The following is a 56201-nucleotide window of genomic DNA, read 5'->3' as shown; positions in this document are numbered from 1 at the left end:
TAAACTGCAGCCCCGAACCGCCCGGCAGCATCCAGTCAAGGAGAATCAAATCAGGCCAGGGTTCATTGAGTTGATTCACCGCGCTGTCATAATCTTCCGCTTCGACAGGCTGAAAGCCATTTTGCTCCAGAACAAAGCAGACCATTTCGCGGATTGGAGCTTCATCTTCAACGACCAGAATTCTTCTCGCCATTATTTACCCTGTGTTTTTTAGCCATCAGTATAGAAGTGCGGCGTCATTATGCGTCACTTTTGTGACAGATTTATGAAAAAAATGACCGTCTGACGATCGGGTATTTTGAAGCATGACGCGGACTTACCCCTCTCCGACAAATGGTATACTGCCGCTCATGCTTTTTTCGCTAGGGAAGATTTATGCGCATCCTTCACACCTCCGACTGGCACCTGGGCCAGAATTTTTACAGCAAAAGCCGTGCGGCCGAACATGACGCCTTCCTGACCTGGCTGCTGGCCCGCGCGCAGGAGCATGAAGTCGACGCCATCATCGTGGCCGGCGATATTTTTGATACCGGATCGCCGCCGAGCTACGCTCGCGAACTGTATAACCGCTTTGTCGTCCAGCTGCAGCAGACCGGCTGTCGCCTGGTGGTGCTGGCGGGCAACCACGATTCGGTGGCGATGCTCAATGAATCCCGCGATATCCTCGCCTTTTTACACACCACCGTCGTGGCGAACGCCGGCTGCCCGCCCATTGAGCTGCCGCGGCGCGACGGCACCCCAGGCGCTATCTTCTGCCCGGTGCCGTTTTTACGCCCGCGCGAGCTGGTCACCAGCCAGGCCGGCCACTCCGGTCGGGAAAAACAGCAGCAGCTGCTGCACGCCATCAGCGACTATTATCAGGAGCAGTATCAGCAGGCCTGCGCCCTGCGCGGCGATCGGCCGCTGCCCGTGATTGCCAGCGGCCATCTGACCACCGTCGGCGCCAGCAAAAGCGATGCCGTTCGCGACATTTATATCGGCACGCTGGATGCCTTCCCGGCGCAGCACTTCCCCCCTGCCGACTACATTGCGCTGGGCCATATTCACCGGGCGCAGGTGGTTGGCGGCTGCGAGCACATCCGCTACAGCGGCTCGCCGCTGCCGCTGAGCTTTGATGAAACCGGTAAAGCGAAATCGGTGCATCTGGTGAGCTTTAGCGATGGGCGACTCAGCGCCGTGGAGACCCTTGAGGTGCCCGTCACCCAGCCGCTGGCGGTCATCAAAGGCGATCTGGCCGCCATCACCGCCCAGCTGGCGCAGTGGCGCGGCGTTGAACAGGACCCGCCGGTGTGGCTGGATATCGAAATCACCACCGAGGAGTACCTGCACGATATTCAGCGTCATATTCAGGCGCTGACGGAGGATCTGCCGGTGGAAGTCTTGCTGGTGCGCCGCAGCCGCGAGCAGCGCGAGAAAATACTGCTCAACGCCCAGCGGGAGACCCTCAGCGAACTGAAGGTGGAAGAGGTGTTCGAGCGCCGGCTGGCGCTGACCGAGATTGACGATGAGAAGCGCGCACGGCTGCACGAGCTGTTCGCTCATACGCTGCATACGCTCACCGCGGAGGACGAAAACGCATGAAAATCCTCAGTCTGCGTCTGAAAAACCTCAACTCCCTGAAAGGGGAATGGAAGATAGACTTTACCGCCGAGCCGTTCGCCAGCAACGGCCTGTTCGCCATTACCGGCGCCACCGGCGCCGGGAAAACCACTCTGCTCGACGCCATTTGCCTCGCGCTCTATCACGAGACGCCGCGCCTGAATAAAGTCTCCCAGTCGCAAAATGACCTGATGACCCGCGATACCGCCGAGTGTCTGGCGGAGGTGGAGTTTGAAGTGAAAGGCATCGCCTACCGCGCCTTCTGGAGCCAGAACCGGGCGCGTAACCAGCCAGATGGCAACCTGCAGGCGCCCCGCGTCGAGCTGGCGCGCTGCGCCGACGGCAAAATCCTCGCCGATAAGGTCTCGGATAAGCTGGAGCAAACCGCGACGCTCACCGGCCTCGACTATGGCCGCTTCACCCGCTCGATGCTGCTCTCCCAGGGGCAATTTGCCGCCTTTCTGAACGCCAAGCCGAGCGATCGCGCGGAGCTGCTGGAGGAGCTGACCGGCACGGAAATCTACGGTCAGATTTCGGCGATGGTCTATGAGCAGCACAAAGCCGCTCGCCATACCCTGGAGAAGTTCGAAGCCCAGGCGGCGGGCATCGTCCTGCTGACGGAGGCCCAGCAGCAGGCGCTGCAGGAAAGTTTGCAGGTACTGACTGACGAAGAGAAAGCCCTGCTGGCGCAGCAGCAAAACCAGCAGCAGCAGCTTCAGTGGCTAACGCGTCGCGATGAGCTGGCGCAGCAGCAGCAGCAGGCGGTCAGCGGCCAGCAGCAGGCCCGTCAGGCGCTGGCCGACGCCGCGCCGGCGCTCGCCAGGCTTGAGCTGGCCCAGCCCGCCGCCCAGTTGCGCCCCTTATGGGAGCGTCAACAGGAGCACGCGGCAGGCCTGGCGCAAACCCGCCAGCGAATCAATGAAGTGAATGCTCGCTTACTTACCAGCACGGCGCTGCGCGCGCGCATTCGCCGCAGCGCCGTGCATGCCCAGCGGCAGCGTCAGGCTGAACTGGCCGACCTGGCGCAGTGGCTGGCGGCCCATGAGCGATTTCGCTTATGGGGCCAGGAGATCGCCGGCTGGCGGGCGCAATTTTCGCAGCTGACTCGGGATAATCAGCAGCTGACGGCCCAGACCACCCGCCTGGCCGCGCTGCGCCAGAAGCTGGCCGATCTGCCGGCCAGCCCTCTGTCGCTGACCGCCGATGACGTTGCGGCGGCGATGGCGCAGCAAACCCAGTCGCGACCGCTGCGCCAGCGGCTGCTCTCCCTTCATGAACAGCATCAGCTGCTGCGCAAGCGTCTGCGCCAGAACGCCGAAAGCGTACAGCAGGCGCAGGCGGAGCAGGCAAAACTCAACGCCACCCTGGCGCAGCGCCGGGAGCAGTACAAAGACAAAAACCAGCACTATCTCGACCTGAAGGCGCTCTGCCAGCGGGAAGAAACGATTAAAGATCTGGAAGGTTACCGCGCCCGGCTTGAGGCCGGTAAGCCCTGCCCGCTGTGCGGCTCCTGTGAACACCCGGCGATTGAACAATACGCCTCGCTGACGGTCACGGATAACCAGCGCCGCCGCGATGCGCTGGAAAAAGAGGTCGCCGCGCTGAAAGAAGAAGGTCTGCTGATCCTCGGGCAGGTCAACGCCCTGACGCAGCAGCTCCAGCGTGAAACCGAAGCGGCCGGGCGGCTCGCTGAGGAAGAGCAAGCGCTCACTAAAGCGTGGCAGGAAACCTGCGCCTCTCTTCAGGTCACACGGGATATTGCGCAAGAGATAAACGACTGGATACAGGAGCAGGAGCGCTACGAGCAACAGCTCTACCAGCTCAGCCAGCGCCTGATGCTGCAGAGCCAGCTTAACGATCAGGAGGCGCTGGCGCGCCAGGCTCAGCAGCAGCTGACGGCCACGCGTCAGGGGCTGGAGAGCGCCCTGCAGACCCTGACGCTGAACCTGCCGGAAGAAGGGACAGAAGCCGCCTGGCTGAACGCTCGCGAAAGCGAATTTGCCCAGTGGCAGGCGCAACAGACCCGGCATGGCGCCATTCAGGAGCAGATTGCCGCCCTGCAGCCGCTGCTGGAGACGCTGCCAGCCAGCGACGAGGCAGAGGCTGAAGCTGAGCCGGTGATTCCCGACAACTGGCGCGCTATCCATGAGGAGTGCCTGGCGTTGCACAGCCAGCTTGTCGCCCAGCAGCAGCTGGAGACCGAAGAGAAGGCGCGCCTGGACCAGTCGCAGGCGCAATTTACCGCCGCCCTGGCCGCCAGCCGCTTTAGCGATCGGCAGGCGTTTCTCGCCGCGCTGCTGGATGACGAGACCGTCCAGCGGCTGACGCAGTTAAAACAGACGCTGGAGCAGCAGCTCCAGCAGGCGACGGCGCTCTGCGAGCAGGCGACCCGTCAGCAGCAGGCGCACCTGGCGCTGCGTCCGCAAGGGACGGACGCGGACATCCCCGCCCTGCAAACCCAGCTGCAGGCCCTGGCCCAGCGGCTGCGGGACAACACCACCCGCCAGGGCGAGATCCGCCAGCAGCTCAGGCAGGACACAGAGAGCCGTCAACATCAGCAGGCGCTGGGGCGACAGATTGCAGAGGCGGCGCAGCGGGCGGATGACTGGGGCTATCTCAATTCGCTGATCGGCTCCAGCACCGGCGACCGGTTCCGCAAATTCGCCCAGGGGCTGACGCTGGATAATCTGGTCTGGCTGGCAAACCAGCAGCTTAACCGCCTGCACGGGCGCTATCTGTTGCAGCGCAAAGCCAGCGAAGCGCTGGAGCTGGAGGTTGTCGATACCTGGCAGGCCGACGCCGTACGCGACACCCGCACCCTCTCCGGTGGCGAAAGTTTCCTCGTCAGCCTGGCGCTGGCCCTGGCGCTGTCAGATCTGGTGAGCCATAAGACGCGAATTGATTCCCTGTTTCTTGATGAAGGCTTCGGCACCCTCGACAGCGAAACGCTGGACACGGCGCTGGACGCGCTGGACGCGCTGAACGCCAGCGGCAAGATTATCGGGGTGATCAGCCACGTGGAGGCGATGAAAGATCGCATTCCGGTGCAGATCAAAGTGAAGAAGATCAATGGCCTGGGCTACAGTCGGCTGGACAGAGCGTTTGCGGTGGAGTGAGGTTTGAATCATTGCGATGTCCCCTCACCCTAACCCTCTTCCGGAGCGAGAGGGTCGGGGTGAGGGGGAGCGGTTCAGGTCCCCTGGAGCGGCCACAGCCATGCCGCGCCGCGTACTCCGCTGGAGTCGCCGTGCATCGCTTTGCGGATCGGCGTTGCACACTCGCCGCCGAAGACCCACTGTTTCACCAGGTCCGGCACCGTCTGATACAGCCGCTCGACGTTGCTCATCCCGCCGCCCAGCACGATAACGTCCGGGTCGAGGATATTCACCACGTGGGCCAGCGATTTCGCCAGCCGCTGCTCGTAGCGGCTCAGCGCCAGTTCGGCTTTTTCGTCACCTTCCCCCACCAGGCGCATAATCTCGCTGCCGGTTAACCCCTTGCCGCTCAGCCGCTGGTAGTCAGTGGCAAAGCCGGTGCCGGAGATAAAGGTTTCGATACATCCCTGTTTACCGCAGTAGCAAGGCACTTCCGCACGGTAGCGCAACTCATCGTCGTTCATCCACGGCAATGGGTTATGTCCCCACTCGCCGGCGTTACCATTGCCGCCGATATGCGCCCGCCCGTTGAGCGCCACGCCCGCGCCGCAGCCGGTGCCGATAATCACCGCGAACACCGTGTGCGCCCCCGCCGCCGCGCCGTCCACCGCTTCCGACACCGCCAGACAGTTGGCGTCGTTAGCCAGCCGGACTTCACGGTCGAGGCGCAGGCTGAGGTCCTTATCAAAGGGCTGGCCGTTGAGCCAGGTCGAGTTGGCGTTTTTCACCACCCCGGTATAGGGCGAAATCGTGCCCGGGATCCCCATCCCCACGGTGCCACGCTGTCCGGTCGCCTGCTCGGCCATCGCCACCAGGGTGGCGATAGTCTCGATGGTTTGCCGGTAATCCTCCCGCGGCGTGGGTAACCGATGGCGAAACAGCTGCTCTCCCTGGTCGCTCAGGGCTATCACTTCGGTTTTTGTGCCACCTAAATCAATACCAATACGCACGCTCAGCTCCTCACCCCGATTAACAATGCAAGCATAGCGACAATTCGCTATCATGCCCGCCTGATTTAACGACAAAGCCGTGGAAATTATCATGCTGTGGTTCAAAAATTTAATGGTTTACCGTCTCAGCCGCGATATCGAATTGCGCGCCGAGGAGATGGAAAAACAGCTGGCCGAGCTGACATTTACCCCTTGTGGCAGCCAGGATATGGCGAAAACCGGTTGGGTATCGCCGATGGGATCGCACAGCGACGCGCTGACGCATACGGCGAACGGCCAGATCATTATCTGCGCGCGTAAAGAAGAAAAGATCCTGCCGTCGCCGGTGATCAAGCAGGCGCTGGAGGCGAAGATCCAGAAGCTGGAAGCCGATCAGGGGCGCAAGCTGAAGAAAACTGAGAAAGATTCCCTGAAAGATGAAGTGCTGCACTCGCTGCTGCCGCGCGCCTTCAGCCGCTTCAGCCAGACGATGATGTGGATCGACACCGTCAACGGCCTGATCATGGTGGACTGCGCCAGCGCGAAGAAAGCGGAAGATACCCTGGCCCTGCTGCGTAAAACCCTCGGCTCGCTGCCGGTGGTGCCGCTGACCCTGGAGAATCCGATTGAGCTGACGCTGACCGAGTGGGTCCGCTCCGGCACCGTGGCGCAGGGCTTCCAGCTGCTGGACGAAGCCGAGCTGAAAGCGATGCTGGAAGATGGCGGCGTGATCCGCGCCAAGAAGCAGGATCTGGTGAGCGACGAAATCGCTGTGCATATTGAGGCCGGGAAGGTCGTCACCAAGCTGGCGCTGGACTGGCAGCAGCGTATTCAGTTTGTGATCTGCGACGACGCGTCAATTAAGCGCCTCAAGTTCTGCGATGAATTACGCGACCAAAACGAAGATATCGATCGGGAAGATTTCGCCCAGCGCTTTGACGCCGACTTTATCTTAATGACCGGCGAACTGGCTGCCCTGATCCAAAGCCTGGTGGAAGGGCTCGGCGGCGAAGCGCAGCGCTAAGCGCCGCTTTCCTTCCTGCCTGGCAGGAAGGAAACATACAACCCGGCGGCAAGCGCCGGGCGTTACGCTGGCTTACAGATAGCGGCACAAATAAGAGGTTGGCTCAGCCACCTGCAGATGGAATTCGCTGTTGCCTGGCACATTGAAGACTTCGCCGGCGGCGTAAACTTTCCACTCAGTCTCACCCGGCAGCAGGACATTCAGCGCCCCGCTGACCACCGTCATCTCTTCCGGCTGCGCCGTACCAAAGGTGTATTCCCCTTCCGCCATCACGCCAACGCTGGCGCGACCGGTACTGCTGCTGGTGAAGCCAATGGATTTCACTTTTCCGTCAAAGTATTCATTGCTTTGAAGCATAAACAAGCCCTTCTGATCGTCGTTTAAAGGCTCAATATAGGGGGCGCTCCTTGCCCCTGTCACGTGAAATTAACACATTAGACTAATAGTTCTGCCGCCAGTCGGGAAACCAGCACATTCGACAGCAAAACCGGGACATCAAGGGCTTTTTGTAACACATCGCGATGATGCTGATAGTAACCAAGACAGTCGAGGACCAGCACGTCGGCGCCCTGCTCCAGCAGCGCTTTACCGGCGGTTAACAGCTCGCTGTCGCTACCGGTAAACGGGTTGGCCAGCGCGTAGTACGGCGACTTCTCCAGTGAATGCCACTTTTGTCGCTGCATGGGCATGATCTCTTCCACCGGCACGATCACCCCGACCTGGTGCCCATCAACGATCGACGCCACCAGCGGCGGAATGATCCGCTGCGGCTCGAGGAGGATCGCGTGGTGGGTGGTAAAACCGGTCAGCTGTTCGGAGCTGAGCAGCAGGATCACATCAAAATGCTGTCGATCCAGCATGGCGATCACGCTGCGAACATCACGTTCAATTTTTTGTCGCGACACCATCACCAGCTGGTTATCGCTGAGCAGGGTCAAGAGACCCTGTTCGCCGTCACCCACGGCGTACTCTGCCATCACGTCATCACGCGTCATCTCGCCCAGCAGGCTGATGTGAGCGATCTGTTCTTCCCTGATATGTTCGGTCAGGAGCGGTAATACTCCCGCCAGCGGCACAACGCCGATGGTCAAAATTGCCATCGTTGCACTACTCATATCATGTACCTTTTCACTACCACTGCTTCAACACAGGCTTACCACACACAGCATTCGCCCCCCTGGTGAGTAAAAATCAACCGTCGAGAAGCGTAGCAGCTCCACGCCGCAGTAGAATGTAAAGATTGCCCGGCGGCAGCGGCGCGCCTGAAAAATCCGTGTGTTAGATATTCATTAGTACGACTGATAAATAAAAAGTGTGAGGTATGCCCGATATTGCCCGCAGAGCAGGCAATCCGGGCTCAGGGGTTACGACTTGTCAGGATCTTCGTAGCGCCGCTTGGCATCCACGGCTTCCTGCTCGGTAGGATGTTCGCTGATCAGCGAATTGGGTTCAGGATAGTCCGCGCGAAGTTGATACCAGGTGACCGTCTGACCCTGCGGGCCTTTCTCTACCGCAACCACGCGCGCTTCTCTCGGATATGGGGGCCTGTTTGGCATAGTTCTTCCTTCTTCTGGTATCAGAACTATCAAGTATAGGCGCCCCTCGCCGCCTTAATGTAAGTAAATTCTTAACTTACCGGGGTGGCCGCCGCGCCGCACAGCATGGTCATAATCTGTTCCACCACCCGATCCGGGGCGGCCGTAGCATCGACAATATGATGGGCAGCGTCACGGTATAACGCTTCACGCTGCGCCAGCACCTCGCCCACTTCCTCACGCACCGGTTTCCCGGTGAGCGTCGGCCGCTGTTCGGCTTTCGGGTAGGCTTCCAGACGGTCAATCAGCGCCGATACCGACGCCTGCAGATAGATCACCACGCCGTTCTCCCGCATAAACTGGCGGTTACATTCCGCAAGAATGATGCCGCCGCCGGTGGCGATCACCGTATTCGGCAGGGTCACGGCCTTCAGCGACAGAGTCTCCAGCTCGCGAAAGCGCGCCCATCCTTCCGCCTGCACGATCTCCGCCACCGTCCGCTGCTCATGGGCCTGCAGCCGATGATCGGTATCGGAGAACTGAAAATGCCGCGCTCGCGCCAGCGCATGGCCGACGGTGGTTTTACCGCAGCCGCGTGGCCCGATGAGAAAGATTGGCTGTGTCATAACCGAAGACCCCCTGGTTCCGTCTGTCGCAAAAAAAGGAAAACGAAAGAACGTATTATCGCTGTCTGTTCCGCAACGCATACGTAAAGAAAACGTTACACAACTTCTTTACACCCCATCACCACAGTGAGACAAGGGGTTCTTGATGTAAACTTATCATTGCATGTACTGTTTAACCAGCTTTACTTTCTGCCGGGCGTTATTTTTTATCCGCTGCTGGCGTAAACGGTAACACATTTATGCATAGCTTTACGAAGCAACATATTTACAACATCGTGTTTCAGACGCACCCTGATGCCTATTCGACAGTGTGACAGAGGAATGTAACATGCAATCTGAAGAACAACGCCTTATTGATGGACTGTTTTCCCGGCTGAAAGAGGCTGAGGCGCACAGTGCATCGCGCGATGCCAGCGCCGAGGAGCGGATTGCCCAACACGTGAGCGCGCAGCCGGCGGCCCCCTACTATATGGCGCAAACCATTCTTATCCAGGAAGCCGCGATTAAACAGCTCAACGATCGCATCCAGGCGCTGGAGAGCCAGGTCAGCCAGCTGCAGGCGGCGAAGCCCAGCAGCGGCGGATTCCTCTCCGGCCTGTTTGGCGGCGGCGGCTCGTCACGCGGTTCTGACCCGATCCCGGGCGCGGAGCAATACGGTCGCCCGCAGGCCAGCGCGCAGCCGCAGTATGCCCCACAGCAGCAGCAGAGCTATGCCCCGCAGGCTGCCGCACGCGGCGGCGGCTTTATGGCGGGCGCGCTGCAAACGGCCGCAGGCGTAGCGGGCGGCGTGGTGCTGGGCAATATGCTGACCAATATGTTCAGCGGCTCGCACCCGCAGGAGATTGTTAATATCATCGAAGAGAAGCCGCAGCCTGATGCCGCCGCGCAGGACGCCGCCGCAGGTGACGATCCGTTCCGTCAGGGAGACGATCAGTTCCTTGCCGACAACACCTGGAACGACGACTTCGACGCCGGCTTTGGCGATGATGTTATCGGCAGCGATGACGACAGCTGGGTTTAACCCTGCTGACGTTTAACCGCCAGCAACCACTTCTCCAGCTCGGCGGCAAACTGTTGCCGATCGCGCTGCGATAAACTATCCGGGCCGCCGGTCTGAACGCCGCTGGCCCGTAATGTCTCCATAAAATCCCGCATCGTCAGCCGCTCGCGGATCGTCGCCTCGCTGTAGCGCTCTCCGCGCGGATTGAGCGCCGCCCCGCCCTTCGCCAGCACCTCCGCCGCCAGCGGAATATCTGCGGTGATCACTAAATCCCCCGCCGCGCACTGACGGACGATTTCGTTATCCGCCACGTCAAAACCCTGCTCAACCCGCAGGGTGCGGATGAAACGCGACGGCGGTACGCGCAGCGGCTGGTTCGCCACCAGCGTCAGCGGCGTCTGGGTCCGCTCTGCCGCGCGGAACAATATCTCTTTAATCACGTTCGGACACGCGTCTGCATCCACCCAAATGGCCATGCCAGCTCCTGTTACCTGCAATAAGTGCCGCCAATGTTACCTGCTTTTCTCCCCCATGAAAGCGCCAGGATGATAAGCTAATCAGATCGTAACGAAAAAAGCAGAGGGGAATGGTGATGGATAAGAAAATTGGCTTTATCGGCTGCGGCAATATGGGTAAGGCCATTCTGGGTGGACTGATCGCCAGCGGCCAGGTACAGCCGGGACAAATCTGGGTCTACACCCCGTCGCCGGACAAGGTTGCGGCTCTGCGCGACCAGTACGGCATCAACGCCGCCGATAGCGCCCAGGAAGTGGCGCAGATTGCCGATATCGTCTTCGGCGCGGTGAAGCCGGGGATCATGACCAAAGTGCTGGGCGATATCGCCTCCAGCCTGAATAAAGAGTCGCTGGTGGTCTCTATCGCCGCCGGCGTCACGCTTGACCAGCTGGCGCGCGCGCTCGGCCACGATCGCAAAATTATTCGCGCGATGCCCAATACGCCGTCGCTGGTTAACGCCGGCATGACCTCCGTTACGCCAAATGCGCTGGTGAGCAGCGAAGATGTGGCCGAAGTGCTGACCATTTTCCGCTGCTTTGGCCAGGCGGAGCAAATTGCCGAACCGATGATCCATCCGGTGGTCGGCGTTAGCGGCTCCGCGCCGGCCTATGTCTTTATGTTTATCGAAGCGATGGCCGATGCCGCCGTGCTCGGCGGAATGCCGCGCGCTCAGGCTTACAAATTCGCCGCTCAGGCGGTGATGGGCTCCGCCAAAATGGTGCTGGAGAGCGGTGAGCATCCGGGGACGCTGAAAGATATGGTCTGCTCTCCTGGCGGGACCACCATCGAAGCCGTGCGCGTGCTGGAAGAGAAAGGCTTCCGCTCCGCGGTGATCGAAGCCATCACCCAGTGCATGGAAAAATCAGAGAAACTGAGCCGCTCCTGAAGCTGAGCAGGCGGGCTGCAAGCCCTGAGAGGTCAAAGAACAAGGGAGCGCGCGCGCTCCCTTTTTTTCAGGCTTTCTTCAGGCAGCTACTCATGAAGGTGTTGCGTTCATCGCCCTTCAGTGATTTTGCCGAAGCCGCTTTGTTGCAGTCGCTCATCTTCTGCTGCTGAGGCGTGAGGGTCTTTCCTTGCGGCGTGGTGGTCTCTTTTTTCAGGCACTGGCTCATAAAGGTTTTGCGCTCATCCCCCTTCAGCGCCTTGGCTGACGCTTGCTGATTGCAGTCCGTCATCTTTTGCTGCTGGGGAGTAGGCGTTTTTTCTGCCGCGCCAACCGCGCTGATAAAGATCAAGCCAAACAGTAGGGTCATCAGTAAGGTTATTTTCATCGCACCATCCTTCTGTGAGTGGAACGTTGTAAGTCTGGACGCAGATAGAAAAAAAACCAGCCGGTGACGCGAATTCGCCACCGGCAGCGACTTATTTGAGACTCAGGGCCGCTTTCATGGTCGAGAAGAGGTCGGTCTGGTCGGTCAGGCCGACGACGTTAGCCGCATGCGGACCGTAGGCCGCAATGCGCAGCTGGGTGCCGGTGTGCTCCATCGACTCTTCCTCGGAGTTACCGTAACTCATCACCATCACCGCGCCATCGTGCGTGTTCAGGGCCTGGGTCAGCCCCGGGGCTTTGCTATCCGCCGGGATAATCTGGCTGGCGTGCGCATGGTCGGCGGTGACGATCACCAGGGTATTGCCGTCTTTTTTGGCAAATTCCAGCGCCTTCTGCACCGCCTCGTCGAGGTCCACGGTTTCGCCGATCTGGCCGCACGGATTCGCCGCATGATCCTGCTTATCGATGGAGGCGCCTTCCACCTGCAGGAAGAAGCCTTTCTCGTTGCGGCTCAGCAGGTCAATCGCTTTCTCCGTCATCTGCGCCAGCGTCGGCACCGAGGCGTCGCGCTTCGGGTTTGGCGTACAGGTCACCGGCGGCTTATCGATATTACCGTGATAAGACGCCTTCGGCCCTTCCCAGCGTACCGGCATATTGCCGTCGGCGAAGAGTCCCAGCAGCGGTTTATCCTGGCTGGCTGCCGTCGCGGCGGCAAGAGAGGCCGCGTCGGTCACAATCTGGTAGCCGCGCGCTTCCGCCTGCTCGCGCAGGGTTTTGCCCTGCCACTCGCCCGCCGTCGCCGTTTCGGCAAAGGTCTTCGCGCCGCCGCCCAGGGTGACATCCGGCCGGGCGTTCAGCAGCTGTTCGGTAATGGAGCCTTTGCCCCCTTTCTCCAGCGCATTACTGGGGCATTTTTCGCTGGTGACCGTGGGGCCGTAGCATTTACGCGATGTCACATGCGCCACCAGCGCCGCGGGGGTGGCGTCCTGCAGCTCGGCGGTAGAAACGTTGCCGGTGGCCAGGCCCGCCGCTTTCGCCAGCTCGAGGATGGTCTGATGCGCGTTCTCATGAATATCGACGCCCAGCGCGCCGTTATAGGTCTTCACGCCGGTGGTCCAGGCGGTGGCGGAGGCCGCCGAGTCGGTGACGTAGTCCGGTTTACCGGTTTTTTTATCCAGCGAATAGTGCGTGTACTGCCCGGTTAACGGCAGGGCGTCAATGCCTTTAAAGAAACCGCCCGCCCCTTCCGCATAATTTCGCGCAGCGGTAATTTCAGAATCACCCATGCCATCGCCAATCAGCAAAATAACGTTTTTGGCCGGCTTATTGATTATCGAGGCGCGCAGCGCTTCGGTTTGATCGCCCGTTAAACGACGCGCGCCGCCGGGAGTGGTGATATCTCCCTGGGCAGCGCGATTTTCCAGAACCGGCGCGGCAGTAGTTTCCGCATGAATAACCGGCGAGCCCAGCAGAGGCAGCAGGGCAATAAACAGGGCGCTTAATTTCACTTTTGTCATCTCCATGTAAAAAATACTTAAAAAAACAAAACGTGGGAGACTTTATAAAAGGGAGATGACAGAAAAATGACGGCATCCTTGTCGCGTCGCAAAGATTAGCTACGAGGATGCCGCAACAGCTTCTTTAGATATTGCTGCAGCAGGATGGCATCCTGGTCGTTGACCGGCGGACAGGGCGTCACCTGGTCTATCGCCTGCTCAATATCCTGAATCAATGCCTGCTGGGCATCATGCTCCATATGGCGCAATAATGCGGTGACCACGATCTCCAGCGCTTCAACCTGCACCGTCAGTTCCTTTGCTTCTTCTTCCTTTTGCGCCAGTTTAACCAGTAACTCAGCAATGAGATTCTTCATAGCACCAGTTCCTTATGCGAGGTCTGTTTTTCGATTGAGATGTCATACCCGATGACGGACCTCAGAATTACTTAAAATAAGAATCGTCGCAACACCCAATATACAGCGAAACGTTTTACCACAACAAAATACCACTATAAATAGTATTGTTTAATCATGAGCGGCGCTGTTTATAACCAAAGTGCGTCGGAAATAATAAAACGGAATAGCGCTCACGCCATGGCGATAACAAAAAGTAATGATAAATCTACTGTCGGGGAAAAACGCTGACGGTATGGCGTTAAATACCGTCAGCCGAGGTTCAGGCCTTCGCCCGGCGGGTGCGGCGCAGCATCCATGCCAGCTGCCAGAGGTTGATGAAGACGATAATGGCGGTGGCAATAAATACCCAGCGGAAGCCGGCCATCGCCGATACGGAGGCGCCAATCAGCGGCCCGGCGACGTTGCCCAGATACATAAACGACTGGTTATAGCCAAAGATGCGCCCGGTGACGCTGTCGCTACTGTATTTCAGCAGCAGGGTCTGCACCGCCGGAAGCATCGCGCCATCGGCAAAGCCGAGCAGAAAACGTAGCGTCCCCAGCTGCAGCGGGGTGGTGACAAAGGACATGGCGAAGAACATCACCACCGCGCAACAGAGCGTCGCCAGCAGGATCCGCGAAGTGCCGATGCGGTCGCCAAGCTTACCCAGCCGTGGGGCAGAGATCAGCGCCGACACCCCGGGCACCGCGGCGATCATCCCGGCCAGAAAAGCGATATTGTTGCTGTCCGGCGCCATCGACTTGATAAACAGCGCCAGGATCGGGCCAATTGAGCCGTTGCACAACTGGATCACCAGGGTGGTGAAAAAGAGGCTGATCACCAGCCCCGGATAGGGCAAGGAGGCAAAGACCTGTTTCCCGGTGAGACGATCGGTTTTGCTGACCGGCGGGCGGCCCCCCTCTTTGATCAGAAACAGGGTGACCAGAAAACTGATGGTCAGCAGGATCGCCGTAATAAAAAAGACCATCCGCAGCCCGACGTGGTCCGCCAGGAAACCGCCCAGCAGCGGGCCGCCGATCACCCCGCTGATTTGCGCCGTCGACAGGGTGCTCAGCGCCCAGCCGCTACGCTCGCGCGGCACCTGGGAGGCCACCAGCGCCATGGCGTTGGGGATATAACCGGAGGTTAAGCCCATGATCGCCCGCAGGATAAACAGCTGCCAGACGTTGGTGGCGAAGGCCTGAAGTAAAATGGCGATCGCCATTCCCAGCGAGGCGCGCAGCAGCATCAGCTTGCGGCCTTTGCGGTCCGCGAGGCTCCCCCACATCGGCGAGACGATCGCCGAGACCAGAAAGGTGACGCTGAAGGTCAGCCCCGACCACATCGACAGCGCTTCATGCGAGGTGACGCCCAGCTGGGAGACGTAGAGGGGTAAAAAGGGGAGAATTTGACTGATCGCCAGGCCGGTAAAAAAGCACCCAAACCAGACGGAGATGAGATTAACCTTCCAGGATTCCATAACTACGCGTATTCATTAATGATTTGCCAATTATTACCTAGCTTAGCAATTTCATTCCACTGGTGTACTACCATAGATGCGCTGGCGGTGAGTTTGGTGTTTTATGAATGCGCATGAGAGGCTGACGAAGCATTTTCTGGTTATTCAGGCTGCTCACAGGGCTTTATGCTCAAAAGCAGAAGCCCTGCCCCCGCATCCCAAAGTGAAAATGGTTGGCGTGCGCCGCGTTGTACTCCGGCCCCAGCGCGTTGCCGAAGTAAGGGCAGCTGTTGCTCAACAGCGCTGCCAGCCAGGGGTGAGAGCGCTCGCTGCGCCAGCCCTGCAGGACGCTGATGCGTCTGCCGTCCGTCAGGCGGAAGCCGCTGACATCAAGGGCATCCGCCGTCGCGTGTTCACTGCGCCGCGCCTGTTCCCGATGGTAGATATTACGGCAGGCGAAGCTGCCGAGATGATCGATCTGGCGCAGATCGCTGGCCATCAGCTGACGGGTCAGCGGCTTCGCCTGCTGTTCGACGTACAGCGCGCTGCTGAGCGCCAGCGGGCAGCTGGCGAGGAAACTGCTGCTCAGCTGCACCGAGCCAAAATTAGCTACCCGCACCACGTTACGCAGCGGGCAGGCGCCCTCGCTGTCGGCCACCGGCTGGCTGACGATGAGCCGCCGGCGGTTGGCCTCCGCCAGCAGAGAGGCGCACTGGTCGGCCGTCAGGCTGCGCAACTTGAACGACGTCAGCCAGCCCGGGGGATCGTCAAGGGCCAGCGGCGCCAGCGGATTCAGGTGTGGCGGCAGATAGCGATATCCCACCAGGCCCGCGCCGAGCAGCCCGGCCAGCACCAGCAGCGTCTTTCCTCTCACGCCCGCTCCCGTCAATTGATCAGGTAAATATTATGGCAGGCAGGCGGCGGTTTCACATGGTATGTTATGCCCTTTGATGTAATCTGGATGGAAGTTGAAATGGCAAAGATGAGGGTTGGGATCGTTTTTGGCGGTAAGTCGGCAGAGCATGAAGTGTCGCTGCAGTCAGCGAAGAATATCGTGGAAGCGATTGATAAATCACGCTTCGATGTGGTTCTGTTGGGGATTGATAAACAGGGGCTATGGCACATCAACGACGCCGGCAACTACCTGCTCAATGCTCAGGATCCTGCCCGCATCGCCCTGCGCCCTTCAACGGTGACTCTGGCGCAGATCCCGGGCCGTGAAGCGCAGCAGCTGATTAACGCCGAAAGCGGCCAGCCGCTGGCGGCCATCGATGTGATTTTCCCCATCGTCCACGGCACGCTGGGCGAAGACGGCTCCCTGCAGGGGATGCTGCGCATGGCCAATCTGCCTTTCGTCGGATCCGATGTGCTGGGCTCTGCGGCCTGTATGGACAAAGATGTGACCAAACGCCTGCTGCGCGACGCCGGGCTCGCCGTCGCCCCGTTTATCACCCTGACCCGCGCCAACCGCGCGCAGTTTAGCTTTGCCGATGTCGAAGCGAAGCTGGGCCTGCCGCTGTTCGTTAAGCCGGCCAACCAGGGATCGTCGGTTGGCGTCAGCAAAGTTAAAAACGAAGAGCAGTACCATCAGGCGGTGGCCCTGGCCTTTGAATTTGACCATAAAGTGGTGGTAGAGCAAGGCATTCAAGGCCGGGAAATTGAGTGTGCGGTGCTGGGTAACGACCACCCGCAGGCCAGTACCTGCGGCGAAATTGTCCTCAACAGCGAGTTTTACGCTTACGACACCAAATATATCGACGACCAGGGCGCGCAGGTGGTGGTCCCCGCCGCTATCGCCCCGGAGATCAACGACAAGATCCGCGCTATCGCGGTGCAGGCTTACCAGGCCCTGGGCTGCAGCGGCATGGCCCGCGTCGACGTCTTCCTCACCGCCGACAACGAGGTGGTGATCAACGAGATCAACACCCTGCCGGGCTTCACCAACATCAGCATGTATCCGAAGCTGTGGCAGGCCAGCGGCCTCGATTACACCAGTCTGATCACTCGCCTGATTGAGCTGGCGCTGGAGCGCCATGCCGCGGACCGGGCGCTGAAAACCTCCATGAACTAAAACGCGTTTACCCCGCCTGGCAGCGGCGGCCTCAGGCCTCTTCTGCCGGGCGGCGGCGGATCACAAAGCCCGCGATCCAGAAGCTTATCACCCAGGTGACCAGACCGACGGCGTAAGATTGCCAGCCCTGCGTCTCAAACCCCAGCAGCCCCACCACGCCATTTAGAATAAAAATTAACCCCAGCGCCACCGCGTAGTAGTGCCAGTCACGGCGAATTTTATCAGTGAGCTTCATGCGGCCTCCAACAGCAAAAAACGCATCTTCGCATAGCCGCCCGCGGCGGTCTGTAGCGATATGGAGAATGTTGCTGGATTGCGACGCCGGTCTCCCTTTTCCCTTCCTGTGGCGCGGTTAACACTACGGCGAAAACAGGATTATTCCTGGAGGGCAATTACCAGCAATCTGATACTGGCGACGGCGTCGCACTGCCAGAATACCTGCCATAGAGCTGGAGAAAAAACCAGCAGTACAGAGGTGGGAGGGCCTATGGCTGAATTCAGTTTTTCAAAATCGCTTTTGGGAAATAAAAAAAGAGGGGCGCTGACCGGCAGCCATGTCGCTTACGGACTGTTCGTCCTGATCTGCTGCTGGGCCGGCGCGCAGATGCTCAGCATGCTGATCCACGCCCCGGGAGTCTTTGAGCGCCTGATGCAGGCCCAGGACGCCAGCCGTCCGCAGGTCGATATCAGCCTCGCCGTTGGCACCCTCTTTGGCCTGATCCCTTTTCTGATCGGCTGCTCGTTCATCGGGCTGCTGGCACTCATTGTGCGCTGGCGTCGGCGCCGTTAACGCCGCGCCATACAGCTTGCCCGCCGCTCATCGACCCGTTTCGCAAACCACGCCGTCGTCAGATTACGGGTGATTTTCGGACTCTCAAGCTGGATCCCCGGCAACATCTCCCGCGGCAGGGTTTTGCCCGTTTTTTTATCCGCGAGGCGGAAAACCTGTTGATAGAGGTCGGTCTTCTCAAACGCCAGGCTGTCGCCCTTTTTCAGCTGGCTATGGATCTCGCTGTCGCTCATCCCCAGCTGGCCCGCCAGGCGGCGCACCGCCAGCTCGGTGCTGCCCGGCTCATCGCTGTCATAGCGGATAAGGTCGCCGTCGAGCGCCAGTTTCACCCCGCTGGCTTTCACCACCGAGTTCTGGAAGGCGGCGTTACGGCTGGCATACCAGCCGGCGTTAAAGTCGGCAAAACGGTACAGCGGCACGCTGTAGCTGGCCGGGTAGTTCAGCAGATGATAGGTGCCAAACCACAGGCCGCCGCGCAGGCTGAAGACCTCCTGGCGCACCGTACCGTTCATTTTCCACGGGTAGCCGGAGGTGTGCTGCTCGGCAAAGGCGATGCTGACCTGCATTGGGCCGCCGGTGTGCACCGGGTTCAGGGAGCCGAACAGCTTCTGCCCCATCGGCACCATCCCGATAAAGTCATCAAAAATAGCGCTCAGCTGCTTTTCCGTCTTCACGTTGTCCAGACGGTCGCTGTAGCTTTTGCCGTTTGGCGAGGTGATCTTCAGCGCGGTATGGACCAGAAACAGCGGAATGTGCATTTTTTCCGCCCGGCGGTCGATCTCCTGCCAGGCGATTTTATTCAGCCCCGGCACCACCGGGTCGGACTGATAATTGGACTCCTGCTGCGCGACCGCCAGCACCGAGCAGACGTTCTCTTCCGTCGGCGCCAGCTTCTGGCTGTCAAAGGCGGTGGCGATGGCTTGCGCCCAGGCCTCCCGATCCTTCACGCTGGCGGGCATTTTCTGCCGCACCACCGACGCCACGTCAACGGGCTTCTCGCCCTCTTTCAACACCGGCGCCTGTTGGCTGGTACAGGCGCTTAGCACCACGGCCGCCAGCAGCGTCAATGAACCGGGTATAATGCGCGATAAACGTGCGGCCATCCTGCTTCCTTGTCTTGATTAACGTAATGTCGGGATCGCTTCCTGCAGCGGTTTGCCGTCCAGTTCGCGCTCAAAGCTGCGCAGACGTTTGTAGATGGACATCAGTTCCACCAGCGTCGTCCACGAGCTGATCAGGTACTGGAACGAACCGCGCACCTGGCCGAAAACGTTGGTAATTTGCGTCATCAGCCCGAGGGTAATCGTACCGGCAACGATCGACGGAAACAGCAGGAAAAGGCCGAAAACGTTATCCACCTGCAGATAGAGAATGCGGGCGATATTGAAATACATATAGTGGAAATAGAGACGGAAATAGTTGCGACGCACCGCGCTGAACAGCTCGCGCACCGTCGGCGGCGTGGCGCGGGTTTCATCGTCCTCGCCGTAGACCAGCTCTTTACGATAGGCCGCTTCCACGCGCTGGTTTTTAAACTCCAGACCCGGCAGCTTAATCCCCACCACCGCCAGCAGGCCGGTCCCCATCAGCGACCAGACGATCGCGGCAATCACCAGGCCATACGGCAAGTGACCGACGATGGGCAGGTCGGGAACGTGTTGCGAGAGCGTCACCAGCACCGGCAGGAAGGCGATCAGGGTCATCACCGCGTTGATAAAGCTCACGCCCATATCCTCCAGGGTGGAGGCAAAGCGCATGGTGTCTTCCTGCACACGCTGCGCGGCGCCTTCGATATGGCGCAGATGCTGCCAGTGGGCCATGTAGTGTTCGTTCATCGCCGTGCGCCAGCGGAAGACGTAGTGGCTGACGAAGAAGTTGTTCATCACGCCGATGATCACCGCGATGAGCGCGATGCCGAGAAAGATGCCGATCTCATGATAAAACTGGTTGATGCTGACCTTATGCGGGGTGGCCAGCGCGCTCTGGATCAGGTCATAGAACGGCGCATACCAGGCGTTGATCGCCACCCCCACTTCCACCAGAAACCAGGTGACGAAGATGATGAGCGACGTGCCGAGAATCGACCAGTACTGCCAGCGATGCGGGCAGTAGACAAACCAGAACAGCGCAAACACGCCGACGCAAAACAGATAGTAAGCGTAGAACACCAGATAGTTGAGCGACCAGAAGCGCGCCGCGCTGATCGCCACATCCTGCGATGCCCCGGTGACCCGCAGCAGCCAGTCGCCGCCGCCCGCCTGCCAAAAGATCACCGCCAGCAGCGACCAGATAAAGGCAGAAATAAAAAACGGCCCCGGTTTGGGGAAAAAAGATTTAAACATCATTGTCTCCTGCTAACTTCTTATCGTTCTGCTATTGCTGTATACGACGCATACGTCGGCCGCCGCGTGAAAGCGTTCTCGCGGGGCAGACGGATGATAAGACCGGATATCAACAGCTTAGTTCTGCTGCCAGGCGTGCAGAATTGTTTCTGTGGGTTTCACCTGTAAAGGATTGCCAGGAACGGTCAGCGTACGCCACACCTCATTGTAGTGGGCGATGAGCGTCGCGGCCTGCGCGGCGGGGCGGTTGGCGGTGGTGTGGGCATCTTCCGCGATAACAATGCCGTATCCGCGGCTGGCGCCGTTTTTAATGGTGGTGTCGAGGCAGTAGTCGGTGGCGCAACCGCAGATGACAAACTGCTGAATGTCGTGTTCCCGCAGCACCTGCTCCAGCGAGGTGTGATAGAAGGCGTCGCAGGCGGTTTTAGTGACATAGAGCGCGCCGGCCGGCTGCTCCAGCTCAGGGAGCAGGGCGAAGCCTTCGCTGCCGGCTTCGAGGCCGCCGGCCTCATCATGTTGAATAAAAATGACCTTATCCGCCGCGCGCACCAGACGATTAATTTGCGCGACGCAGCGCTCGCGCGCCAGACGCGGCGTGGCGAACACGCCGTTTTGCATATCCACGACCATCACTACCCGTTGAGCCGCCATTGTTTTCTCCCGCGAACCTTCAGCCAAACGGTCATCATACGCGCCGGCGAAAAAAGCCGATATCCGAAAGCGTAAAAAAGTCTTTTTTACGCACCGTTACCTTTTTCCTGCAGGAATGTCGTGAATCCCGCTTTGTTCTGCGCCACTTCGTAGTATAAATACCCTCTTCTCTTTTATTTATTTAATGGATGATTTCCGTTGAAACGTAGTTTGCTCATTTTTGCTGCGCTGTGCGCGGCGTCGTGGACCTCGGCGCAGGCCGTACAGCCCACCGTTGACCCGGTTTTCGCCTCGGATGTGGTCGATCGTTACGCCAATCATATCTACTACGGCAGCGGCGCCACCGGCATGGCGCTGGTGGTGATCGATGGCAATCAGCGTGTGTTTCGCAGCTTTGGCGAAACCCGCCCCGGGAATAATCAGCACCCGCAGCTCGACTCGGTGATCCGTATCGCCTCCCTCAGCAAACTGATGACCAGCGAGATGCTGGTGAAGCTGCTCGACCAGGGGGTGGTGAAACTCGACGATCCGCTGAGCAAATACGCCCCGCCGGGCGCCCGGGTGCCTGACTGGCAGGGAAAACCGATCACCCTGGTGAATCTCGCGACCCATACCAGCGCCCTGCCGCGCGAACAGCCTGGCGGCGCCGCCCATCGCCCGGTGTTTGTCTGGCCGACCCGCCAGCAGCGCTGGAGCTGGCTCTCTACCGCGACCCTGAAGACCGCGCCGGGCTCGCAGGCGGCCTACTCCAACCTGGCCTTCGATTTGCTGGCGGACGCGCTCTCCACCGCCGCCGGCAAACCTTATCCGCAGCTATTTGAAGAGCAGATCACCCGACCGCTGGGGATGAAGGACACCACCTTTACCCCGTCGCCGGACCAGTGCCAGCGGCTGATGATCCCGGAAAAAGGCGCCAGCCCGTGCAATAACACCCTGGCGGCGATCGGCAGCGGCGGAGTCTACTCGACGCCGGGGGATATGATGCGCTGGATGCAGCAGTTCCTGTCATCCGATTTCTATACCCGCGGCCAGCAGGCCGACCGGATGCAGACGCTGATTTATCAGCGTAACCAGCTGACCCGGGTGATCGGTATGGACGTGCCGGGCCGCGCCGACGCGCTGGGGCTTGGCTGGGTGTATATGAAGCCGAAGAATGGCCATCCGGGGATTATTCAGAAAACCGGCGGCGGCGGCGGGTTTATCACCTATATGGCGATGAATCCGCAGGCTAACGTCGGCGCTTTTGTGGTGGTGACCCGCTCGCCGTTAACCCGCTTCAACAATATGAGCGATGGCATCAACGACCTGGTCAGCGAGCTGAGCGGCGCGCAGCCCAACATGCAGACGGCCAGCCAGTAAGCCCGGAGGAGGTTTCGCCGATGCGACATAACGATCGTTTTGGCGAAACATCCCGCTGCCATTTCAGTTACACTACCGTCTTTCATTTCACAAAATCAGGCAAACCATGACAGATTTAATCACTCGCCCCCGCCGCCTGCGTCAATCCGCTGCGCTGCGCGCCCTGTTTGAAGAGACAACACTGAGTTTGAACGACCTGGTGTTGCCGATCTTTGTTGAAGAAGAAATTGATGATTACAAAGCGATCGAGGCTATGCCCGGCGTGATGCGTATTCCGGAAAAATATCTGGCGCGTGAGATCGAACGCATCGCCAATGCCGGCATTCGCTCGGTGATGACCTTTGGCATTTCTCATCACACCGACGCCACCGGCAGCGATACCTGGAATGAAAATGGTCTGGTGGCGCGTATGTCGCGGATCTGTAAGTCCACGGTGCCGGAGATGATCGTCATGTCCGATACCTGCTTCTGCGAATACACCTCCCACGGCCACTGTGGCGTGCTGTGCGACCACGGGGTGGACAACGACGCGACCCTGGAAAATCTTGGCAAACAGGCCGTTGTCGCCGCCGCCGCCGGCGCGGACTTCATCGCCCCTTCCGCCGCGATGGATGGTCAGGTGCAGGCAATTCGCCGCTCGCTGGACGCTGCCGGATTCACCAATACGGCGATCATGTCCTACTCGACCAAGTTCGCGTCTTCCTTCTACGGCCCGTTCCGCGAAGCGGCCGGTACCGCGCTGAAGGGCGATCGTAAAACCTATCAGATGAGCCCGATGAACCGCCGGGAAGCCATTCGCGAGTCGCTGCTCGATGAAGCCCAGGGCGCCGACTGCCTGATGGTGAAACCGGCTGGCGCCTACCTGGATATTCTCCGCGATATCCGCGAGCGCAGCGATCTGCCGCTCGGCGCGTATCAGGTCAGCGGGGAGTACGCGATGATCAAATTCGCTGCCCAGGCGGGCGCTATCGATGAAGAGAAAGTGGTTCTGGAAAGCCTTGGCGCGATCAAACGCGCGGGCGCCGACCTGATCTTCAGCTATTTCGCCCTCGACCTGGCCGAGAAAAAAATCCTCCGTTAAGCCTCCCTCTCCCCGGTGGCGCTACGCTTACCGGGGCTACCAAACCTCATCCCCGGTGCGCTGTATTTATCGCGACCACCACACCGTAGCCCGGATAAGGCGCTTGCGCCGCTATCCGGGGACAGGCGCTAATCAATATCTGTAGCTAAAACTTTGCGCGCCGCTTTCCACCTTCTGCGCCTTCTCCTTGGCGTACCGGATTTCGCCTTCTAACGTGTTAAACCACATCATAAATACCGAATTCCAGGAGATCCTGTGGTGGCTTATCGACGTTATTACATTAAGGGGGGAACCTGGTTCTTCACTGTTAACGTTAAAGACCGTAGAAGCATGCACCTAACTGAAAACATAGAATTATTGCGCTACTCTGTCGCTGTTGTTAAACAACATCGCCCCTTTATTATTGATGCCTGGGTGGTGTTGCCTGAACATCTGCATTGCATCTGGACACTACCTCATAATGATGACGATTTTTCTTCACGCTGGAGAGATATCAAAGGCTGTTTTACCAGAACGTTAAAACGACAACCCCTCTGGCAACCGCGCTTCTGGGAGCATGCCATACGCGATGAAGATGATTACCGCCGACACGTTGATTACATCCATATCAATCCACTTAAGCATGGCTGGGTCACCCGGGTGATCGATTGGCCATTTTCAACCTTTCATCGCGATGTCCAGCGCGGGCTATATCCCCCAAACTGGGCTGGCGATAGCTTTGATCTTAGCTGCGGTGAACGCCGATAGCCTCTCCCCGGTGGCGCTGACGCTTACCGGGGCTACAAATCGGCGCCAACCGTAGCCCGGATGAGGCGTTAGCCGCTATCCGGGAAACCTCCCCCGCTGCGAGCGAAACTTCACCCAACTGTAATCTGAACGACATCTCTACCTTCTACTGTCTGGGCAGGACGGAGGAGGAGCCACTATGTTTAGTCTCGACAACGTACTCGATGACCTGTGGCCTCAGGCGAGGCCCGCCCCCTGGCAAAAGAAACTGTTAAAAAAGCTATTTTATGAGGAAGAGTTTCAACAATTTGCCGACCGTCACCGCCACCTGAAGGGGCTTGATACGGTCGAACAGGTGCTGGAATACCTCAATATTCGCTGCGCTATCCCGGCGCACGATCTCGAACAAATCCCCGAATATGGCCCGCTGGTCATTATCGCTAACCACCCCACCGGCACCCTCGACGGCCTGGCGCTCCTGTATGCGGTATCCCGCGTGCGCCGCGATGTCAAAGTGGTCACCAACCGCATGCTCACCCACCTTGAGCCCCTGAGCTCGCTGTTTATCCCGGTGGATAATATTCATGGCCGCACCGCTAAAACGGCGCTGCAGCAGATGGACCAGCAGCTGCAGGCCGGCGGGGTGCTGATCTTCTTCCCGGCGGGGGAAGTCTCCCGCCTCACCCGTCGCGGCATCCGCGATAAAAAATGGCACTCGGGCTTTATTAAGCTGGCGGCAAAATATCGCGCCCCGCTGCTGCCGGCGTGGATTAACGCCCACAACAGCGCCCTGTTTTACGCCAGCACCCTGGTCTCCGACAACCTGCCGCTGCTCCTGCTGATGCAACAGATGTTTCGCCGGCGCAACAGCAGCCTGCCGGTGCGCATCGGCCAGCAGATCCCCTGGTCGAGCTGGTTCGATGCCCAGTCCAGCGCTCGCGAGCTTACCGGCCGCTGCTATCAGCACCTTGACCAGCTGCGCGAAGGGCTGCCGGGGCGGTTTAAAACCGAAAGCGCCATCGCCCGTCCGGAAGACCGGGCGCGGCTTAAACGCGAACTGCACAAGGCCGAATGCCTGGGCCGCACCGCCGACGGCAAAGTGATTTACCTCTGGCAGCGCAACGGCCAGGAGGAGGCGCCGCTGCTGCGCGAGCTGGGACGCCTGCGGGAAATCGCCTTCCGCGCGGTCGGGGAAGGCAGCGGCAAACGGCGGGATATCGACCGGTATGACGACGACTATCTGCATCTGATCCTGTGGGATGAAGAAGATCTGGAAATCGTCGGCGCATACCGCTTTATGCCGACGGCCATACAGCTGGCAAAGCGCGGCCTGGAGGGGATCTACAGCTCCAGTCTCTTCCACTACGACGGGCGGATGGACGACATCCTGCAGCACGGCATTGAGCTGGGGCGCAGCTTTATCCAGCCGCGCTACTGGGGTCGACGCGGGCTGGACTATCTGTGGTCCGGCATCGGCGCTTATCTGGCGCGCTATCCGCACTATCGCTATCTGTTTGGCCCGGTGTCGATTTCTGGCGGGCTGCCGCCCGCCGCTCGCGATCTGCTGGTGGCGTTCTACCGGCTGTGGTTCCCGGCGACGCATCCGCTGGCGGAGTCGCGTCGCCCTTATCCGGCGTCGCTGCCCGACGTGCTGGCGCAGTTTGGCGGGGAGGATTACAACGACGACCTGGCCCGGCTGAAGTCCCTGCTGGGCAATCTCGGCTGCGCGATCCCGCCGCTGTATAAGCAGTACTCGGAAGTGTGCGAGCCGGGCGGAGTGCAGTTTATCGATTTCGGCAGCGATCCGGATTTCAATAACTGCGTGGATGGTCTGGTGCTGGTGGATCTCACCTACCTGAAGGCCAATCGCTATCAGCGCTATATTGGCGCGCATCTGGGTGCGCAAAAATCGGCATAAACGCTTTTTCCCGGCTTGCGGCGCGTTGCGCCTTAGCCGGGCTACGGTTCACCGTTTCCGACGGTTCGGTCGCCCGGAAAAGGCGCGTCAGGCGCCGCCTCCGGGAAGCAGCGGGCAATGCAGCATCCGCTTTTCTCCGCGGCTCGCGGCTGATACAAGCCTTACCCCGCCCGGTAATACGGCTTATCGCCAAGGATCGTCGCCCGGTGCATGATCCGCCGCTGCGGCAGATAGTCGGCATTGGCGTAATGCTGGGTTACCCGGTTATCCCAGATAGCGACATCGTTCGGCTGCCAGCGCCAGCGCACCTGAAACTCCGGTTTGGTGATATGGGCAAACAGGAAGCTCAGCAGCGCCGCGCTCTCTTTCTCGGTCACGTCGACAATCCGCGTGGTAAAGCCTTCGTTAACGAACAGCGCCTGCTTGCCGGTCACCGGGTGGGTACGCACCACCGGGTGCAGCAGCGGCGGATGCTTCGCCACCGCCTCCTGCCAGCGCCGATGCTCGGCTTCCGTGTGGTTGTACTTATACTCCTGGAACGATTTACGGAAATCGTGTTCCGCATGCAGGCCGCTCAGCAGCTGCCGGAAGGGCTCTGATAGCGCTTCCCAGGCGGCGATGCCGCTGGTCCACAGGGTGTCCCCGCCGGTCGTCGGCAACTCTTTCGCCGCCAGAATAGCGCCGGCGGGCGGCGTGTCGATAAAGGTGACATCGGTATGCCAGTTGTCATTATCCGGCGGATTATCGTTATGGGTATCGAGGACGATAATTTCCTCCACGCCCGGGGCATGAGGGTAGACCGGATGGATATGCAGGTCGCCAAACCGCAGCGCCAGGTCGCGCTGTTGCGCCGGGGTGATATTTTGCTCGCGCAGGAATACCACCTGATGACGCAGCACCGCGTGATACAGCTGTTCAAACTGGTTGTCGCTCAGCGGACGGGTTAAATCCGCCCCGGTCACCTGCGCGCCAATATACGGCCCCAGCGGGGTAATGCTCAGACGTTCACTCATTGTACTTCTCCATGCCAGGGCGTCAGGCGCCGCTGCAGCCCGCGCAGACCCAGTTCCAGTAAAAAGGCGATAATGGCAATCACCGCAATCCCCGCCAGCACCACATCAGTGGCGAGAAACTCGCCGGCGGACTGCACCATAAATCCTAACCCGCGGGTGGCGGCGATCAGCTCAGCGGCCACCAGCGTTGACCAACCGACGCCAAGACCAATGCGCAGCCCGGTGAGGATCTCCGGCAGCGCGCCGGGCAGGATCACCAGCCACAGCACCTGCGCCCGGCTGGCGCCCAGCGAACGGGCGGCGCGAATCCGCACCTGCTGCGCGCTTTTTACCCCCGCCAGCGCCGACATCGCTACCGGGGCGAAAATCGCCAGGTAGATCAGCAGGATCTTCGACGTTTCACCGATGCCAAACCAGATCACCATCAGCGGTAAGTAGGCCAGCGGCGGCACCGGACGATAAAGCTCGATCAGCGGATCGAGGATCCCGCGCACCGTTGAGTTGAGCCCCATGGCGATCCCCACCGGCACGCCGATCAGCACCGCCGCCAGCAGAGCGATAACGATCCGCGTCAGGCTCGCCGCCAGGTGCTGCCAGAGCGTCGCATCCATAAAGCCCTGCGGCCCGGCGATAGTGATAAGCTTCTGCAGCACCTGGCCCGGCGGCGGCAGAAACAGCGGGCTAATCAGCTGCAGCGCCGCGACCGCCCACCAGACGGCCAGCAACACCGCCAGGGTCGCCACGCTGAGGGTGAGCTGACGGGAGAGCGGCCAGCGCCACTTCAGCGTCAGTTGACGCGGTTTGTCGTTCAGTACCACGCTCATGAGAAAGCCTCCCGTTGGTCAAACACCCGGCTCAGAATGTATTCCCGCTGTTCAATAAACCGCGGGTCGGATTTGATGCTGCGGCAGGGTTCGCCCGCGACAAAGCGGCGGCTGAAATCCAGCGGCAGCCGCTCCACCACCCGCCCCGGCCCCGGCGACAGCAGCACCAGCTCGGTCGCCATAAAGATGGCCTCTTCAATGTCATGGGTGATGAGCAGCACCTGTTTGCCGGTCTCATGCCAGAGCGTCAGCAGCAGCGTTTGCATCTGCTCGCGGGTAAAGGCGTCAAGCGCGCCGAAGGGCTCATCCAGCAGCAACAGCTGCGGATTCGCCGCCAGCGCCCGGGCGATGCCCACCCGCTGGCGTTGACCGCCGGACAGCTGCCAGATAAAGCGCTTTTCCGCCCCTTCGAGGCCAACCTTTTTCAGCATCTGCGCCGCCGCTTGCCGCCGCTGCGCTTTATCCACGCCCGCCAGCTGCAGCCCCAGCGCCACGTTATCCTGCACATTGCGCCATGGCAGCAGGCCTTCGTTCTGGAAGACCACGCCGCGCTCTGCGCCCGGCCCGGTCACCCGCTGACCTTCGAGGGTGATGCTGCCGTGCTGATAGGGCACGAATCCGGCAATCAGGTTCAGCAGGGTAGTTTTACCGCAGCCCGAAGGCCCCAGCACCACCAGCAGCTCCCCACTCTCCAGCGTCAGGTTGATATCCGCCAGCGCCGGTTTACCGCCGTAGTCGGCGGAAAGATGCGAGATTTGCAGCATCGCCGCCTCCTTTACTTCACGAAACGGTCAGTAACGTACTGACGATAATCGGTTCCCGCCGCGGGCACTTTGCCCTGCTCTTTCAGAAAGCGCGCGGTATCGACGATGGCCTGATTGACCGGCCCGTTCAGCGCCTGCGCCTGCTCAGCGGCGGTCAGGTAGGTGTTCCCCTTCACCAGCCCGGGGACATCGGCTTCCGGCACGCCGCTCAGGCGCGCCAGCTTGCTGATGTTGTCCGGCTGTTTCAGCCATGCCTCCGGGTTGGCGATGTAGGGCTGCTGGGCGTCGATGGCGCTTTTAGCAAACGCTTTGACGATCTCCGGATGCTGCTCGGCGAAGTCCTTACGGACCACCCAGACGTCGAGGGTCGGTGCGCCCCACTCCCCGACCTGCGCGGAATCGGTCAGCACCTTGCCCTCTTTTTCCAGTTCGTTAACCGCTGGCGCCCAGACGTAAGCCCCGTCGATATCCCCGCGCTGCCATGCGGCGATAATCGCCGGCGGCTGCAGGTTAATAATCTGCACCTGGCCCGGCTTGATGCCCCAGTGTTTGAGCGCCGACAGCAGGCTGTAGTGGGTGGTGGAGATAAACGGCACGGCAATGCGTTTGCCGATCAGATCTTCCGGTTTGGTGATGCTTTTCTTCACCACCAGCGCTTCGGAGTTGCCGAGCTTTGAAGCGAGCAGGAACACTTCAATCGGCACCTGCTGGCTGGCGGCCACCGCCAGCGGGCTGGAGCCGATATTGCCGATCTGCACATCGCCGGAGGCCAGGGCGCGCACCACGCTGGCGCCGCTGTCAAATTTCCGCCAGTCGACGGTCGCCCCGCTGGTTTTGGCGAAGGTGTTGTCCGCCTGGGCGACTTTCGCCGGCTCAGCGGAGGTTTGATACGCCACGGTCACATTGACCGCCTGCGCCTGGAAGGCGGCGACGGCCAGCGCCGCCAGAAGAGTAATTCGCGATGTGAATGCCATAATGTCTGCTTCCCCTGAGTTGTTATAGGTGCAGTATTTCCGGCATCAGGATGGAGATGAAGTAATTAAAAATTCTGGCTAATAGCGAATCGTTTTTAGAAAAAAAGCGGGAAAGGATAGTTGATTTTGCGCGGTGGGTTGGCGGCAGAGGGTTGGCGCCGGGTGGCGGCTACGCCTTGCCCGGCCTACAGATCGCGCAAGGTGTAGGCCGGATAAGCGCAGCGCTACCCGGCACAAAACTCAGCGCTTCGCGTTAAGCTCAGCGATATCCTTCGGCGTGGTGCGGCAGCAGCCGCCGATCAGCCTCGCCCCGGCCGCCAGCCACTGCGGCAGATAATCCGTCAGGCTGGCGCACGCTTCGCCATGATGGTGCCAGGTCTTGCTCACCGCATCATAATGTTCGCCGGAGTTAGGATAGACCACCAGCGGCAGCGCCGTCAGGCTGTGCAGATGCGCCAGCGCCGCGGGCGTATTTTCCAGCGCGATACAGTTGATGCCCACCGCCACCACCTGCGGGTTATCCGCCAGGGCGGCCATCACCTCGCGCAGCGGCGTGCCATCGCTGAGATGTTCGGCGTCGCGCAGCGTGAAGGAGTACCAGGCGCGGGCGCGGGGATACTCCTGCAGCAGGGCTGTCAGGGCCTGGATCTCGGCGAATGACGGCAGGGTTTCACAGGCCAGCAGGTCGGCGCCCGCATCCAGCAGCGCTTCGACGCGCGGGCGGTGGAAGGCCTGGAACTCTGCCGCGCTGCGCTGATAATCGCCGCGATACTCCGAGCCGTCGGCGAGAAAGGCGCCATACGGCCCCACCGAACCGGCGACCAGCAGCGTGCCGGCGTGTGGATTCTCGGCGAGGTACGCCTCGCGCGCTTTGCGCGCCAGCTCGACGCTTTTGCCGATCAGCGCCCGGGACTGCGCATCATCCAGGCCGCGCGCGGCAAAGCCGGCGGGAGTGGCCTGATAGCTGGCGGTGATCGCCACCTGCGCTCCGGCGCGAAAGTAGTCGAGATGCACATCGCGGATCAGCTGCGGGTTCTCCAGCAGCACTTTCGCCGACCACAGGCTGTCAGCCAGATCGCAGCCGCGGGCCTCCAGCTCGGTGGCCATGGCGCCGTCCAGCAGCACAAAAGGCTGGGCGGCAAGCAGGGCGGTAAACGGATTAGTCTGCGACATGTTGTGGCTCCTGAGTCATTTTCCGTGAACGAGTAAGATACCAGGCACCATAGCACAGGGCCACAAAGGGGATCCCGCACCACAGCGCAATTCTCTGGCTCGGGTCAAAAGCGAGGCCCACGCAGGCCACCAGGCACAGCACAAAGCCCAGAATCGGCACCACCGGATACCAGGGGGCGCGATACTGCAGATCGCTCAGCGCCTTACCCTGCTGCAGATGGCGGCGGCGGAACATAAAGTGCGAGGCGCAGATGCTCAACCACACCGCCACCACCGCAAAGCCGGAGATCGCCGACAGCGCCACAAACACCGTATCGGGCGCCACCACGCTGGAGAACAGCGCCAGCACGCCGCCCAGCATACTCACCGACAGCGCGGTCACCGGCACGCCCCGTTTATTGACTTTGGCAAAGCAGGCCGGCAGCGTCTTCTCGTTCGACAGCGACCACAGCATCCGCCCGGAAGCGTACAGGCCGGAGTTGGCCGCCGAGAGGATCGCCGTCAGGATCACGAAGTTGAAAATATCCGCCGCGTAAGGGATGCCCACCTTTTCAAACACCAGCACGAAGGGGCTTTTCTCCACCCCCGCCTGTTGCATCGGGATCAGCGCCGCCAGCACAAACACGGTGCCGATAAAGAAAATAATCAGCCGGGCGATGGTGGTGCGAATGGCGACCGGAATGACCTTATGCGGGTTTTCCGTCTCTCCGGCGGCAATGCCGATAAGCTCCGTCCCGGAGAAGGCGAAGTTCACCGCCACCATGGTCATCAGGATCGGCAGGCCACCGTGCGGGAACCAGCCTTCGGCGGTGAGATTGCGCAGGCCCGGCGCCGGGGAGCCATCCTGCATCGGAATGATGCCGAAAATGGCCGCGCCGCCGAGAATAATAAACGCGATGATGGTGATCACTTTCACCAGCGAGAACCAGAACTCGCCTTCGGCGAAGAAGCGGGTCGAAATGATGTTAAGACCGAAAATCACCGCGCAAAACACCACGCACCAGATCCAGACCGGCACCTGCGGGAACCAGTACTGCATACAGAAGCCGGCGGCGGTGAAGCTCGAACCCAGCGCCACCGTCCACGTCAGCCAGTAGAGCCACGCCACGGTATAGCCCGTCGCCGGGCCAAGGTAGCGCGCCGCGTAGACGTGGAAGGCGCCGGTCTCCGGCATCGCCACCGACAGTTCGCCGAGGCACTGCATCACCAGCCAGACCACCAGGGCGCCAATCAGATACGCCAGCAGCGTTCCGGCCGCGCCTGTGGTGGAGATGATATAGCCGGTATTAAAGAACAGGCCGGTGCCAATCACGCCGCCGAGCGACAGCATGATCAGATGGCGCGTTTTCATGGTGCGCTTCAGTTGCCCACCTTGTTGTTGTGTTGTGCTTTGCATTTTATTTTCTCACGCCAGCCCGCTTGCCCGGGCCATGATGCGTATAAACGTATAGACATCTAAACATCCAAAAGAAGAAGTGTTATACCGTGCCACCGCGGAAAAAGCAAAGCCGCTGCACCAGGTCGCGCGCCGACAGCGTGCAGCCTGCCCCATTTTTGCGCAGCGCCGGTGAGCGCGCCACGGGCTGGCGCCTCATCGCGGCGGACAACGTTCTGGCACTCTCTTTGCAGCCTGTCGTTCAGAACCTTTCTATCTGGCGAGGCAACACGTATGACAGAGCACACCACCACCTTAAAAAGAACGCTCGGCAGTTTTCGTTTATGGGGGATCGCCGTCGGACTGGTGATATCCGGGGAGTACTTCGGCTGGAGCTACGGCTGGTCGCAGGCGGGCACGATGGGGTTTATGGTCGTCGCCCTGGCGGTCGCCGCCATGTACTGCGCCTTTATTTTCAGCTTTACCGAGCTGACCACCGCCATCCCGCACGCTGGCGGCCCTTTCGCCTACGCCTACCGCGCCTTCGGGCCCACCGGCGGCTTTATCGCCGGTTTTGCCACTCTGATTGAATTCGTCTTCGCCCCGCCGGCCATCGCCATGGCCATCGGCGCCTACCTCAACGTGCAGTTTCCGGCGCTGGATCCGAAGTGGGTCGCCTGCGGCGCTTACGGGATCTTTATGACGCTCAATATCCTCGGCGTCGGCATCGCCGCCACCTTCGAGCTGATCGTCACCCTGCTGGCCATCTTCGAGCTGCTGGTGTTTATGGGCGTGGTCGCCCCCGGCTTCTCCTGGAGCCACTTCACCGCCAACGGCTGGGCGGGCGCGGAAAGCTTTAGCGGCCTGGCGCTGCCGGGGATGTTCGCCGCCATTCCGTTCGCTATCTGGTTTTTTCTCGCCATTGAGGGGGCTTCCATGGCCGCCGAAGAGGCAAAAGATCCGCAGCGCACCATTCCGCGCGCCCTGGGCGGCGGCATTCTGACGCTGACGGTGCTGGCGATCGGCGTGATGGTCTTCGCCGGCGGCGTCGGCGACTGGCGCGCGCTGTCCAATATCAACGACCCGCTGCCTCAGGCGATGAAGACGGTGGTGGGCAACGGCAGCGGCTGGCTGCATATGCTGGTGTGGCTGGGGCTGTTTGGCCTCGTCGCCTCCTTCCACGGCATCATTATGGGCTACTCGCGGCAGATCTACTCCCTCGCCCGCGCCGGCTATCTGCCCGCCGGGCTGGCCTCCCTCAACCGCCGCACCCGCACCCCGCATCTGGCGATCCTCGCCGGCGGCGTGGTGGGTATCGCCGCGATCTTCTCCGACTCGCTGATCACCATCAGCGGCATGCCGTTGACCGCCTGCATCGTCACCATGTCGGTATTTGGGGCTATTGTTATGTATATCACTTCCATGGCGGCGCTGTTCAAACTGCGCCGTAGCGAGCCGAAGCTGATCCGTCCGTTCCGCGCGCCGCTCTACCCGCTGGCGCCGGCCTTTGCCCTCGGCATGGCGGTGATCTGCCTGGTGGCGATGGTCTGGTATAACCTGCTGCTGGCGCTGATTTTCGCGGCGATGATGCTCGGCGGCTACCTGTGGTTCCGCAAAACCGCAGCGGCCCGTGAACGGGCGCCAGTGGATCCTCAACTGCGCACGGTCTCCTGAGGAGGCGGCATGTATAAAACCACGCTATCGGGCCAGGTATGGCGCTTTGATAGTCTGAAAACGCTGATGGCGAAAGCGTCGCCGGCCCGCTCCGGCGACGCCCTGGCGGGCGTTATCGCCCACTCGGCCGAAGAGCGGATGGCGGCGAAAATGACCCTCGCCGAGGTGCCGCTGACCGACATTCTCGACAATCCGCTTATCCCCTACGAGCAGGACGAAGTGACCCGCCTGATCCTCGACACCCATGATGCGCAGGGCTTTGCCGCCCTGCGTCACCTGACGGTCGGCGATTTCCGCGACTGGCTGCTGGACGATGCCACCGATACCGCCACGCTGCAGCGGGTCGCCCGCGCTATCACCCCGGAGATGGCGGCGGCGGTAAGCAAGCTGATGCGCAATCAGGATCTGATCCTCGCCGCCAGCAAGTGTCAGGTGGTGACGCGCTTTCGCAACACCATCGGCCTGCCCGGCCACCTCAGCGTGCGCCTGCAGCCCAATCATCCCACCGATGACCTGAAAGGCATCGCCGCCAGTATGCTCGACGGACTGCTGTACGGCGCCGGGGATGCGGTGATCGGCATCAACCCGGCCAGCGACAGCTTACCGGTGCTGGCGCAGCTGAACGTGATGCTGGACGATATTATCCAGCGCTTCGCCATTCCCACCCAGTCCTGCATTCTGACCCACGTCACCAATACGCTGCAGCTGATTGAGCGCGGCGCGCCGGTGGATCTGGTGTTTCAGTCGGTGGCGGGAACCGAAGCGGCCAACAGCGGCTTCGGCATCAACCTTGCCATGCTGCAGGAGGCCCGCGAGGCGGCCCTCAGCCTCGGTCGCGGCACCCTCGGCAACAATGTAATGTATTTTGAGACCGGCCAGGGGAGCTGCCTGTCGGCCAACGCCCACCACGGCGTCGACCAGCAGACCTGCGAGGCGCGGGCCTACGCCGTCGCCCGCCACTTTGAACCGCTGCTGGTCAATACGGTGGTTGGCTTTATCGGTCCGGAGTATCTCTACGACGGCAAGCAGATTATTCGCGCCGGGCTGGAGGATCACTTCTGCGGCAAGCTGATGGGTCTGCCGATCGGCTGCGACGTCTGCTATACCAACCACGCGGAAGCGGATCAGGATGATATGGACACCCTGCTGACCCTGCTGTGCGCCGCCGGGCTCACCTTCCTGATCGGCGTGCCAGGGGCGGACGATATCATGCTTAATTACCAGAGCACCTCGTTCCATGACGCGCTCTACGCCCGTCGTCTGCTGGGCTTAAAGCATGCCCCGGAGTTCGCCGACTGGCTGGCGAAGATGCAAATTATCGATCCGCACGGCGCGCTGCGGCTCACCGACGCCCGCCATCCGCTGCTGTCCGTTCTGCCGCAAGGAGCCCCCGTATGAACCGTCCCGACGCCTGGAACCCGCTGCGTGAATTTACCGATGCGCGGATCGCCCTGGGCCGCAGCGGCGCCAGCCTGCCGACCCGCGAAGTCCTTAACTTTGGTCTGGCCCACGCCAGAGCGCGGGACGCCATTCATCAGCCGTTCGCCAGCCAGCAGCTGGTGGCGCCGCTGGCGGCGCTCGGCCTCGACACCCTGACGGTGCACAGCGCCGCGCCGGACCGTCATACCTATCTGCGGCGCCCGGATCTCGGGCGTCAGCTCGCCGACCAGAGTCGCGCCGACCTCGCCGCCAGCGGCGTCCGCCCCGCCGACCTGCTGCTGGTGATCGGCGACGGCCTCTCTTCCTGGGCGGTAGAGCGTCAGGCGGTGCCGTTGATCCGCGCCCTGCTGCCCTGGCTGCAGACGCTGGGGATCGGCCTGGCGCCGGTGGTGCTGGCCCATCAGTCGCGGGTGGCGCTGGGGGATGATATTGGCGAAACCCTGAAAGCCCGCGCGGTGGCGATCCTGATTGGCGAACGACCGGGCCTCTCCTCGCCGGACAGCCTCGGCGTCTACCTCACCTGGCAGCCCCATCGGCAGCGGCTGGAGTCAGAGCGCAACTGTATCTCCAATATTCGCCCGGAAGGGCTGAGCCATGACGCCGCCGCCTTTAAACTGGCCTGGCTGCTGGAGCAGGCTTTTTTACGACGGCTTACCGGCGTGCGCCTGAAAGATGAAAGCGATAATCCGGCGCTGCATGGAAAAATAAAACCATTGACCCCTTTAAAATAATAAGTCACGCGAGCCGAAGAATAGATTTTTAATATTACCTGGCGCACCTGAATATTATATTCGGGTGCGCGCTGAAATCGCCCGGCGGCGCTTCGCTGCGCGAGCCTGTGGAAACCGTTCAACCGGTTTATATTGCTTTTTTTCCAGGCCGGATAAGGCGCCAGTCGCCACCTTGGAAAATACGTTCAGCGTATCAAAAGCCGTGTTGTCACCAGCCTTATGCCCTTGCCTGCAGGTAATAAGAATATTGCATGAGTAAAAACGAAACGGACGTTGTAAGGTAATTCAGCGCCTTAAAAATACCCGTCATACTTTAAGTTGCATGTGCGTTGGCTGCGTTCTCTCCCCCCAGTCACTGACTTCTGCAAGCGCCTGGGGACTCGCTCACATGCCGCCTTCATGCGACTCGAATTATTTAGGGTATATATCTCGTTATCTATTCAACATAACAGCCAATAATTCGCCAGATACGCTGGCGAATTATTCCTCAATGTTATGCAGTCATTGATGGTTAAAGATAAATAATCGACCGACGGAGAAATACCAATGAAATCGTTTTCCGGGAAAGCGTCTTTAATGGCCACGCTGGTAGCCGCGCTGGCCGGCGCGAGCAGCGCGCAGGCAGCGGAAATTAAAATCGGGGTGGTATTACCCCTGAGCGGCGCCCTCAGCGGCTATGGTCAGCCGTCGCAGAAAGGGCTGGACATTATTCAGACCATCACCCCGACGTTAAAAAATGGCGATACCATCAAGCTTATCGTTATCGATGATAAAAGCGACAAAGTCGAAGCGGCCAACGCCATGCAGCGGCTGGTCTCCAGCGATAAAGTGGATGCCGTGATCGGGGAAGTCACCTCCTCCAACACCCTGGCGATGACCAAGATCGCCGACGACAGCAAAACGCCGCTGGTCTCTTCCACCGCCACCAACGACCGCGTCACCCGCAACCATCCGTACGTCAGCCGGGTCTGCTTCTCGGACAGCTTCCAGGGGGTGGTCGGGGCCAATCTGGCCTCCCGCGATCTGAAAGCCAAAACCGCCGCCATCGTGTTTGACAGTAGCAACGATTACTCCGTCGGCCTGGCGAAAGCGTTCCGCACCCAGTTCCTGAAAAACGGCGGCACCATTCCCATCGAGGTACAGGCCCCGGGCGGCAGCAAGGACTTTAAAGCCCAGCTGGCGAGCGTCAAGGCGAAGAATGTCGACATGATTTATATGCCGATCTACTACACCGAAGGGGCGCTGATTGCCGTGCAGTCAAAACAGCTGGGGCTCAACAAACCGGTGGTGGGCGGCGACGGTCTGGCCGCGGATCAGGTCTTCTTCGATGTGGGTAAAGACGCGGTCAACGGCTATATGACCACCGATTACTACTCGCCGAACGCCAAGGAGCAGACCCCGGCCGGGGAAACCTTCATCAAAGCCTGGGAAGCCAAATACCAGCAGCCGACCCATACCTGGGGCGCTATGGCGGCGGACGCCTATAACGTTATCGTCAACGCCATGAACCAGTGCAGCGATCCCCACGATCGGGTCTGCGTGAATGAAAAAATCCGCGCCACCAAAGATTTCCAGGGCGTGACCGGCACGCTGACGTTACAGAACGGCGACGCCATTCGCAGCGCGGTCATCAACGAAGTGAAAGATGGCAAGCTGGCGTTTCGTACCGTGGTTAACCCTTAAGTTGTGACGAGGCTACAAAATGGACGGCGCCATTTTTCTCCAGCAAGTGGTCAATGGAATGAGTCTTGGGGGCATGTACGCCCTGATTGCCATCGGTTATACGATGGTTTATGGCGTGCTAAGGCTGATCAACTTCGCCCATGCGGACGTGATGATGGTCGGCGCGTTTAGTACGCTGTTTTTATTTTCTTCGATTGGGCTACCCTTCGGGGTAGCCGTTTTCCTGACTCTCGGGCTGTGCGGCCTGTTTGGCATGCTGATTGACCGGGTCGCCTATCGTCCGCTGCGCCAGGCCTCGAAAATTTCCATGCTGATCACCGCCATCGGCGTCAGCTTCTTCCTCGAAAACCTGTTTAACGTGCTGTTTGGCGGCAGCTCGCGCTTCTTCTCCGCCCCTGACTTTTTCAACCAGACCCGGGCCTTCGGCAGCGTCATCATTACCAACGTGGCGTGGATTGTGCCGCTGATCACCGTCCTGCTGCTGCTGGCGATCCTCTGGCTGCTGTACCGCACCCGCTATGGAATGGCGATCCGCGCGGTAGCCTTTGACGTCAACACCGTGCGTCTGATGGGCATTGACGCCAACCGGATCATCTCCCTGGTCTTCGCCCTCGGCAGCAGCCTCGCGGCGCTCGGCGGCGTGTTCTACTCCATCAGCTACCCGACGATCGATCCCCTGATGGGCGTGCTTATCGGCCTGAAGGCCTTCGCCGCCGCCGTGCTGGGCGGGATCGGCAGCGTCACCGGCGCGGTGCTGGGCGGCTTTATCCTTGGTTTTACCGAGGTGGTCGCGGTGGCGATCTTCCCCGAACTGGGCGGCTATAAAGACGCTTTCGCCTTCCTGTTCTTGATTCTGGTCCTCTTGTTCCGCCCGGTCGGCATTATGGGCGACGAACGTCTGGAAAGGAGCCGTTTCTGATGCTCAACGCGACGACCACCGCCGGGGCGCAGCTGCGCAACCTGGCCATTATTGTCATCTGTATCGCGCTGCTGGCCGGAATCAACGTGGTTTTCAATGACTACATTGTTCGCGTCATCAGCACCATTTTTATCTTTATGATCCTCGCGGTCAGCTACAACCTGATCAACGGCGTGACCGGCCAGCTGTCGCTGGAGCCGAACGGCTTCGTGGCGGTGGGCGCCTACGTCACCGCCCTGCTGATCCTCTCCAGCGACAGCAAAATAGATATGTTTGAAATGGCCGCCCCCAGCCCGTGGATCCTCAGCCTGCACGCGGGCTTCCTCCCCGCCCTGCTGATAAGCGGCCTGTGCGCGGCGGCGCTGGCGGTGTGCCTCGCCGTGCCGGTCTTCCGGGTGCGCGGCGACTACCTGGCCATCGTCACCCTCGGCTTCGGGTTTATCATCAAGATCCTCGCCATTAACAACCCGCAAATCACCAACGGCGCCATCGGGCTGAACGATATTCCGCAGCAGCCGCATCTCCTGTTCTGGTGCGGCCTGTTCGCCCTGCTGGCCACCGGCATGATCCTCCAGCTGGTGTGGTCGAAGTATGGCCGGATGATGAAAGCCATTCGCGACGATGAAGATGCGGCGATCGCCATGGGGGTCAACACCTTCCGCATTAAAACCTGCGCCTTCGCCACCAGCGCCTTCTTCGAAGGGATCGGCGGCGGTCTGCTGGCTTCCCTGCTGACCACCATTTCCCCGGGGCTGTTCGACTTTATGCTCACCTTCCAGCTGCTGATTATTATCGTCCTCGGCGGGCTCGGCAGCACCACCGGCGCCCTGCTCGGCACCGTGCTGGTGGTCGGCAGCGGCGAGTGGCTGCGCTTTCTCGACCAGCCGCTGCAGTTCTTCGGTCACGATCTCGGCGCCTATCCGGGCCTGAGAATGGTGGTCTTCTCCCTGCTGCTGCTGATCATCATGCTTTTCGCCCGCGAAGGGCTGCTGGGGAAAAAAGAGATTTGGCAGATGGGAAGAAGGAACAGCAGCTATGGCGGAAAATAAAATCATCCTGCAGGTGCAGGACGTCACCATGCAGTTTGGCGGCCTACGGGCCATCGACAACGTCAGCTTCCATGTTGATGAAGCGGAGATCTTTGGCCTTATCGGCCCTAACGGCGCGGGCAAGACCACCCTGTTTAACGTCATCACCGCCAACTATAAGCCCACCAGCGGCAGCGTCACCCTCGCGGGCACGTCGCTGAAGGGGCTGAAGCCCAACCAGGTGGTCAACGCCGGGATCGCCCGCACCTTCCAGAATATCCGGCTGTTTAACTCGATGACGGTGCTGGAGAACGTGATGGTTGGACTCGACCGCGCCAGCCGCTACTCGCTGCTGGAGGCGGCCCTGCACATTGGCCGCTACTTTCCGGCCGAGCGGGCGGCGAAGGCCAAAGCGATGGCCATTCTGGAAGACATCGGCATCGCCCACTTCGCCCATATGCAGGCCACGAACCTGAGCTATGGCAACCAGCGCAAAGTGGAGATCGCCCGCGCGCTGGCCACCTCGCCGAAGCTGCTGCTGCTCGATGAGCCGGCCGCCGGGATGAACCCAAAGGAGACCGAGGATCTGGCGGAGCTGATCTTCCGCATGCGCCATGACTATCAGCTCAGCGTCCTGTTAATCGAGCACGATATGCCCTTCGTCAACCGTCTGTGCGAACGGGTGATGGTCCTGGAGTATGGTAAGCCATTGTTCAGCGGCCTGATGGCCGAGGCGATCCAGCATCCGGACGTCATTTCCGCTTATCTGGGAGAAGCCAATTATGCTTAACGCCAGAGAACTGAAGGTCTTTTACGGCGTGATCCAGGGGCTGAAAGGCGTCGATATCGATGTTTATGACCGGGAGATCGTCACCCTGATCGGCAGCAATGGCGCCGGTAAAACCTCCACCCTCAATGGGATCGTCAACCTGGTGCGCTCCAGCGGGCGCGTCAGCTTCCTCAACGACGATATCTCGCGCAGCCAGACCCACCAGATCGTACGTCGCGGGCTGGCGCTGGTGCCGGAGGGACGCCGGGTCTTTACCAACCTGACCATCGAAGAGAACCTGCGCATGGGCGCTTACAATAATCTCGCCGGCTACACCCGCCTGCGCGATCGTATGTACGCCCTCTTTCCACGGCTCAAGGAGCGGCGCCATCAGATGGCGGGCACCATGAGCGGCGGCGAGCAGCAGATGCTGGCCATCGCCCGGGCGCTGATGAGCGAGCCGGTGTTATTGATGCTGGATGAACCGAGCCTCGGGCTGGCGCCGAAAATTGTCGGCGAGCTGTTCGGCATCATTAAGCAACTGCGCGAAGAGAATATGACGGTGCTGCTGGTGGAGCAGAATGCGACGGCCGCGCTGGCGATCGCCGATCGGGCGTATGTCCTGGAGAATGGCCGGATCACCTTGTCAGGCGCGGCGCGGGAGATGCTGACTAACCCGGAAATTAAGCGGATGTATCTGGGGGGATAAGGGGGGTTAAAACTGCCTGGGCTGCGGCGGCGCCTCCTGCGATGCCGCAACCTCAGGCAGTCTCTTGCTACACAAAGCACACCTCGTTCCAGTAGGCTTCTCGCGTCCTGCGTCGCTCAGTATGTCTTATCATGACGGAACCACCGGGTTTCCACGTTGCCAATGTCCACGCCGTAGAGGCTGGCCACCGGCAGGATCGCCTCCATGACGCGTTGAGTATCTTGCTGTCCGGCTTCACCGTTGGACAAAAAAGCCAGCCAGCCCGTTAACCGTTGCCACAATGCCACTTTCGTTTTCTCCTCTGTCGGGAAGCGAATCGCCTGGGTCTATTTCAACCACAGTTGGCCGGGCGTGGGAAATATTAATTCCGAATTTGCAATCCTGGCTGGCGCATATTACGCCCGGTCCTGTCACCCTCACCCTCTCTCCGGAGGGAAAGAGGGCCGTTCGGCACTCGTGACTGCGCCGGTAAAACGCTACCAGCGCATAAAGAATACCCACAGGTTTGTTAAGTTCTTTTTCGTTATAGATAAGAATTTTTTCTTCTTTGCCGCCGACGGGGAATGTGTGGGAGCGTGATGTCCACAAAACAAAACAGGGATTCAGGGGAAAAAATATGCGCAACAAAACCACAAAAATCGCACTGGCGCTGGGTATGCTGCTGCTCGCCTCGCAGGCGCAGGCCGACCAGCTGGCTGACATCAAAGCCGCCGGCGTCGTGAAAGTCGCCACCTTTGACGCCAATCCGCCGTTCGGCTCCGTGGACGCCAAAACCCACCATATCGTCGGCTACGACGTCGACTTTGCCCAGGCGCTGGCGAAAGCGCTCGGCGTCAAACTCGAACTGGTGGCCACTAATCCGGCCAACCGTATTCCGCTGCTGCAGTCCGGCAAAGCCGACCTGATCGTCGCCGACATTACCATCACCCCGGAGCGGGCCCAGGTTATTGATTTCTCAACGCCGTATTTCGTCACCGGCCAGCAGTTCCTCGTGCCGGCCGGCTCTCCGGATAAGCTTGATGAGTACAGCAAAGCGCGCATCGGCGCGGTGAAAGGCACCACCGGCGAACAGGCGCTGCACCAGCGTTTCCCGCAGGCTCGCGTCCTCTCCTATGACGATATTCCGCTGGCCCTGACCGCCCTGCGCAACGGCAACGTCCAGGCCATCACCCAGGACAGCACCATCCTTGCCGGTCTGCTGGCGGAAGCGCCGGATAAAGCCAAGTTTAAAATTCTGCCCGACCTGCTCAGCAAAGAAGAGATTGGCGTGGGGGTGAAGAAAGGCGAACCGGCCCTGCTGAAGGCCGTCAACGATGAGCTGGTGAAGCTGGAGAAAACCGGCGAAGCCGCGAAAATTTACGATGTCTGGTTTGGCCCTGCCACTAAAACGCCGCAGCCGCGCGCCTTTACCATAGAAGCGAAATAATATGTTCTCGGGTTTATTCTCCCACTCCGCGGCTCCGGCCGCGGATTTTTCGCGTCTGCAGCGCGCCAGCATTACCTTTCGTGAGGTGGCCAAGCGCTACGGCGATCATCAGGTGCTTAACGCCATCAACCTGCAGGTCGATCCCGGCGAAGTAGTGGCGATCCTCGGCCCTTCCGGATCGGGAAAATCGACGCTGATCCGCCTGATCAACCAGCTCGAATCCTTAAGCGGCGGCGAGATCCTGATCGACGGCAAACCCACCAGCCGGCTGAGCGGCAGCGCCTTGCGCCAGCTGCGCAGCCGCGTCGGCTTTGTCTTCCAGCAATTCAACCTTTACGCCCACCTGACGGCGCAGGAGAACATCACGTTGGCGCTGGAGCGCGTCCACGGCTGGGGAAAAAGCGCGGCACAGGATCGGGCGCTGGCGCTGCTGCGTCAGGTCGGGCTGGAGGAGAAAGCGCAGCAGATGCCGGCGCAGCTCTCCGGCGGCCAGCAGCAGCGGGTGGCGATCGCCCGCGCCCTGGCCTCCTCGCCGCAGATTATCCTGTTCGATGAGCCCACTTCAGCGCTCGACCCGGAGATGATCGGCGAAGTGCTGCAGGTGATGAAAAACCTCGCCCACAGCGGGATCACCATGCTGGTGGTGACCCACGAGATGCAGTTTGCCCGCGAAATTGCCGACCGGGTGGTGTTTATCGACGGCGGCGACATTCTCGAGGTCGCCCCGCCGGCTGAGTTTTTCGCCCATCCGCAGCATGCCCGCGCGCGGCGTTTTCTGCAGAAGGTGCTGGATCCGCTGCACCAGGAGAGCCTCGAGTGACGCCGATGCTTGACTGGCACGGCGTCCTGAGCGGACAGCCGTTGCAATGGATTATCTCTGGTTTTCTCACCACCGTCTGGGTCAGCGTCGCCGGGATCCTGCTCGCCACTGCGCTGGCGGTTCTGCTGCTGGCCCTGCGTCTCGGCGGCGGCCGCGCGGGGCGCGGGCTGGTGGCCGCGTGGGTCTCGCTGTTTCGCAATACCCCGCTGCTGGTCCAGCTGCTGTTCTGGTACTTTGCCGCCTGGAATCTGCTGCCGCTGGCGGTGAAGAACGTGGTGAACGACGAACACGCCTGGTCCATTTTGCCGGGCAACGTCTGGTGGCTGACGCCGGAGTTCCTCTGCTCAATGTGGGGGCTGGGGGTTTTTACCTCCGCCTTTCTGGTGGAAGAGATCGCCTCCGGACTGCGCGCCGTCAGCCACGGGCAGCGGGAAGCCGCGCTGTCGCAGGGCTTTACGCCGTGGCAGGAGCTGCGCTTTATCCTCCTGCCGCAGGGGTTGGCCAACGCCTGGCAGCCGATTGTCGGCCAGTATCTCAACCTGATGAAACTCTCATCGCTGGCCAGCGGCATCGGCTTTGCGGAACTGACCTATCAGGTGCGGCAGATTGAGAGCTATAACGCGCACGCCCTGGAGGCTTTTGCCGTCGGCACCGCGCTGTACCTGGCGCTGGGGGTGGCGATGGGCGTGGCGCTAACGCGTCTCGGCCCGGGAAGAAAACTGCAACGGAGCGCCCAACATGAACGCTAATCTGGCGGTGATCGCCGATAACCTTGATTACCTGCTGTGGGGCCGGCTGGCGGAGGGCCAGCCCGGCGGCGTGGCCCTGACCCTGCTGATGGCTATCGGCGCCACGCTGCTGGCGCTGCCGGGAGGCATTGCGCTGGCGGGCCTGGCCTGGCGCTACGGCGGGCTGACGCGGCGTCTGCTGTTTCTGTGGGCGGAAATTATCCGCGGCATCCCGCTGATATTTGTCATCTTCTGGCTGTGGTATCTGCTGCCGATGCTGACCGGCGGCGATCTGCCCGGCGCGGTGACCGTGACCCTGGCGCTGGCGTGGTTTACCGCCGCCTCGGTGATGCACTCGGTGCTGGCCGGGCTGCAGTCGCTGCCGAAAGGTCAGTATGAGGCGGCGCTGACCCAGGGCTTCGCCCCCGGGCAAACGCTGCGCCTGGTGCTGCTCCCGCAGGCGCTGCGCAACGTTCAGCCGTCGCTGGTGGGGATCTTTATCGGCCTGCTGAAGGACACTTCGCTGGCGTTTATCGTCAACGTCCCGGAGCTGACCACCGTGGCCGGCCAGGTCAACAACCGGGTGCAGATCTATCCCCTGGCGATCTTCGTCTTCACCGGCGCGGTGTACTACCTGCTGTGCTGCGGTCTGAGCCTGCTGGCCAGCCGGCGCTTTACCCGCCGCGCGGCCGCCGGGTAAGGTTCACTCCGCGGGGCGGGGCTTCAGCGGGCAGGTATCGCTGATCTTAATAAATTTGTCGTTATAGACCAGATAGTGGTTCCCCGGCTGGCGCAGCGCCGGCTGGCGAACCACGTCCCCGGGACGCAGATACCACGCGTCCCCCTCCTCTTCGGTCGAATCGCATCCTGGCTTAATCAGCAGCTTAAACCAGGTATTGCCGGTATTGCTCACCGTCCCGGCCACCTTATCGAAAGACCATTTAAACTGCACCTCGCGCGGGCGCACCACCAGAATGGTATCCATCACCACCACCGGCTCCATGCTGACCTCGCCGCCGGTCGGGCCGCGCCTCGTCAGGTTGCGGGTGGGGATTTCGCGAAACGAGACCCGATAATAGCGCTCGCGGTTGTCCCGCGGGCCATGATAGTAAAATTTGAAGTATTCGCTCTCCCCGGCCTGCAGCGCCAGCTGACGGGGGGCGAACAGCAGCTCGCCATCCACCGGCCGGGAGCGCACTTCGCTGCCGCCCGGGCGATCGATGGCGCTGACGGCGATGCGGTACAGCCGCGCGCTTTTATTGTTGTTGACCACCCGTTTGCTGGCGAAATCCGCTTCAGCCGGCAGGGAAAAGGTCAGGTTGCCGACCGAGATAGCCTGCGCCAGCGGAGCCACCATCAAGCAGCCCACCGTCAGCAGGGCCTTAGTTAATGTTGCGCCACGTCGCCTGGACATGAATCTCTCCTGAAGCGCTGACTTCGCCAAACCAGCCGTTATCGTCTACCGTCCGCAGCGAAATGGCGTTATCCATCGGAATCGAGAATTTCACCGTGGTCTTATCCATCTGCCCCACTTCGCCGGAGATATCGGTCCACGGCGTGGTCAGCCACAGCGCATCGGTCATATCCCGCCAGCTGTCATCGCACCCGGCGTCGTAGGTCTGCGTCGCGCCGCTGCGGGTGATAAAAGAGAGCGTCGCCGGGAACGGCACTTTCGCCGTACCGTCATCGGAGCTAAAGAGACAGTAGGAGCGCCCGCCAATCACCTGCGCCGGTCCGGTCACTTTGATCAGCACTTCGTCGGCGGCCGTTTTACCGCTGGTGGTGACGATGTAGCCGAAATCGAGCGCCGGTTCGCCGCTGCCGACATACCCCTCCCGCGACGGCGCCGAGGTATATTCGTCGGAGATAATGCTGATGCTGAAATCACGGGGCTTGATAATCAGCGTATTGGAGGTGGAAAACTCATACCAGCCTGACTCCGGCGAGGTGGTGTTCTGGAAGCGAAAGTTGAACAGATCCTTGGTATTGATATCGCTGATCCCGAGATTCACCATCTGCTTAAAGAAGTTGCTGGAGAAGAACACATAGATCGCGTCTGAGCTCTTCATCTCGTTGAAGGTGTAGTAATAGGCGGTATTGCTCACCGGCTTCCATGAGCTGCCGTTGAGGCTGAACTGCATATCGTACGCCCCGACGGCCGAGGCCAACGACGAGTTGGCGATCGCCGGGAAAATATGGATCGAGGTGTTGCTTAACCCATTGGTCTGCAAGGTATAGTTAACCATCTTACAGCTTAATCCTGAGCGGCTGCCGATGGTCTGCGTCCGGCAGTCGGCGTTCCCTTCCCCGAGGGTCGGCACGCCATCGCTGTTGATAAACACCTCCGCCAGCGAGTGGGTGTTTATCAACCGCAGGCTCGCGGCTTTGGTGTGGGTGACGTTGCGCACATACCAGTTGCCGGAGGCCTGATCTTTACAGCGCGCGCCGCTGCTGGCGTCGTAGTTCACCGAGGTCTGGCAGGCATTGATGGTCATCGTGAAGCTGCCGCCGACCGGCATCTGTTGCAGATACTGATAGAAGGCGTCCGACATCATACCGTGCATCCACTTCGCGCCGCCGCTGGTCACCGTCGCGCCATAGAACCCGCTGGCGTCGGTGGTTTGCGGCAGGATCAGACTGGTGGCCATATCGCATCCGGCGTACCAGTTGATGCAGCGCAGGCCGGTTAAAGGGTGCGAAACCGGCGAGTTTTCCAGCCACATATCAAACTTCCAGTTGGCATTGAGCCCGGTGTTGTAGCCGTTATCGATATAGCCGAGACTCTGCTGATAGATGGTCCCGGAGCCGGTGTATTTTAAGCCGGTCCAGCGGTTGGCGCCGGTCATGCGCGGATCCAGCGCCCCGCCGGGGGTGACGAAAAAGTTGTCGTCGGAGTTGTTTTCCACAAACACAAACTCGCGCGCCGGCGCATCCGACCAGGTGGTCTTCGACACCGCCGCCCTGAGCGCGGCCGCCGGCCAGAGCAGCGCGAGGATCGCCAGGGCGATTAAGGGGTTAACTTTCATTCTCTTCTCCTGTCTGCTGCGCCGCCGCCCACGACGAGAAGCCGCTGCAAACCACATCCCCCACCCAGACGGCGCCGCGCGCCTGGCTGAGCTCCAGCGCCACTTCGCAGGTTTTATTGCCGCCGTAGCTGAAATCGATCGTGGGGTATTTCTTATCCACATCCATGACAAACTCGCCGTTTTCATCGGTGCGGGTACGGCCGATATGGTTGTTAATCCGCGCATTCGCCAGCAGCGTGCCGTCTTCCGCCCGAATACGACCGGAGACGGTGACCATCTGCTTCACCTCAGGCTCAATCACCGCCACGTTGCCGGGATAGAGGGTCAGATGACTCTTACGCCCGCTGACGATGTCGTAACTGTCGAGCGAGTTTTTGCTGTTTTGCAGCTCCACCTCATAGCGGCCATAGGGAGAGAGCGGCAGATAGTTACGCTTGCCGCTGAGCGGGAAGATCCGCCCGTTGACCCTGGCGCTTATCTGACCGTCATCCTCCAGCCCGGTGTTGAAGATCACCCCGGCGTTGCCGTCGGTTCGTCCGCTGGCGGCGATGTTTTTGCCCTGCCAGCCGACGCTGCCGCTGGCGGTGAGGTTGGTGTTGACGTAGCCGTCCGCCGCGCTGTTAACGTTCAGCGTGCCGCTGGCGTAGCGGGCGTCGAACTGGGCATACGCCCCGCCGCTGAGGGTTTTGTCATCCCCGGTGTCGCCGGAGATGGCCCGCGACAGATTGGCGCCGATGGTGCGAATGGTGCCTTCATCAAACTGCTTGCGCGCTGAGAGGTTAGCCATGGTGTAGCCGTTCTGATGGGTCATCCCGGCGCTGAACCAGTTGCCCAGCGGCAGCGACAGATCGAGGGCGATATATTTCCCGGTGTTGGCGCTGCTGTCGCCATTGTTATAGCGCTGGATCCCCGCCCGCAGGCCGAGCGAGCCAAAGGCGCCGCTGTAGACCGTCTGATAGTAATCCGCGGTGTAGTAATGGCTGTTGTAGCGACGGTCATCGTTGTAGCTGACGCTGAACGTCCCCAGCTTCGACCACAGCGCGTTGAGGTTGAGGGTGCCGCCGATCGCCCGGTTGTCGGCATCGCTGCGCCGCAACTGATCGCCAATGCGGGTTCTCTCCTGGTTGACCCACACTGAACTAAAGCCCCCCGGCAGCGTGGCGCTGATGCTGCCGACGCTGCTCCACGAGCTGTCGCTGGCCAGCATATTTTGCAGGTTAACGTTGATCGACTCGCCCAGCGGCAGCGTCAGGCGGGTTTCTCCCACCGCCTGGTTGTCGTAGCCATAGCCCGTTGCCGCCCAGCTCAGGGTGCTGAGCGACCCGGAGGCCGAGAGGCCCGCCAGCCAGCTCTCTTTCGCCGGCCGGGTCTTTTTCCCGCTCTCCGACCAGCGATCCATATGAAAACTGCCGCCCCACACCTGCCACGCCAGCGGCGCGCCGGCGCCGCGTCCCCGGCTGAACAGCTTATTGACCCGCTGGGTGCGTTTGCTGACCACCCGCCCGTTGACGATCACCTCGACCTCCACGTCGTAAATACCGTACGGCAGGCCGCGGGTATCCACTTCATGGTTCCCCATGGCGAAGTTCTGGACGCTCAGCAACCGGCCGTCACGAGTGAGATGCACCTCGCCCGCCGCCGGCAGAAAGGCGATCACCGGCGTGGCGGACTGGCTGTTGTCGAAGACGGTGGAGCTGGCCTGGTTCCCCCAGGAAAGGCCGTAAATCTTGCCCGCCGAAATAGCGGTCATCGGCCCCAGGGACTGCAGGTTCCAGGTGTCAAGCATCCCGCCGGCAAAGCGGTGGCCGGCGAAATCGCGTTCATACATGGCCTTATATAATTCACTGTCCTGCTGACCGCTGCCGATCCCGTACAGCGAGCCGTCGAGCACCACATGATGCTCACGCAGCGCCGTGACGTTGTTCAGCGACAGATAGCTGGAGGTGTTGCTCCCGCCGTTGCGCATCTGGTTGTTATAGACGCCGAGGTTATAGCTCAGGTTGCTGCTGAGGGCGTTGACGCTCGACTGGCCGATGTCTTCGCTGCGCGAGCGCAGCACGGTGCCCAGCGCCTCGCGCTTGACCACCAGCTGCAGCAGCAGCTGGCGCAGGCTGAGATCCAGCTGCGCGCTGTCGGTCAGCGTGATGGTGAGCGCCTCGCTGAACGGGGCGTTGGCGAGGCCAGTCAGCTGCTGGCGGGTCTGTTCGCTGACGCTGGCGTTACCCTCATTGTCCTCCAGCCGGATCTGCCGAACGCGCAGCTGGCCGCCGTCCAGCCAGATAAAGGCGCTGCCGATCCGCTGATCGTCCCGGGTGTCCTGGCTGCCGGCAAGATGAATATAGAGAGGAACGCTCATGCCGTCCTGCAGCGCCTGGCTGAAGGCCTGCGGAATAATCACCCCGCCAATCTGCTGCGCCCCTGGGGCAGCCGCGCTGGCGTCGGGCTGAACGAACAAAAAAAACATGCCGAAGGCAAGCCGTGTTTTCAGTCCTGGGGAAATCCGTTGTAGAGGCATCGTCGTTATCCATCTGCACAGCTGTCTATTTCACGGGAACAAACTGCTCACCCTGCCAAAGCGCAACCCGTCCTTTTTTATCCGCCGTGTCCACGCGCGTAAATCGGCGTGATTTACCCGGCATCAGGTAGTAGTTCTCTTTACACTCCTTACCCTCGGCGGTCTTCAGGCAAGGGCCGTAGGCGAGGATCCGCAGCGTCGCGTTCCCGGTGTTGGTCAGGGAGCCGTTGGCGTACTGAAAGCGGTAGTTCACCTGCCGGGGCGCCACCACCAGGATGGTGCCGATGCGGGCGGAAGCGGTGGCCACCGCGCTGCGGGTGGCGTTATCGCGCTGGGCATCGCTGAGCGCCTGGTCGAACCAGACAATGCGGTAGTAGCGCTCTTTGTCATCCGCCGGGCCTTTGTAGAAGAAGCGGATCACATCGCTGGCCTGGGCGGGTAACAGCAGGCTGGCGGGAGTGAGCAGCACCTCATCCGGTTTATCCATCGGGATAACCTGTCCGTCATCCAGCGGGGAAGAGAGCCGTTCGAGATGGATATTGATCAGCCGGCCGCTGTCGGTGCTGTTCTTGATCGTTTTGCTCAGCGTGCTGCTGCCGCTGTTCATAAAAGATGAGATATCGCCGACATCCAGCGCCTGCGCCGGCGATACTCCGGCAAGCAGCAGCCCGAGGGCCAGAAGGTGCTTTTTCATAACAATTCCGTCCGTGAAAAAAGCAGGGGGAGCCCCCCCTGCTGGTGCATCAGAAGGATCAGCTGGTCCAGGTGGCGTCGAACTGGACGCTAACGTCGCCGCTCCAGATCCCTTCCGGCAAGGTGCTGTAATCGGTCACGGCGGTGGTGCCGTCAGTGGTGCCGCTGATGATAGAGAAGGTGAAACCATCCTGCGCGGTGGTGCGACCGCTGGCGTTGTAGCCATTAGCCAGCGCGCTGAGGTTGCCGCCCAGAATGTTGTTGGCGGTATCGATCATCACGGTATCACCGGTTTTTTCCACCGCTGCGCCGTTATAATCCACGCCCACGCTCAGCGTGGAGCCGGAGGTATCCAGCTGGGTTAAGGTGTTGGTGATAAGACGCGAGGTCAGCTTAAAGGCGGTCGCCGTTGCGTCACCCTCAATTGCCACGTCAAACAGACCTTTCTGTGAGTTAAAACCTTTCACGCCTTCGGCATACTGGAACGCCAGGCTGCCGAGCGGGGTGACGACCAGTTTGCTGGTGGTGTCTTTTTTGGCGGTCGCAGACCAGGTCGCTACAGCCTGAGCCGTTACGTCAGCAGCCTGCGCCACACCCATACCGGTAAACGCCGTTACCAGAGCTATTGCCAGAACCTTTTTTTTCATCGCTTTTTCTTCCTGAGTTGAATTAAGGACATGATGTCCCGGTGAACCATTCAAAAATTAACTTGCCTGGGTGTTACTGAACTAACTTATATATTTTGGAATACAGCTTGGCCTCAGCATTGCGCCGATGGGTATACACTGTCTTCACGCTACAATTTTCAATTCTGGCGATCGATTTCGGCTGCATGCCCTGGGCGGTCATGCGGATAATTTTCATTTCCCGGTCTGTAATTTTATCTTTCTTAATATCTTTACGGAGAAACCTGCCATTAATCACATAGGCCAGCTCTTTTCGAATATCGCGACTCAGGCCAACATATACCACGCCGCGAATATCGCTATTGTAATACCAGTAATTCGCTAAGGCCTCTGACTTTCTGGCCGCAATTAATACGACCTGTTTCCCCTTTACCGCGGATAGCCATTCGCTGTCGCGCCTGATAAATTCGTTTAACGAAGCCGTATTGAGATTGATAAACACGAAATCTCTTCTGATTTTCTCTAGCGACAGATAAATTAATTCGTCGATATCTACAATCAGTTCGGATAATCCTTTATAGAAGTAGGAGTCATGGGCAGACCAAATATACTTATCGGAACAGCTTTTATATTCCATATAGTTTTTAACCTCATAGTCCTTGAAGTAATCATTTTTACAACTTCACTGCTTGCCAGGCCTATAAAGTTAACTGGCGTATTCCATTCCTTTAATAAATCGCCATTAAATAAGACACGCATTACCTATCAATATTGGATAAGCGGGGTTAAACTATAATTATTTTCTGCTTGGCGTTGAATTTAAGTTTTTTCCTATAGAGTGTCAACATGCGGAAAGGCAATGAATTTCGCGCCCAGGTCAATATTTACAAAAACTGAAAATATCGTTTTTTTGAGGGAAGAAAAAAGACATTTATTTTCATAAGGTTATTGGCAATATTACCGTCGATTCTTAGCTGAATTTTATATTACCCAGGATCTTCACCCTATTATGTTAGGAATATTCTTAATGGAGGGCAGAATGAAGTTGTCGAATAAACCAAATTTATTAAAAAATAAAGAATATAAATCCAAAAAGAAGCAACAACCAGGATGATTCACCAACACATAAGACTCATGAATAGATTAACCTGCCGCACAAAATAGTTATGTATATGTTAATACCTGGGGAATGTTGAATGCTAAACAAAGGCAGACGCATTATCTATTCGATATAACAGTTCTCATCAGCAAGATTAAGCGAAGATTGACGAGGGTTCCGGCCGTCAAGGGGCGCCTGTCTCCGCGCCCCCGAAAGCATAGCCGCTTTTCGGCGCTTCGCCAGCGCGCCACGCGCGCGCGGGTGGACCGGGGGCCGAGGGTGCCGTGATCGGCAACATTGCCAGCGCGCCGCGCGCGCGGGTGGACCGCTCACCGCCGCCCTTTCCCGCCTGTTCACGGTTTGTTCGCAATACCGTCATCGAAATTTCACATAAAGACCTATTAATAGTGGCCAGTTAATGACGAACCTGGACACTCTTATGAACAGCTCTCTTGCCGCGGTGGCCGAAACTGATTTCCAGCCGTTCACCGATCTCAATGCCGGCCGGCAGCGGAAGGTCTTAAGCGTGCGTAACCTGAGTAAAGCCTACGAGGCTCAGCACAAGGTGCTGGACGGCATCAGCTTTGATCTGCACGCCGGTGAAATGGTCGGGGTTATTGGTCGCTCCGGCGCCGGTAAATCGACGCTCCTGCATGTTCTCAATGGCACCCACAGCGCCAGCGGCGGCGAAATTCTTAGCTACCCGGAAGTCGGTACCCCGCACGATGTCTCCCGGCTGAAAGGCCGCGCGCTCAACGCCTGGCGCAGCCACTGCGGGATGATCTTTCAGGACTTCTGCCTGGTGCCGCGCCTCGACGTGCTCACCAACGTTCTGCTGGGCCGCCTCAGCCAGACTTCAACCCTGAAATCGCTGTTTAAAATCTTTCCCGCAGCCGACCGGGCGCGCGCCATTGCGCTGCTTGAATGGATGAACATGCTGCCGCACGCGCTGCAGCGGGCGGAGAACCTCTCCGGCGGGCAGATGCAGCGGGTGGCGATTTGCCGGGCGCTGATGCAAAACCCCGGGATCTTGCTCGCCGACGAGCCTGTCGCCTCGCTGGATCCGAAAAACACTCAGCGCATCATGGATGTGCTGCGCGAGATTAGCGAGCAGGGCATCAGCGTGATGGTCAACCTGCATTCGGTGGAGCTGGTCAGGACCTACTGCACCCGGGTTATCGGCGTCGCCAACGGACAGCTTATTTTTGACGATCACCCCGCCCGGCTGACGCAGGATGTACTGCAGCAGCTGTACGGCGATGACGTTAGCCAATTGCATTAATTTCACTCACACGGGCAAGATAATGAAAAAATATATGACTGGCGCAGTTCGTTTATCCGCAATGGTCGCGGGCATGATGATGGCATGGCAGGCAGCGGCGGCACAGCCGAAAGAGCTGAATCTGGGCATTCTCGGCGGCCAGAACGCCACCCAGCAAATCGGCGATAACCAGTGCGTGAAGACCTTCCTCGATAAAGAGCTGAACGTGGATACCAAACTGCGTAACTCTTCCGACTATTCCGGGGTGATTCAGGGTCTGCTGGGGGGTAAAGTCGACGTGGTGCTGAGCATGTCCCCCTCCTCTTACGCCTCGGTTTATCTTAACAACCCGAAAGCGGTGGATATCGTCGGCATCGCCGTGGACGACAAAGATCAGTCTCGCGGCTATCACTCGGTGGTGATTGTCAAAGCCGACTCCCCGTATAAAACGCTGGACGATTTAAAAGGCAAAGCCTTTGGCTTCGCCGACCCGGATTCCACTTCCGGGTATCTGATCCCTAACCATGCGTTTAAAGAAAAATTTGGCGGCAACGCCGACAACAAATACAACAACACCTTCTCCAGCGTCACCTTCTCCGGTGGCCACGAGCAGGACATCCTCGGCGTGCTGAATGGCCAGTTCGCGGGGGCGGTGACCTGGGCCTCGATGGTTGGCGATTACAACACCGGCTACACCACGGGCGCGTTCAACCGCCTGATTCGCATGGATCATCCGGATCTGATGAAGCAGATCCGCATTATCTGGCAATCGCCGCTGATCCCGAACGGCCCGATCCTGGTGAGCAATGCGCTGCCGGCGGACTTTAAGGCGAAGGTCGTGGCGGCGGTGAAAAAACTGGATACTGAGGATCACGCCTGCTTTATCAAAGCGATGGGCGGTACGCAGCACATCGGCCCGGGCAGCGTGGCTGATTTCCAGCAGATTATCGATATGAAACGCGAGCTGGTGAGCGCGCGTTAATCCTGCCTCAACGCCGCCGGCTTGCCCTGAGGTGAGCGGCGGCGCTACGTTGAAGATCCCCGACGCATGAAGACGACCCACATCGAATTTGAACGCTATTACCAGCAGGTACGCTCGCGGCAAAAGCGCGATGCCGTCTGCTGGTCGCTGCTGTTGCTGGCGCTCTATTTTGCCGCCGGCAGCGCCGCGGAATTTAATCTGCTGACTATCTGGCACTCGCTGCCCCACTTCCTGGACTATATGGCAGAGACTATTCCGCCCCTGAGCGCCGGCAACCTGTTCGCCGACGTGCAGACCAAAGGGTCGCTGGCCTGGTGGGGCTATCGCCTGCCGATCCAGCTGCCGCTGATCTGGGAAACCCTGCAGCTGGCGCTGGCCTCAACCCTGGTGGCGGTCGCCATTGCCACGGTTTTCGCGTTTCTCGCCGCCAATAACGCCTGGTCCCCGGCGCCGGTGCGCTTTGCCATTCGCGTGCTGGTGGCGTTTTTGCGCACCATGCCCGAGCTGGCGTGGGCGGTGATCTTTGTGATGGCGTTCGGCATCGGCGCGATCCCAGGCTTTCTGGCGCTCATGCTGCATACCGTCGGCAGTCTGACCAAACTGTTCTACGAGGCGGTGGAAAGCGCGCAAAACAAACCGGTACGCGGCCTGGCGGCTTGCGGCGCATCGCCGCTGCAGAAAATTCGCTTCGCCCTGTGGCCGCAGGTGAAACCGCTGTTTCTCTCCTACGGCTTTATGCGGCTTGAAATCAACTTCCGCTCGTCGACCATTCTCGGGCTGGTGGGCGCGGGCGGCATCGGCCAGGAGCTGATGACCAACATCAAGCTCGACCGTTACGATCAGGTGAGCATCACCCTGTTGCTGATCATTCTGGTGGTGTCGGCGCTGGACATGCTGTCCGGTCGTCTGCGCCTGTGGGTACTGGAGGGTAAGAAATGAGCGTCTGGCACATGCAACCGGATATCGCCGCCAGCCGTCGGCAGCATAAACAGCTCTATCAGGTCCAGGGGCGCTACCTGCGCTACGTCGGGCTGGTGGCGCTGGCCTGCGTGCTCTATTACGTCTGGTTTTTTCTGCAGTTCGGCATCAGCGGCGAACAGCTGACCACCGGCCTGCAGCAGATTGGCCGCTATCTGGCGCGGATGTTCGTCTGGCACGACTTCTGGAACTGGCCGTTTGGCTATTACTTCACGCAAATCGGCATTACCCTGGCTATCGTCTTCGCCGGGACGCTCACCGCCACGGTGCTGGCGCTGCTGCTCTCCTTCTTCGCCGCCCGCAACATCATGCGCGGCGTGGTGCTGGGGACCCTCGCCCTGCTGATGCGCCGCCTGTTTGATGTGCTGCGCGGGATCGACATGGCTATCTGGGGGCTGATTTTCGTGCGCGCGGTAGGCCTCGGGCCGCTGGCCGGGGTGCTGGCGATCATCATGCAGGACACCGGTCTGCTGGGACGGCTGTACGCGGAAGGACACGAAGCCGTGGACCGCTCCCCCGGGCGCGGGCTGACCGCCGTGGGCGCGAACGGCCTGCAAAAGCATCGTTTTGGCATTTTTACCCAGTCGTTCCCGACCTTCCTCGCGCTGAGCCTGTACCAGATTGAATCCAACACCCGCTCCGCGGCGGTGCTGGGCTTCGTCGGCGCCGGCGGTATCGGGCTTATCTATGCCGAGAATATGCGCCTGTGGAACTGGGATGTGGTGATGTTTATCACGCTGCTGCTGGTGGCGGTGGTGATGATCATGGACACCCTCTCCGCCTGGCTGCGCCGTCGCTATATCGGCGGCGCCGTAGTGCCGCTGTATCAGGAGGAACGCTAGCGCGCCTTTGTGCCGGGTGGCGGCTGCGCCTTACCCGGCCTGGAGGATCCTCTCACAGGCTCACACCCCGTAGGCCCGCGCAAGCGCAGCGCCGCCGGGCGAGACGCCAGGCGCGGTACCCTTGATTTCGCCGGGTGGCGGCTGCGCCTTACCCGGCCTACAAGTTCCTCTCACAGGCTCACAC

58 protein-coding genes (1 of these 58 running past the window's edge) are annotated in these 56201 nt (G+C 60.1%); 27 read left to right on the top strand and 31 right to left on the bottom strand.

Annotation, left to right across the window (positions count from 1 at the left end; translation table 11 throughout):
• Window positions 1-193: the 5' end (the start) of a phosphate response regulator transcription factor PhoB gene (gene phoB / locus ABLV52_RS19675; RefSeq protein ID WP_004204861.1), read on the bottom strand. It extends 497 nt beyond the left edge of the window; the window shows 193 of its 690 coding nt (coding positions 1-193); it begins with the start codon at window positions 191-193; its stop codon lies beyond the left edge, outside the window.
• Window positions 194-375: 182 nt separating this feature from the next.
• Between phoB and sbcD the strand changes: the two genes are divergently transcribed.
• Both sbcD and sbcC read left to right on the top strand, forming a co-directional pair.
• On the top strand, window positions 376-1581 hold the full coding sequence (gene sbcD, locus ABLV52_RS19670) for an exonuclease subunit SbcD (RefSeq protein ID WP_023288580.1): 1206 nt from the start codon (window positions 376-378) through the stop codon (window positions 1579-1581).
• Window positions 1578-4715 (top strand): exonuclease subunit SbcC, encoded by a 3138-nt coding sequence (gene sbcC, locus ABLV52_RS19665; RefSeq protein WP_348890845.1) that lies wholly within the window; start codon window positions 1578-1580, stop codon window positions 4713-4715. The genes sbcD and sbcC overlap by 4 nt, the downstream gene beginning before the upstream one ends.
• Before the next feature lie 74 nt (window positions 4716-4789).
• Here sbcC and mak read toward each other — a convergent pair whose 3' ends face one another.
• On the bottom strand, window positions 4790-5704 hold the full coding sequence (mak, locus tag ABLV52_RS19660; RefSeq protein WP_023288578.1) for a fructokinase: 915 nt from the start codon (window positions 5702-5704) through the stop codon (window positions 4790-4792).
• A gap of 91 nt (window positions 5705-5795) precedes the next feature.
• On the opposite strand from mak, the gene rdgC reads away from it, so the two are divergent.
• Window positions 5796-6707, top strand: a complete 912-nt coding sequence (rdgC, locus tag ABLV52_RS19655; RefSeq protein ID WP_002890285.1) for a recombination-associated protein RdgC — start codon at window positions 5796-5798, stop codon at window positions 6705-6707.
• A 72-nt stretch (window positions 6708-6779) separates the two neighbouring features.
• Here the strand turns inward: rdgC and ppnP are convergent, their stop codons facing one another.
• The 4 genes from ppnP to aroL form a co-directional block, all read right to left on the bottom strand.
• Window positions 6780-7064 (bottom strand): pyrimidine/purine nucleoside phosphorylase, encoded by a 285-nt coding sequence (ppnP, locus tag ABLV52_RS19650; protein ID WP_002890284.1) that lies wholly within the window; start codon window positions 7062-7064, stop codon window positions 6780-6782.
• A gap of 77 nt (window positions 7065-7141) precedes the next feature.
• Window positions 7142-7822: an AroM family protein gene (locus ABLV52_RS19645; RefSeq protein WP_072096489.1), complete on the bottom strand. Its 681-nt coding sequence runs from the start codon at window positions 7820-7822 to the stop codon at window positions 7142-7144.
• A 249-nt stretch (window positions 7823-8071) separates the two neighbouring features.
• Window positions 8072-8263: a YaiA family protein gene (locus ABLV52_RS19640; RefSeq protein ID WP_008805350.1), complete on the bottom strand. Its 192-nt coding sequence runs from the start codon at window positions 8261-8263 to the stop codon at window positions 8072-8074.
• Between the two features lie 71 nt (window positions 8264-8334).
• Complete coding sequence (gene aroL, locus ABLV52_RS19635; RefSeq protein WP_023288577.1) at window positions 8335-8868, bottom strand: shikimate kinase AroL; 534 nt, start codon at window positions 8866-8868, stop codon at window positions 8335-8337.
• A gap of 328 nt (window positions 8869-9196) precedes the next feature.
• Between aroL and ABLV52_RS19630 the strand changes: the two genes are divergently transcribed.
• Complete coding sequence (locus tag ABLV52_RS19630; RefSeq protein ID WP_348890844.1) at window positions 9197-9889, top strand: DUF2076 domain-containing protein; 693 nt, start codon at window positions 9197-9199, stop codon at window positions 9887-9889.
• Here the strand turns inward: ABLV52_RS19630 and ABLV52_RS19625 are convergent.
• Window positions 9886-10344, bottom strand: a complete 459-nt coding sequence (locus tag ABLV52_RS19625) for a YaiI/YqxD family protein (protein WP_004204870.1) — start codon at window positions 10342-10344, stop codon at window positions 9886-9888. The two genes, ABLV52_RS19630 and ABLV52_RS19625, sit on opposite strands and share 4 nt — an antisense overlap.
• Before the next feature lie 116 nt (window positions 10345-10460).
• On the opposite strand from ABLV52_RS19625, the gene proC reads away from it, so the two are divergent.
• Window positions 10461-11270: a pyrroline-5-carboxylate reductase gene (gene proC, locus ABLV52_RS19620; RefSeq protein ID WP_335892895.1), complete on the top strand. Its 810-nt coding sequence runs from the start codon at window positions 10461-10463 to the stop codon at window positions 11268-11270.
• A gap of 67 nt (window positions 11271-11337) precedes the next feature.
• Here the strand turns inward: proC and psiF are convergent, their stop codons facing one another.
• From psiF to ABLV52_RS19595, 5 genes are all read right to left on the bottom strand, one after another.
• Window positions 11338-11655, bottom strand: a complete 318-nt coding sequence (psiF, locus tag ABLV52_RS19615; RefSeq protein ID WP_023288573.1) for a phosphate starvation-inducible protein PsiF — start codon at window positions 11653-11655, stop codon at window positions 11338-11340.
• A 91-nt stretch (window positions 11656-11746) separates the two neighbouring features.
• Window positions 11747-13177, bottom strand: coding sequence for an alkaline phosphatase (phoA, locus tag ABLV52_RS19610; protein WP_032428614.1), 1431 nt, complete (start codon window positions 13175-13177; stop codon window positions 11747-11749).
• An 89-nt stretch (window positions 13178-13266) separates the two neighbouring features.
• Complete coding sequence (gene iraP, locus ABLV52_RS19605; protein WP_004204875.1) at window positions 13267-13527, bottom strand: anti-adapter protein IraP; 261 nt, start codon at window positions 13525-13527, stop codon at window positions 13267-13269.
• Window positions 13528-13828: 301 nt separating this feature from the next.
• Entirely contained in the window at window positions 13829-15028 is a 1200-nt protein-coding gene (locus ABLV52_RS19600; RefSeq protein WP_023288571.1) for a multidrug efflux MFS transporter, read from the bottom strand.
• 169 nt (window positions 15029-15197) lie between these two features.
• Complete coding sequence (locus tag ABLV52_RS19595) at window positions 15198-15881, bottom strand: extensin family protein (protein WP_348890843.1); 684 nt, start codon at window positions 15879-15881, stop codon at window positions 15198-15200.
• 99 nt (window positions 15882-15980) lie between these two features.
• Here ABLV52_RS19595 and ddlA point away from each other — a divergent pair, with 99 nt between their 5' ends.
• On the top strand, window positions 15981-17078 hold the full coding sequence (gene ddlA, locus ABLV52_RS19590; protein ID WP_023288569.1) for a D-alanine--D-alanine ligase: 1098 nt from the start codon (window positions 15981-15983) through the stop codon (window positions 17076-17078).
• A 31-nt stretch (window positions 17079-17109) separates the two neighbouring features.
• Here the strand turns inward: ddlA and ABLV52_RS19585 are convergent, their stop codons facing one another.
• Window positions 17110-17313, bottom strand: coding sequence for a DUF2754 family protein (locus ABLV52_RS19585; protein ID WP_004204881.1), 204 nt, complete (start codon window positions 17311-17313; stop codon window positions 17110-17112).
• Between the two features lie 252 nt (window positions 17314-17565).
• Between ABLV52_RS19585 and ABLV52_RS19580 the strand changes: the two genes are divergently transcribed.
• Window positions 17566-17868 carry a YaiY family protein gene (locus ABLV52_RS19580; protein ID WP_023288568.1) on the top strand — a complete coding sequence of 101 codons (303 nt, stop codon included), beginning with the start codon at window positions 17566-17568 and terminating at the stop codon, window positions 17866-17868.
• On the opposite strand, the gene ABLV52_RS19575 is transcribed toward ABLV52_RS19580, so the two are convergent.
• The 3 genes from ABLV52_RS19575 to ABLV52_RS19565 all read right to left on the bottom strand — a co-directional run bounded on the left by ABLV52_RS19575 (window position 17865) and on the right by ABLV52_RS19565 (window position 20840).
• Window positions 17865-18971: a DUF1615 domain-containing protein gene (locus ABLV52_RS19575; RefSeq protein ID WP_348890842.1), complete on the bottom strand. Its 1107-nt coding sequence runs from the start codon at window positions 18969-18971 to the stop codon at window positions 17865-17867. The genes ABLV52_RS19580 and ABLV52_RS19575 overlap by 4 nt on opposite strands.
• 18 nt (window positions 18972-18989) lie before the next feature.
• On the bottom strand, window positions 18990-20210 hold the full coding sequence (sbmA, locus tag ABLV52_RS19570; protein ID WP_032453450.1) for a peptide antibiotic transporter SbmA: 1221 nt from the start codon (window positions 20208-20210) through the stop codon (window positions 18990-18992).
• A gap of 117 nt (window positions 20211-20327) precedes the next feature.
• Complete coding sequence (locus tag ABLV52_RS19565) at window positions 20328-20840, bottom strand: isochorismatase family protein (RefSeq protein WP_072096510.1); 513 nt, start codon at window positions 20838-20840, stop codon at window positions 20328-20330.
• A gap of 219 nt (window positions 20841-21059) precedes the next feature.
• Here ABLV52_RS19565 and ampH point away from each other — a divergent pair, with 219 nt between their 5' ends.
• From ampH to ABLV52_RS19545, 4 genes are all read left to right on the top strand, one after another.
• A complete protein-coding gene (gene ampH, locus ABLV52_RS19560; RefSeq protein ID WP_023288566.1) occupies window positions 21060-22220 on the top strand; it encodes a D-alanyl-D-alanine-carboxypeptidase/endopeptidase AmpH in 1161 nt (386 codons plus the stop codon).
• Between the two features lie 106 nt (window positions 22221-22326).
• On the top strand, window positions 22327-23301 hold the full coding sequence (hemB, locus tag ABLV52_RS19555; RefSeq protein WP_002890201.1) for a porphobilinogen synthase: 975 nt from the start codon (window positions 22327-22329) through the stop codon (window positions 23299-23301).
• Window positions 23302-23556: 255 nt separating this feature from the next.
• Window positions 23557-24048: a transposase gene (locus tag ABLV52_RS19550; protein ID WP_348890841.1), complete on the top strand. Its 492-nt coding sequence runs from the start codon at window positions 23557-23559 to the stop codon at window positions 24046-24048.
• Between the two features lie 178 nt (window positions 24049-24226).
• Window positions 24227-25945: a GNAT family N-acyltransferase gene (locus ABLV52_RS19545; RefSeq protein WP_348890840.1), complete on the top strand. Its 1719-nt coding sequence runs from the start codon at window positions 24227-24229 to the stop codon at window positions 25943-25945.
• Window positions 25946-26106: 161 nt separating this feature from the next.
• Here ABLV52_RS19545 and tauD read toward each other — a convergent pair whose 3' ends face one another.
• The 7 genes from tauD to ABLV52_RS19510 all read right to left on the bottom strand — a co-directional run bounded on the left by tauD (window position 26107) and on the right by ABLV52_RS19510 (window position 32300).
• Window positions 26107-26958 carry a taurine dioxygenase gene (gene tauD, locus ABLV52_RS19540; RefSeq protein ID WP_023288563.1) on the bottom strand — a complete coding sequence of 284 codons (852 nt, stop codon included), beginning with the start codon at window positions 26956-26958 and terminating at the stop codon, window positions 26107-26109.
• Window positions 26955-27782 (bottom strand): taurine ABC transporter permease TauC, encoded by an 828-nt coding sequence (gene tauC / locus ABLV52_RS19535; protein ID WP_049013810.1) that lies wholly within the window; start codon window positions 27780-27782, stop codon window positions 26955-26957. The genes tauD and tauC overlap by 4 nt, the downstream gene beginning before the upstream one ends.
• A complete protein-coding gene (gene tauB / locus ABLV52_RS19530) occupies window positions 27779-28546 on the bottom strand; it encodes a taurine ABC transporter ATP-binding subunit (RefSeq protein ID WP_023288561.1) in 768 nt (255 codons plus the stop codon). The genes tauC and tauB overlap by 4 nt, the downstream gene beginning before the upstream one ends.
• Before the next feature lie 11 nt (window positions 28547-28557).
• A complete protein-coding gene (gene tauA, locus ABLV52_RS19525; RefSeq protein ID WP_004204897.1) occupies window positions 28558-29520 on the bottom strand; it encodes a taurine ABC transporter substrate-binding protein in 963 nt (320 codons plus the stop codon).
• A 240-nt stretch (window positions 29521-29760) separates the two neighbouring features.
• Entirely contained in the window at window positions 29761-30693 is a 933-nt protein-coding gene (mmuM, locus tag ABLV52_RS19520; protein WP_032453384.1) for a homocysteine S-methyltransferase, read from the bottom strand.
• A complete protein-coding gene (gene mmuP / locus ABLV52_RS19515) occupies window positions 30680-32089 on the bottom strand; it encodes an S-methylmethionine permease (protein ID WP_032453383.1) in 1410 nt (469 codons plus the stop codon). Before mmuP ends, mmuM begins: the two co-directional genes overlap by 14 nt.
• 82 nt (window positions 32090-32171) lie before the next feature.
• Entirely contained in the window at window positions 32172-32300 is a 129-nt protein-coding gene (locus tag ABLV52_RS19510; protein ID WP_072199122.1) for a hypothetical protein, read from the bottom strand.
• A 62-nt stretch (window positions 32301-32362) separates the two neighbouring features.
• Here ABLV52_RS19510 and eat point away from each other — a divergent pair, with 62 nt between their 5' ends.
• From eat to eutC, 3 genes are read left to right on the top strand one after another with little or no spacing between them, the layout of a single operon-like run.
• Window positions 32363-33742, top strand: coding sequence for an ethanolamine permease (eat, locus tag ABLV52_RS19505; protein WP_348890839.1), 1380 nt, complete (start codon window positions 32363-32365; stop codon window positions 33740-33742).
• A gap of 9 nt (window positions 33743-33751) precedes the next feature.
• A complete protein-coding gene (locus tag ABLV52_RS19500; RefSeq protein WP_023288556.1) occupies window positions 33752-35140 on the top strand; it encodes an ethanolamine ammonia-lyase subunit EutB in 1389 nt (462 codons plus the stop codon).
• Complete coding sequence (gene eutC / locus ABLV52_RS19495) at window positions 35137-35913, top strand: ethanolamine ammonia-lyase subunit EutC (protein ID WP_348890838.1); 777 nt, start codon at window positions 35137-35139, stop codon at window positions 35911-35913. Before ABLV52_RS19500 ends, eutC begins: the two co-directional genes overlap by 4 nt.
• Before the next feature lie 440 nt (window positions 35914-36353).
• Here the strand turns inward: eutC and ABLV52_RS19490 are convergent, their stop codons facing one another.
• Window positions 36354-36497 (bottom strand): hypothetical protein, encoded by a 144-nt coding sequence (locus ABLV52_RS19490; protein WP_032428606.1) that lies wholly within the window; start codon window positions 36495-36497, stop codon window positions 36354-36356.
• Here ABLV52_RS19490 and ABLV52_RS19485 point away from each other — a divergent pair.
• Genes ABLV52_RS19485 through ABLV52_RS19465 form a run of 5 tightly spaced genes read left to right on the top strand, consistent with a single transcriptional unit; the run spans window position 36490 to window position 41021 of the window.
• A complete protein-coding gene (locus ABLV52_RS19485) occupies window positions 36490-37596 on the top strand; it encodes an ABC transporter substrate-binding protein (protein WP_072096492.1) in 1107 nt (368 codons plus the stop codon). The genes ABLV52_RS19490 and ABLV52_RS19485 overlap by 8 nt on opposite strands.
• Window positions 37597-37615: 19 nt before the next feature.
• A complete protein-coding gene (locus ABLV52_RS19480) occupies window positions 37616-38515 on the top strand; it encodes a branched-chain amino acid ABC transporter permease (protein WP_348890837.1) in 900 nt (299 codons plus the stop codon).
• The gene (locus tag ABLV52_RS19475; protein ID WP_049013815.1) at window positions 38515-39564 is read left to right on the top strand and encodes a branched-chain amino acid ABC transporter permease; all 1050 of its coding nucleotides are present in this window, start codon (window positions 38515-38517) and stop codon (window positions 39562-39564) included. The genes ABLV52_RS19480 and ABLV52_RS19475 overlap by 1 nt, the downstream gene beginning before the upstream one ends.
• The gene (locus ABLV52_RS19470; RefSeq protein ID WP_032453292.1) at window positions 39551-40333 is read left to right on the top strand and encodes an ABC transporter ATP-binding protein; all 783 of its coding nucleotides are present in this window, start codon (window positions 39551-39553) and stop codon (window positions 40331-40333) included. Before ABLV52_RS19475 ends, ABLV52_RS19470 begins: the two co-directional genes overlap by 14 nt.
• A complete protein-coding gene (locus ABLV52_RS19465; protein ID WP_004204908.1) occupies window positions 40326-41021 on the top strand; it encodes an ABC transporter ATP-binding protein in 696 nt (231 codons plus the stop codon). The genes ABLV52_RS19470 and ABLV52_RS19465 overlap by 8 nt, the downstream gene beginning before the upstream one ends.
• A 116-nt stretch (window positions 41022-41137) precedes the next feature.
• Here the strand turns inward: ABLV52_RS19465 and ABLV52_RS19460 are convergent, their stop codons facing one another.
• Window positions 41138-41308: a hypothetical protein gene (locus tag ABLV52_RS19460; protein ID WP_002890108.1), complete on the bottom strand. Its 171-nt coding sequence runs from the start codon at window positions 41306-41308 to the stop codon at window positions 41138-41140.
• Window positions 41309-41637: 329 nt separating this feature from the next.
• On the opposite strand from ABLV52_RS19460, the gene ABLV52_RS19455 reads away from it, so the two are divergent.
• Genes ABLV52_RS19455 through ABLV52_RS19440 form a run of 4 tightly spaced genes read left to right on the top strand, consistent with a single transcriptional unit; the run spans window position 41638 to window position 44695 of the window.
• Window positions 41638-42447 carry an ABC transporter substrate-binding protein gene (locus ABLV52_RS19455; protein ID WP_002890106.1) on the top strand — a complete coding sequence of 270 codons (810 nt, stop codon included), beginning with the start codon at window positions 41638-41640 and terminating at the stop codon, window positions 42445-42447.
• 1 nt (window position 42448) lies between these two features.
• A complete protein-coding gene (locus tag ABLV52_RS19450) occupies window positions 42449-43267 on the top strand; it encodes an amino acid ABC transporter ATP-binding protein (protein WP_348890836.1) in 819 nt (272 codons plus the stop codon).
• Window positions 43264-44016 carry an amino acid ABC transporter permease gene (locus ABLV52_RS19445; RefSeq protein WP_044521207.1) on the top strand — a complete coding sequence of 251 codons (753 nt, stop codon included), beginning with the start codon at window positions 43264-43266 and terminating at the stop codon, window positions 44014-44016. The genes ABLV52_RS19450 and ABLV52_RS19445 overlap by 4 nt, the downstream gene beginning before the upstream one ends.
• Entirely contained in the window at window positions 44006-44695 is a 690-nt protein-coding gene (locus tag ABLV52_RS19440; RefSeq protein ID WP_044521205.1) for an amino acid ABC transporter permease, read from the top strand. Before ABLV52_RS19445 ends, ABLV52_RS19440 begins: the two co-directional genes overlap by 11 nt.
• Window positions 44696-44698: 3 nt before the next feature.
• Here ABLV52_RS19440 and ABLV52_RS19435 read toward each other — a convergent pair whose 3' ends face one another.
• From ABLV52_RS19435 to ABLV52_RS19410, 6 genes are all read right to left on the bottom strand, one after another.
• Complete coding sequence (locus tag ABLV52_RS19435) at window positions 44699-45409, bottom strand: fimbria/pilus periplasmic chaperone (protein ID WP_348890835.1); 711 nt, start codon at window positions 45407-45409, stop codon at window positions 44699-44701.
• Window positions 45378-47021: a fimbrial adhesin EcpD gene (ecpD, locus tag ABLV52_RS19430; protein WP_044521199.1), complete on the bottom strand. Its 1644-nt coding sequence runs from the start codon at window positions 47019-47021 to the stop codon at window positions 45378-45380. Before ecpD ends, ABLV52_RS19435 begins: the two co-directional genes overlap by 32 nt.
• Window positions 47011-49536, bottom strand: a complete 2526-nt coding sequence (locus tag ABLV52_RS19425) for a CS1-pili formation C-terminal domain-containing protein (RefSeq protein ID WP_348890834.1) — start codon at window positions 49534-49536, stop codon at window positions 47011-47013. The genes ecpD and ABLV52_RS19425 overlap by 11 nt, the downstream gene beginning before the upstream one ends.
• A gap of 25 nt (window positions 49537-49561) precedes the next feature.
• Window positions 49562-50230, bottom strand: a complete 669-nt coding sequence (locus ABLV52_RS19420) for a hypothetical protein (protein ID WP_048296805.1) — start codon at window positions 50228-50230, stop codon at window positions 49562-49564.
• 58 nt (window positions 50231-50288) lie between these two features.
• Window positions 50289-50876: a common pilus major fimbrillin subunit EcpA gene (gene ecpA / locus ABLV52_RS19415; RefSeq protein ID WP_023288545.1), complete on the bottom strand. Its 588-nt coding sequence runs from the start codon at window positions 50874-50876 to the stop codon at window positions 50289-50291.
• Window positions 50877-50949: 73 nt separating this feature from the next.
• Complete coding sequence (locus tag ABLV52_RS19410; RefSeq protein WP_023288544.1) at window positions 50950-51492, bottom strand: helix-turn-helix transcriptional regulator; 543 nt, start codon at window positions 51490-51492, stop codon at window positions 50950-50952.
• Window positions 51493-52393: 901 nt separating this feature from the next.
• On the opposite strand from ABLV52_RS19410, the gene phnC reads away from it, so the two are divergent.
• The 4 genes from phnC (at window position 52394) to phnE (ABLV52_RS19390) (ending at window position 56017) form a co-directional block, all read left to right on the top strand.
• Window positions 52394-53236, top strand: coding sequence for a phosphonate ABC transporter ATP-binding protein (gene phnC, locus ABLV52_RS19405; protein WP_064155221.1), 843 nt, complete (start codon window positions 52394-52396; stop codon window positions 53234-53236).
• A 22-nt stretch (window positions 53237-53258) separates the two neighbouring features.
• On the top strand, window positions 53259-54197 hold the full coding sequence (phnD, locus tag ABLV52_RS19400; protein WP_032428601.1) for a phosphonate ABC transporter substrate-binding protein: 939 nt from the start codon (window positions 53259-53261) through the stop codon (window positions 54195-54197).
• Window positions 54198-54263: 66 nt separating this feature from the next.
• Entirely contained in the window at window positions 54264-55136 is an 873-nt protein-coding gene (gene phnE, locus ABLV52_RS19395; protein ID WP_023288541.1) for a phosphonate ABC transporter, permease protein PhnE, read from the top strand.
• The gene (gene phnE / locus ABLV52_RS19390) at window positions 55133-56017 is read left to right on the top strand and encodes a phosphonate ABC transporter, permease protein PhnE (RefSeq protein ID WP_032453207.1); all 885 of its coding nucleotides are present in this window, start codon (window positions 55133-55135) and stop codon (window positions 56015-56017) included. Before phnE (ABLV52_RS19395) ends, phnE (ABLV52_RS19390) begins: the two co-directional genes overlap by 4 nt.
• Window positions 56018-56201 lie beyond the last annotated feature (184 nt).

The organism is Klebsiella sp. GB_Kp056, from assembly GCF_040064755.1.
Classification (GTDB): domain Bacteria; phylum Pseudomonadota; class Gammaproteobacteria; order Enterobacterales; family Enterobacteriaceae; genus Klebsiella; species Klebsiella quasipneumoniae.
The sequence above is the reverse complement of the archived record's forward strand: the minus strand, read 5'-3'. Positions and strand labels throughout refer to the sequence as shown.

Coding starts and splice junctions, on each gene's coding strand:
- sbmA (WP_032453450.1), bottom strand. CDS start 20,210: ATGTTTAAATCTTTTTTCCCCAAACCGGGGCCGTTTTTTATTTCTGCC.
- ABLV52_RS19425 (WP_348890834.1), bottom strand. CDS start 49,536: ATGCCTCTACAACGGATTTCCCCAGGACTGAAAACACGGCTTGCCTTC.
- ABLV52_RS19575 (WP_348890842.1), bottom strand. CDS start 18,971: ATGGCCGCACGTTTATCGCGCATTATACCCGGTTCATTGACGCTGCTG.
- phnC (WP_064155221.1), top strand. CDS start 52,394: ATGAACAGCTCTCTTGCCGCGGTGGCCGAAACTGATTTCCAGCCGTTC.
- ABLV52_RS19440 (WP_044521205.1), top strand. CDS start 44,006: ATGAACGCTAATCTGGCGGTGATCGCCGATAACCTTGATTACCTGCTG.
- ABLV52_RS19625 (WP_004204870.1), bottom strand. CDS start 10,344: ATGGCCATTTGGGTGGATGCAGACGCGTGTCCGAACGTGATTAAAGAG.
- iraP (WP_004204875.1), bottom strand. CDS start 13,527: ATGAAGAATCTCATTGCTGAGTTACTGGTTAAACTGGCGCAAAAGGAA.
- ABLV52_RS19545 (WP_348890840.1), top strand. CDS start 24,227: ATGTTTAGTCTCGACAACGTACTCGATGACCTGTGGCCTCAGGCGAGG.
- tauD (WP_023288563.1), bottom strand. CDS start 26,958: ATGAGTGAACGTCTGAGCATTACCCCGCTGGGGCCGTATATTGGCGCG.
- ABLV52_RS19470 (WP_032453292.1), top strand. CDS start 39,551: ATGGCGGAAAATAAAATCATCCTGCAGGTGCAGGACGTCACCATGCAG.
- ABLV52_RS19410 (WP_023288544.1), bottom strand. CDS start 51,492: ATGGAATATAAAAGCTGTTCCGATAAGTATATTTGGTCTGCCCATGAC.
- proC (WP_335892895.1), top strand. CDS start 10,461: ATGGATAAGAAAATTGGCTTTATCGGCTGCGGCAATATGGGTAAGGCC.
- aroL (WP_023288577.1), bottom strand. CDS start 8,868: ATGACACAGCCAATCTTTCTCATCGGGCCACGCGGCTGCGGTAAAACC.
- ecpA (WP_023288545.1), bottom strand. CDS start 50,876: ATGAAAAAAAAGGTTCTGGCAATAGCTCTGGTAACGGCGTTTACCGGT.
- ABLV52_RS19640 (WP_008805350.1), bottom strand. CDS start 8,263: ATGCCAAACAGGCCCCCATATCCGAGAGAAGCGCGCGTGGTTGCGGTA.
- ABLV52_RS19565 (WP_072096510.1), bottom strand. CDS start 20,840: ATGGTCGTGGATATGCAAAACGGCGTGTTCGCCACGCCGCGTCTGGCG.
- tauB (WP_023288561.1), bottom strand. CDS start 28,546: ATGCTGCAAATCTCGCATCTTTCCGCCGACTACGGCGGTAAACCGGCG.
- phnD (WP_032428601.1), top strand. CDS start 53,259: ATGAAAAAATATATGACTGGCGCAGTTCGTTTATCCGCAATGGTCGCG.
- ABLV52_RS19420 (WP_048296805.1), bottom strand. CDS start 50,230: ATGAAAAAGCACCTTCTGGCCCTCGGGCTGCTGCTTGCCGGAGTATCG.
- ABLV52_RS19455 (WP_002890106.1), top strand. CDS start 41,638: ATGCGCAACAAAACCACAAAAATCGCACTGGCGCTGGGTATGCTGCTG.
- ABLV52_RS19630 (WP_348890844.1), top strand. CDS start 9,197: ATGCAATCTGAAGAACAACGCCTTATTGATGGACTGTTTTCCCGGCTG.
- ABLV52_RS19435 (WP_348890835.1), bottom strand. CDS start 45,409: ATGTCCAGGCGACGTGGCGCAACATTAACTAAGGCCCTGCTGACGGTG.
- phoA (WP_032428614.1), bottom strand. CDS start 13,177: ATGGAGATGACAAAAGTGAAATTAAGCGCCCTGTTTATTGCCCTGCTG.
- ABLV52_RS19585 (WP_004204881.1), bottom strand. CDS start 17,313: ATGAAGCTCACTGATAAAATTCGCCGTGACTGGCACTACTACGCGGTG.
- ABLV52_RS19450 (WP_348890836.1), top strand. CDS start 42,449: ATGTTCTCGGGTTTATTCTCCCACTCCGCGGCTCCGGCCGCGGATTTT.
- sbcC (WP_348890845.1), top strand. CDS start 1,578: ATGAAAATCCTCAGTCTGCGTCTGAAAAACCTCAACTCCCTGAAAGGG.
- tauA (WP_004204897.1), bottom strand. CDS start 29,520: ATGGCATTCACATCGCGAATTACTCTTCTGGCGGCGCTGGCCGTCGCC.
- ABLV52_RS19645 (WP_072096489.1), bottom strand. CDS start 7,822: ATGAGTAGTGCAACGATGGCAATTTTGACCATCGGCGTTGTGCCGCTG.
- eutC (WP_348890838.1), top strand. CDS start 35,137: ATGAACCGTCCCGACGCCTGGAACCCGCTGCGTGAATTTACCGATGCG.
- phnE (WP_023288541.1), top strand. CDS start 54,264: ATGAAGACGACCCACATCGAATTTGAACGCTATTACCAGCAGGTACGC.
- eat (WP_348890839.1), top strand. CDS start 32,363: ATGACAGAGCACACCACCACCTTAAAAAGAACGCTCGGCAGTTTTCGT.
- mmuP (WP_032453383.1), bottom strand. CDS start 32,089: ATGCAAAGCACAACACAACAACAAGGTGGGCAACTGAAGCGCACCATG.
- phnE (WP_032453207.1), top strand. CDS start 55,133: ATGAGCGTCTGGCACATGCAACCGGATATCGCCGCCAGCCGTCGGCAG.
- ABLV52_RS19480 (WP_348890837.1), top strand. CDS start 37,616: ATGGACGGCGCCATTTTTCTCCAGCAAGTGGTCAATGGAATGAGTCTT.
- ppnP (WP_002890284.1), bottom strand. CDS start 7,064: ATGCTTCAAAGCAATGAATACTTTGACGGAAAAGTGAAATCCATTGGC.
- rdgC (WP_002890285.1), top strand. CDS start 5,796: ATGCTGTGGTTCAAAAATTTAATGGTTTACCGTCTCAGCCGCGATATC.
- ecpD (WP_044521199.1), bottom strand. CDS start 47,021: ATGAAAGTTAACCCCTTAATCGCCCTGGCGATCCTCGCGCTGCTCTGG.
- psiF (WP_023288573.1), bottom strand. CDS start 11,655: ATGAAAATAACCTTACTGATGACCCTACTGTTTGGCTTGATCTTTATC.
- ABLV52_RS19580 (WP_023288568.1), top strand. CDS start 17,566: ATGGCTGAATTCAGTTTTTCAAAATCGCTTTTGGGAAATAAAAAAAGA.
- hemB (WP_002890201.1), top strand. CDS start 22,327: ATGACAGATTTAATCACTCGCCCCCGCCGCCTGCGTCAATCCGCTGCG.
- mmuM (WP_032453384.1), bottom strand. CDS start 30,693: ATGTCGCAGACTAATCCGTTTACCGCCCTGCTTGCCGCCCAGCCTTTT.
- ABLV52_RS19475 (WP_049013815.1), top strand. CDS start 38,515: ATGCTCAACGCGACGACCACCGCCGGGGCGCAGCTGCGCAACCTGGCC.
- tauC (WP_049013810.1), bottom strand. CDS start 27,782: ATGAGCGTGGTACTGAACGACAAACCGCGTCAACTGACGCTGAAGTGG.
- ABLV52_RS19465 (WP_004204908.1), top strand. CDS start 40,326: ATGCTTAACGCCAGAGAACTGAAGGTCTTTTACGGCGTGATCCAGGGG.
- ABLV52_RS19485 (WP_072096492.1), top strand. CDS start 36,490: ATGGCCACGCTGGTAGCCGCGCTGGCCGGCGCGAGCAGCGCGCAGGCA.
- ddlA (WP_023288569.1), top strand. CDS start 15,981: ATGGCAAAGATGAGGGTTGGGATCGTTTTTGGCGGTAAGTCGGCAGAG.
- ABLV52_RS19500 (WP_023288556.1), top strand. CDS start 33,752: ATGTATAAAACCACGCTATCGGGCCAGGTATGGCGCTTTGATAGTCTG.
- ABLV52_RS19600 (WP_023288571.1), bottom strand. CDS start 15,028: ATGGAATCCTGGAAGGTTAATCTCATCTCCGTCTGGTTTGGGTGCTTT.
- sbcD (WP_023288580.1), top strand. CDS start 376: ATGCGCATCCTTCACACCTCCGACTGGCACCTGGGCCAGAATTTTTAC.